52 protein-coding genes, 1 tRNA gene and 2 other RNA genes (1 of these 55 cut by a window edge) are annotated in these 54,898 nt (G+C 61.9%); 23 read left to right on the forward strand and 32 right to left on the reverse strand.

Translation table 11 applies throughout. The annotated features are described in order from the left end of the window. Positions 1 to 77: 77 nt before the first annotated feature. Genes BN1133_RS05165 through BN1133_RS05180 form a run of 4 tightly spaced genes read right to left on the reverse strand, consistent with a single transcriptional unit; the run spans position 78 to position 4,351 of the window. The gene (locus BN1133_RS05165; protein ID WP_050665486.1) at positions 78 to 815 is read right to left on the reverse strand and encodes a substrate-binding periplasmic protein; all 738 of its coding nucleotides are present in this window, start codon (positions 813 to 815) and stop codon (positions 78 to 80) included. Positions 816 to 874: 59 nt separating this feature from the next. Beyond that, positions 875 to 1,552: a hypothetical protein gene (locus BN1133_RS05170; RefSeq protein ID WP_050665487.1), complete on the reverse strand. Its 678-nt coding sequence runs from the start codon at positions 1,550 to 1,552 to the stop codon at positions 875 to 877. A 47-nt stretch (positions 1,553 to 1,599) separates the two neighbouring features. Then, on the reverse strand, positions 1,600 to 2,964 hold the full coding sequence (locus tag BN1133_RS05175; protein ID WP_050665488.1) for an alkaline phosphatase: 1,365 nt from the start codon (positions 2,962 to 2,964) through the stop codon (positions 1,600 to 1,602). Between the two features lie 10 nt (positions 2,965 to 2,974). Next, on the reverse strand, positions 2,975 to 4,351 hold the full coding sequence (locus BN1133_RS05180; RefSeq protein ID WP_050665489.1) for an alkaline phosphatase: 1,377 nt from the start codon (positions 4,349 to 4,351) through the stop codon (positions 2,975 to 2,977). A gap of 202 nt (positions 4,352 to 4,553) precedes the next feature. Here BN1133_RS05180 and BN1133_RS05185 point away from each other — a divergent pair, with 202 nt between their 5' ends. From BN1133_RS05185 to BN1133_RS19585, 4 genes are all read left to right on the forward strand, one after another. Next, positions 4,554 to 5,006, forward strand: a complete 453-nt coding sequence (locus BN1133_RS05185; RefSeq protein ID WP_050665619.1) for a type III secretion system chaperone family protein — start codon at positions 4,554 to 4,556, stop codon at positions 5,004 to 5,006. Positions 5,007 to 5,300: 294 nt separating this feature from the next. Next, positions 5,301 to 5,388 (forward strand) — tRNA-Ser (locus tag BN1133_RS05190). A gap of 43 nt (positions 5,389 to 5,431) precedes the next feature. Next, positions 5,432 to 5,562: non-coding RNA, RtT sRNA (locus tag BN1133_RS19580), on the forward strand. 43 nt (positions 5,563 to 5,605) lie between these two features. Then, positions 5,606 to 5,736, forward strand: a non-coding RNA gene (locus BN1133_RS19585) — RtT sRNA. A 134-nt stretch (positions 5,737 to 5,870) separates the two neighbouring features. On the opposite strand, the gene BN1133_RS05195 is transcribed toward BN1133_RS19585, so the two are convergent. From BN1133_RS05195 to BN1133_RS05220, 6 genes are all read right to left on the reverse strand, one after another. Continuing rightward, complete coding sequence (locus BN1133_RS05195) at positions 5,871 to 6,662, reverse strand: M48 family metallopeptidase (RefSeq protein WP_050665490.1); 792 nt, start codon at positions 6,660 to 6,662, stop codon at positions 5,871 to 5,873. Between the two features lie 4 nt (positions 6,663 to 6,666). Continuing rightward, positions 6,667 to 9,954 (reverse strand): type I restriction endonuclease subunit R, encoded by a 3,288-nt coding sequence (locus BN1133_RS05200; RefSeq protein WP_050665491.1) that lies wholly within the window; start codon positions 9,952 to 9,954, stop codon positions 6,667 to 6,669. A 78-nt stretch (positions 9,955 to 10,032) separates the two neighbouring features. Beyond that, complete coding sequence (locus BN1133_RS05205; RefSeq protein ID WP_050665492.1) at positions 10,033 to 10,701, reverse strand: UPF0149 family protein; 669 nt, start codon at positions 10,699 to 10,701, stop codon at positions 10,033 to 10,035. Continuing rightward, complete coding sequence (locus BN1133_RS05210; protein WP_153006659.1) at positions 10,698 to 11,972, reverse strand: restriction endonuclease subunit S; 1,275 nt, start codon at positions 11,970 to 11,972, stop codon at positions 10,698 to 10,700. Before BN1133_RS05210 ends, BN1133_RS05205 begins: the two co-directional genes overlap by 4 nt. 101 nt (positions 11,973 to 12,073) lie before the next feature. Further along, positions 12,074 to 13,618 (reverse strand): type I restriction-modification system subunit M, encoded by a 1,545-nt coding sequence (locus BN1133_RS05215; RefSeq protein ID WP_050665494.1) that lies wholly within the window; start codon positions 13,616 to 13,618, stop codon positions 12,074 to 12,076. 668 nt (positions 13,619 to 14,286) lie between these two features. Beyond that, positions 14,287 to 15,087 carry a UTRA domain-containing protein gene (locus tag BN1133_RS05220; protein WP_050665495.1) on the reverse strand — a complete coding sequence of 267 codons (801 nt, stop codon included), beginning with the start codon at positions 15,085 to 15,087 and terminating at the stop codon, positions 14,287 to 14,289. A 187-nt stretch (positions 15,088 to 15,274) separates the two neighbouring features. Between BN1133_RS05220 and BN1133_RS05225 the strand changes: the two genes are divergently transcribed. From BN1133_RS05225 to BN1133_RS05250, 6 genes are read left to right on the forward strand one after another with little or no spacing between them, the layout of a single operon-like run. Then, entirely contained in the window at positions 15,275 to 16,321 is a 1,047-nt protein-coding gene (locus BN1133_RS05225; RefSeq protein ID WP_050665496.1) for an ABC transporter substrate-binding protein, read from the forward strand. 10 nt (positions 16,322 to 16,331) lie between these two features. Continuing rightward, positions 16,332 to 17,147, forward strand: a complete 816-nt coding sequence (locus BN1133_RS05230; protein WP_050665497.1) for an alkaline phosphatase family protein — start codon at positions 16,332 to 16,334, stop codon at positions 17,145 to 17,147. Beyond that, a complete protein-coding gene (locus BN1133_RS05235; protein ID WP_050665498.1) occupies positions 17,144 to 18,058 on the forward strand; it encodes an ABC transporter permease in 915 nt (304 codons plus the stop codon). The genes BN1133_RS05230 and BN1133_RS05235 overlap by 4 nt, the downstream gene beginning before the upstream one ends. Next, positions 18,051 to 18,860: an ABC transporter permease gene (locus BN1133_RS05240; RefSeq protein ID WP_153006658.1), complete on the forward strand. Its 810-nt coding sequence runs from the start codon at positions 18,051 to 18,053 to the stop codon at positions 18,858 to 18,860. Before BN1133_RS05235 ends, BN1133_RS05240 begins: the two co-directional genes overlap by 8 nt. A 6-nt stretch (positions 18,861 to 18,866) precedes the next feature. Then, entirely contained in the window at positions 18,867 to 19,877 is a 1,011-nt protein-coding gene (locus BN1133_RS05245; RefSeq protein ID WP_050665499.1) for an ABC transporter ATP-binding protein, read from the forward strand. After that, the gene (locus tag BN1133_RS05250) at positions 19,877 to 20,521 is read left to right on the forward strand and encodes an HAD family hydrolase (RefSeq protein WP_050665500.1); all 645 of its coding nucleotides are present in this window, start codon (positions 19,877 to 19,879) and stop codon (positions 20,519 to 20,521) included. The genes BN1133_RS05245 and BN1133_RS05250 overlap by 1 nt, the downstream gene beginning before the upstream one ends. A gap of 185 nt (positions 20,522 to 20,706) precedes the next feature. Here BN1133_RS05250 and BN1133_RS05255 read toward each other — a convergent pair whose 3' ends face one another. Next, positions 20,707 to 20,910, reverse strand: a complete 204-nt coding sequence (locus BN1133_RS05255) for a hypothetical protein (RefSeq protein WP_050665501.1) — start codon at positions 20,908 to 20,910, stop codon at positions 20,707 to 20,709. 219 nt (positions 20,911 to 21,129) lie between these two features. Here BN1133_RS05255 and BN1133_RS05260 point away from each other — a divergent pair, with 219 nt between their 5' ends. The 4 genes from BN1133_RS05260 to phoU are packed head-to-tail and all read left to right on the forward strand — an operon-like array spanning position 21,130 to position 26,621. Continuing rightward, entirely contained in the window at positions 21,130 to 23,367 is a 2,238-nt protein-coding gene (locus tag BN1133_RS05260) for an ABC transporter permease subunit (RefSeq protein ID WP_050665502.1), read from the forward strand. Positions 23,368 to 23,384: 17 nt separating this feature from the next. Further along, the gene (gene pstA, locus BN1133_RS05265) at positions 23,385 to 25,034 is read left to right on the forward strand and encodes a phosphate ABC transporter permease PstA (RefSeq protein WP_050665503.1); all 1,650 of its coding nucleotides are present in this window, start codon (positions 23,385 to 23,387) and stop codon (positions 25,032 to 25,034) included. A gap of 26 nt (positions 25,035 to 25,060) precedes the next feature. Next, complete coding sequence (gene pstB, locus BN1133_RS05270) at positions 25,061 to 25,879, forward strand: phosphate ABC transporter ATP-binding protein PstB (protein ID WP_005363598.1); 819 nt, start codon at positions 25,061 to 25,063, stop codon at positions 25,877 to 25,879. Positions 25,880 to 25,910: 31 nt separating this feature from the next. Then, positions 25,911 to 26,621 (forward strand): phosphate signaling complex protein PhoU, encoded by a 711-nt coding sequence (phoU, locus tag BN1133_RS05275; protein ID WP_050665504.1) that lies wholly within the window; start codon positions 25,911 to 25,913, stop codon positions 26,619 to 26,621. Between the two features lie 60 nt (positions 26,622 to 26,681). Here the strand turns inward: phoU and BN1133_RS05280 are convergent, their stop codons facing one another. The 10 genes from BN1133_RS05280 to rsxA form a co-directional block, all read right to left on the reverse strand. Next, entirely contained in the window at positions 26,682 to 27,467 is a 786-nt protein-coding gene (locus BN1133_RS05280) for an AraC family transcriptional regulator (RefSeq protein WP_050665505.1), read from the reverse strand. Then, positions 27,467 to 27,778 carry a DUF6506 family protein gene (locus tag BN1133_RS05285; RefSeq protein WP_050665506.1) on the reverse strand — a complete coding sequence of 104 codons (312 nt, stop codon included), beginning with the start codon at positions 27,776 to 27,778 and terminating at the stop codon, positions 27,467 to 27,469. The genes BN1133_RS05280 and BN1133_RS05285 overlap by 1 nt, the downstream gene beginning before the upstream one ends. 105 nt (positions 27,779 to 27,883) lie before the next feature. Continuing rightward, entirely contained in the window at positions 27,884 to 28,297 is a 414-nt protein-coding gene (gene gloA / locus BN1133_RS05290; RefSeq protein ID WP_050665507.1) for a lactoylglutathione lyase, read from the reverse strand. Between the two features lie 3 nt (positions 28,298 to 28,300). Further along, entirely contained in the window at positions 28,301 to 28,942 is a 642-nt protein-coding gene (nth, locus tag BN1133_RS05295; protein WP_050665508.1) for an endonuclease III, read from the reverse strand. 9 nt (positions 28,943 to 28,951) lie between these two features. Continuing rightward, positions 28,952 to 29,653: an electron transport complex subunit E gene (locus tag BN1133_RS05300; RefSeq protein ID WP_050665509.1), complete on the reverse strand. Its 702-nt coding sequence runs from the start codon at positions 29,651 to 29,653 to the stop codon at positions 28,952 to 28,954. A gap of 2 nt (positions 29,654 to 29,655) precedes the next feature. Continuing rightward, on the reverse strand, positions 29,656 to 30,291 hold the full coding sequence (rsxG, locus tag BN1133_RS05305; protein ID WP_050665510.1) for an electron transport complex subunit RsxG: 636 nt from the start codon (positions 30,289 to 30,291) through the stop codon (positions 29,656 to 29,658). Further along, on the reverse strand, positions 30,288 to 31,349 hold the full coding sequence (rsxD, locus tag BN1133_RS05310) for an electron transport complex subunit RsxD (RefSeq protein ID WP_082177913.1): 1,062 nt from the start codon (positions 31,347 to 31,349) through the stop codon (positions 30,288 to 30,290). The genes rsxG and rsxD overlap by 4 nt, the downstream gene beginning before the upstream one ends. Beyond that, entirely contained in the window at positions 31,349 to 33,886 is a 2,538-nt protein-coding gene (gene rsxC, locus BN1133_RS05315; RefSeq protein WP_050665512.1) for an electron transport complex subunit RsxC, read from the reverse strand. The genes rsxD and rsxC overlap by 1 nt, the downstream gene beginning before the upstream one ends. Before the next feature lie 2 nt (positions 33,887 to 33,888). After that, positions 33,889 to 34,446, reverse strand: a complete 558-nt coding sequence (gene rsxB, locus BN1133_RS05320; protein ID WP_050665513.1) for an electron transport complex subunit RsxB — start codon at positions 34,444 to 34,446, stop codon at positions 33,889 to 33,891. A 4-nt stretch (positions 34,447 to 34,450) separates the two neighbouring features. Next, complete coding sequence (gene rsxA / locus BN1133_RS05325; RefSeq protein WP_005362397.1) at positions 34,451 to 35,032, reverse strand: electron transport complex subunit RsxA; 582 nt, start codon at positions 35,030 to 35,032, stop codon at positions 34,451 to 34,453. 115 nt (positions 35,033 to 35,147) lie between these two features. On the opposite strand from rsxA, the gene BN1133_RS05330 reads away from it, so the two are divergent. Further along, positions 35,148 to 36,038: a DMT family transporter gene (locus tag BN1133_RS05330; protein WP_050665514.1), complete on the forward strand. Its 891-nt coding sequence runs from the start codon at positions 35,148 to 35,150 to the stop codon at positions 36,036 to 36,038. On the opposite strand, the gene BN1133_RS05335 is transcribed toward BN1133_RS05330, so the two are convergent. Then, positions 36,035 to 37,075: a glycosyltransferase family 9 protein gene (locus BN1133_RS05335; RefSeq protein WP_050665515.1), complete on the reverse strand. Its 1,041-nt coding sequence runs from the start codon at positions 37,073 to 37,075 to the stop codon at positions 36,035 to 36,037. The genes BN1133_RS05330 and BN1133_RS05335 overlap by 4 nt on opposite strands. A gap of 169 nt (positions 37,076 to 37,244) precedes the next feature. Between BN1133_RS05335 and BN1133_RS05340 the strand changes: the two genes are divergently transcribed. Beyond that, positions 37,245 to 37,730 carry an ATP-dependent zinc protease family protein gene (locus tag BN1133_RS05340; protein WP_050665516.1) on the forward strand — a complete coding sequence of 162 codons (486 nt, stop codon included), beginning with the start codon at positions 37,245 to 37,247 and terminating at the stop codon, positions 37,728 to 37,730. A gap of 56 nt (positions 37,731 to 37,786) precedes the next feature. On the opposite strand, the gene BN1133_RS05345 is transcribed toward BN1133_RS05340, so the two are convergent. From BN1133_RS05345 to BN1133_RS05355, 3 genes are read right to left on the reverse strand one after another with little or no spacing between them, the layout of a single operon-like run. Beyond that, a complete protein-coding gene (locus BN1133_RS05345) occupies positions 37,787 to 39,319 on the reverse strand; it encodes a tripartite tricarboxylate transporter permease (protein WP_050665517.1) in 1,533 nt (510 codons plus the stop codon). A 9-nt stretch (positions 39,320 to 39,328) separates the two neighbouring features. After that, the gene (locus BN1133_RS05350; RefSeq protein WP_050665518.1) at positions 39,329 to 39,760 is read right to left on the reverse strand and encodes a tripartite tricarboxylate transporter TctB family protein; all 432 of its coding nucleotides are present in this window, start codon (positions 39,758 to 39,760) and stop codon (positions 39,329 to 39,331) included. Positions 39,761 to 39,775: 15 nt separating this feature from the next. After that, positions 39,776 to 40,756, reverse strand: coding sequence for a Bug family tripartite tricarboxylate transporter substrate binding protein (locus BN1133_RS05355; RefSeq protein WP_050665519.1), 981 nt, complete (start codon positions 40,754 to 40,756; stop codon positions 39,776 to 39,778). A gap of 131 nt (positions 40,757 to 40,887) precedes the next feature. Between BN1133_RS05355 and tctD the strand changes: the two genes are divergently transcribed. Together tctD and BN1133_RS05365 are read left to right on the forward strand one after the other, a co-directional pair. Then, a complete protein-coding gene (tctD, locus tag BN1133_RS05360) occupies positions 40,888 to 41,556 on the forward strand; it encodes a transcriptional regulator TctD (protein WP_050665520.1) in 669 nt (222 codons plus the stop codon). A gap of 43 nt (positions 41,557 to 41,599) precedes the next feature. Then, entirely contained in the window at positions 41,600 to 42,985 is a 1,386-nt protein-coding gene (locus BN1133_RS05365) for a sensor histidine kinase (RefSeq protein WP_082177914.1), read from the forward strand. Between the two features lie 18 nt (positions 42,986 to 43,003). On the opposite strand, the gene BN1133_RS05370 is transcribed toward BN1133_RS05365, so the two are convergent. From BN1133_RS05370 to BN1133_RS05390, 5 genes are all read right to left on the reverse strand, one after another. Then, positions 43,004 to 43,483: a thioredoxin family protein gene (locus BN1133_RS05370; RefSeq protein ID WP_050665521.1), complete on the reverse strand. Its 480-nt coding sequence runs from the start codon at positions 43,481 to 43,483 to the stop codon at positions 43,004 to 43,006. 88 nt (positions 43,484 to 43,571) lie between these two features. Continuing rightward, on the reverse strand, positions 43,572 to 45,236 hold the full coding sequence (gene asnB, locus BN1133_RS05375) for an asparagine synthase B (protein WP_050665522.1): 1,665 nt from the start codon (positions 45,234 to 45,236) through the stop codon (positions 43,572 to 43,574). Positions 45,237 to 45,393: 157 nt separating this feature from the next. Continuing rightward, positions 45,394 to 45,768 (reverse strand): cupin domain-containing protein, encoded by a 375-nt coding sequence (locus BN1133_RS05380; RefSeq protein WP_050665523.1) that lies wholly within the window; start codon positions 45,766 to 45,768, stop codon positions 45,394 to 45,396. 52 nt (positions 45,769 to 45,820) lie between these two features. After that, positions 45,821 to 47,449: a cation:proton antiporter family protein gene (locus BN1133_RS05385; RefSeq protein ID WP_050665524.1), complete on the reverse strand. Its 1,629-nt coding sequence runs from the start codon at positions 47,447 to 47,449 to the stop codon at positions 45,821 to 45,823. A gap of 14 nt (positions 47,450 to 47,463) precedes the next feature. Continuing rightward, a complete protein-coding gene (locus tag BN1133_RS05390) occupies positions 47,464 to 48,213 on the reverse strand; it encodes an HAD-IIA family hydrolase (RefSeq protein ID WP_050665525.1) in 750 nt (249 codons plus the stop codon). Between the two features lie 128 nt (positions 48,214 to 48,341). Between BN1133_RS05390 and BN1133_RS05395 the strand changes: the two genes are divergently transcribed. Together BN1133_RS05395 and BN1133_RS05400 are read left to right on the forward strand one after the other, a co-directional pair. Next, positions 48,342 to 49,361, forward strand: a complete 1,020-nt coding sequence (locus BN1133_RS05395) for an adenosine deaminase (protein ID WP_050665622.1) — start codon at positions 48,342 to 48,344, stop codon at positions 49,359 to 49,361. A 58-nt stretch (positions 49,362 to 49,419) separates the two neighbouring features. Beyond that, a complete protein-coding gene (locus BN1133_RS05400) occupies positions 49,420 to 50,397 on the forward strand; it encodes an LpxL/LpxP family acyltransferase (protein ID WP_050665526.1) in 978 nt (325 codons plus the stop codon). A gap of 36 nt (positions 50,398 to 50,433) precedes the next feature. On the opposite strand, the gene BN1133_RS05405 is transcribed toward BN1133_RS05400, so the two are convergent. Then, on the reverse strand, positions 50,434 to 50,985 hold the full coding sequence (locus BN1133_RS05405) for a glycine zipper 2TM domain-containing protein (protein ID WP_050665527.1): 552 nt from the start codon (positions 50,983 to 50,985) through the stop codon (positions 50,434 to 50,436). A 158-nt stretch (positions 50,986 to 51,143) separates the two neighbouring features. Between BN1133_RS05405 and BN1133_RS05410 the strand changes: the two genes are divergently transcribed. Continuing rightward, on the forward strand, positions 51,144 to 52,088 hold the full coding sequence (locus BN1133_RS05410; protein WP_050665528.1) for a DMT family transporter: 945 nt from the start codon (positions 51,144 to 51,146) through the stop codon (positions 52,086 to 52,088). On the opposite strand, the gene cspD is transcribed toward BN1133_RS05410, so the two are convergent. Further along, a complete protein-coding gene (cspD, locus tag BN1133_RS05415; RefSeq protein ID WP_050665529.1) occupies positions 52,085 to 52,303 on the reverse strand; it encodes a cold shock-like protein CspD in 219 nt (72 codons plus the stop codon). The genes BN1133_RS05410 and cspD overlap by 4 nt on opposite strands. 226 nt (positions 52,304 to 52,529) lie before the next feature. On the opposite strand from cspD, the gene clpS reads away from it, so the two are divergent. Both clpS and clpA read left to right on the forward strand, forming a co-directional pair. Beyond that, the gene (clpS, locus tag BN1133_RS05420) at positions 52,530 to 52,847 is read left to right on the forward strand and encodes an ATP-dependent Clp protease adapter ClpS (protein WP_050665530.1); all 318 of its coding nucleotides are present in this window, start codon (positions 52,530 to 52,532) and stop codon (positions 52,845 to 52,847) included. A gap of 51 nt (positions 52,848 to 52,898) precedes the next feature. After that, positions 52,899 to 54,898: the 5' portion of an ATP-dependent Clp protease ATP-binding subunit ClpA gene (gene clpA, locus BN1133_RS05425; RefSeq protein ID WP_050665531.1), read on the forward strand. Its footprint extends 256 nt past the window's final position; only the first 2,000 of its 2,256 coding nucleotides appear in the window; it begins with the start codon at positions 52,899 to 52,901; the stop codon falls past the right edge of the window.

A 54,898-nucleotide genomic window follows, 5' to 3' on the forward strand; every position in this document is an offset into this window, starting at 1 on the left:
GAGGGGGTGGCCCTGAAGAGGGGGGAAATGGCGGGTCACATGGGCATACCATAACCAGAAGGGATGCGTTTGGCAATTTACGGCTCGGGGGCCTGGTAGTCGTATTGGGCCAGGATGCGCCGCAGTGTGCCGTCTCTGTGCATCGACTCCAGGGCGGCGCGCCAGCGGCTCGCCTGGGCTGCGGGGAACTCGGGGTGGGCGGCCAGATAGAGGCTGGTGCGCTGGAGCGTCTCCCCGCGCAGGAGATGGGAGGTGGGAAGCTCGGCCCTGAGCTGGTTGTAGTTAACCGTATTCCAGGCCGCCGCCCAGGCCGAGATACGCCCGAGCGACAATTTCTGGGCGTTGCGTACTTCCTCGGTGGCCAGCTCCAGGGTCACCCCCTCGACTCGGCGCAGCCGGTCGTGGGCGAGGGAGTTGCGTAGCACCCCTATCTTGTGCCCGCGGCGGCGGGCCTCGGCCAGGGTGAGCGGGGTCGGGTGGTGACGGCGGTCGGTGACCAGCACGAATGACTCCTCGAGCAGGGGCACAATCCAGAGAAAGTGCGAGGCACGCTCCTCGCTCCAGGCGGGGGGCAGCAGGAGCACATCTTTGCGATGACGGGCCTGACTGAGTGCCCTGGCAAAGGGGAGTACCTCAATATGGAGTGGCTCACCCAGGCGCCGGGCGGCCTCTTCCAGCACCTCGACGGCCATGCCCGTCGGAGCCCCTTGCTGCGACTTGATCGCGTAAGGGGGCACCTCGGCAGCCAATACCTCGATGGCCAGGGCGGACCCACTGACGAGCAGGGCAAGCAGGGCACAGAGCAGCAGTGGCATAGGGCAGCGGGCCAGAGAGCTAGGGTGAGGGGTGCTCCATCCTCCCCCATGGGCGGGGCTCAGTCAAAGAAATCGCGCAGATCCTGGGTGGGATAGTCGTTAAAGGCCTGCCAGGGGAGCTGTTTGGGAATGGGTTGGCGGGTCAGCGTCATGCGGTAACTGCGCCAGCCATCCAGGCTCCCCGACTCCAGCACCAGGGCCACCTGCTCGCGCTCAGACCAGAGCACCCGGGTTCGCTCGTTCCCCTGATGCTGCTCATACCAACGCGCCCCTTCCGGGGCAGGGTCGTCTTGCGGCGTCATGGTGGTCAGGCTGGCCGGGTCGACCAGGTGGCGCAGGCGTGCCCAGTCGGGTTTGAAGGCGACCTGGCCATACTCCTCGGGGGGCACCTCCACCACCTGGCGATGCCAGGCGTCGGCGTAGCGCAGCCAGGGGGCGCCCCGGGCGTCCGGGCTTATCCAGCGTGCCGCCATCTGATAGGCGAAGTGTTTGTGGCCGCTCTGGCCGTCGTGGCGGGCGTGGAAGGCGCGGGCGATGGGCAGCGGGATGAGGCGCTCGCTCCACAGGGTGTCGCCGACGCGCAGCCAGCGCTCCTGCCAGCGGCTCTCCTTGACGATGCCGTCGGCTGTGGTGGTGCGCACCTCGTAGCTGATGCGGGCGGCCAGGTCTGGGGCGCCTGCCGCCTGAGTGAAGGGGGCGGCCAGCAGGGCCAGAATCGGGAGGGAGATTCGTTGCATGGGCTCTTCTCAAGAGAGGCGGGGCAGCGTGGCCGCCCCGCGGGGGATTAGAGGCCGAGGGCGGCCTTGATCTTGCCAAACACCTGGGTGTTGTCGATGGTGCCCTTGAAGGCGGTGCTGCCGGCGCCCCCCGAAAAGAGCATGACATCGCCGCCGCCGTGGGTCTCGGAGTCGAGTCTGACACCGGTCTCCTGCAGGTAGTCATCGGCGGTGACCACCTCGCTGGTCAGCACGGGGCGAGTGTCCGGGCGGTTCGGGCCGTTGCCAAACACCAGGGTGGTGTAGGGCTTGCCGTCGGCATCCAGGGCCGGGGTGCCGGCCTTGTCCTTGACCAGATCCAGCACAGGGTTACCCTTGGCCGCGTAGCCGTTGATGGTCATGGTGTGGTCGTGGTCGGCGGTGACCACCACCAGGGTCTCGGTGAGATCCACCTTGGCCAGGGCCGTCTTGACCGCCTCGTCCAGCGCCACCGCATCGGTCAGTGCCCGCTTGGCGTTGGTGCCGTGCAGGGCGTGGTCGATACGTCCCCCTTCGACCATCAGGAAGAAGCCCTTGTCGTTGCCGGCCAGCAGGTCGATCGCCTTGGCGGTCATCTCCGAGAGGGACGGTTGGGTCGAGGCCGCGCCTTTGTTTTGTCGATCGAGGTCGTAATCCAGGTGCGAGGTGGCGCTAAAGAGGCCAAGCACCTTGCCAGCATTCACGCCCGCCAGACTGCTCTTGGTGGTGACGTAGTGATAACCCTGAGCGGTCAGCTCGGCGGTCAGATCGCGGCCATCGGCGCGCCCCTTCTTGTTGCCGGGACCGTAAGGGGTCCAGTGGTTGGCCCCACCCCCCAGCAGCACGTCGACCCCGTCACCGAGCGCCTGGTTAAAGCCCGCGCCCCCCGGTACTGCTTGGGCCGCGATGGCGTAAGCCGCGTCACGGTGGCAGATGTGGGCATAGGTGGCGGCCGGGGTCGCGTGGGTCAGCTCAGTGGTGGTGACGGCACCGACTGACTTGCCAGCAGCCTTGGCCAGCTCGAGCAGGTTGGGTACCGCAGTGCCGTTATCGCCGGTGCAGTTGTTGATGCTCTTGTTGCCGTTGGCATCCTTGCCCGGCGCCACCGCCTGGGTGTCGCTGCTCATGCCGATCACCTCGTTGTTCATCTTGACGCCTGTGGTGTAGGCGGCCATGGAGGGTGCCGAGTCGGTGGTCTGGGCATCGTGGGAGAAGGTCTTGACGCGCGCCGCGTAGGGCAGCTTCATCATCTCCAGGTTGCCCTCTTCCCCCACCTTGTAGAGGCGGGTGGCGGTGAGGACGGTGGGGCCCATGCCATCGCCGATAAAGAGGATGACGTTTTTGGCCGGGGCGGCCTGGGTGGCGCCACTGGCGAGCGCCAGGCCGAGGACGGCGGCGAGAGTGTGCTTGTTCATGGTGTGCTCCTTACAGCTCGGCGGCGGCCTTGACGACGTTGAAGACGGCGGTGTTGTCCATGGATCCGTGGAAGCCCTCGGCCCCGTGGCCCATGGCTCCGAGGAAGACGTCGGTGCCACCGTGGGTCTCTTCACCGGCCACGTCGCTGATGCGCACGACCGCCTCCTGGGCGTAGTCATCGGCGCTGACGGTGGCCTCGTCCAGGCTCTGGCGCGGCCCCTCGACCCGGTTGTGGCCGTTGCCAAAGCCGATGATGGTGTAGGGGTTGCCCTCTTTGTCGAGGGTCGGGTTGCCGTCCCCGTAGTTCTTCACCAGTCCCAGTACGCCTGGGTTAGTGGCGGTGGTCTTGCCGGTGCGTTTGGCATAGCCGTTCAGCACCAGGGTGTGGTCATGGTCGGCGGTCACCACGATGAGGGTGTTCTTGAGCTCGGGATCGCTCTTTTTCACCTCGTCGATGGCGGCCTGGATGGCGTCGTTGAAGGCCACGGTGTCGACCAGGGCGCGTTTGGCGTTGGTGTCGTGCAGGGCGTGATCGATGCGCCCCCCCTCGACCATCAGGAAGTAGCCGCGCTTGTTTTGCTTCAGGTGCTTGAGGGCGCTTACTGTCATCTCGGAGAGCGACGGCTCGCCGCCTTTGCGATCGAGCTCGTAGTTCATGTGGCTGCTGCCAAACAGCCCCAGCAACTTCTTGTCGGTGGAGGCCGCGGCCAGCTCGCTTTCGCTGCTCACAAACTGATAGCCCTGAGCCTGCATCTCGCTGATGAGGTTGCGTCCGTCGCTGCGTTTGCCCTTCTGGTCGCCGGGCAGGAAGTGGCGGCTGCCACCCCCCAACACCACATCGACCCCGTCACCGAGGGCGCCGTTGAAACCAGCCCCGCCCGGCACCAGTTGGGCGGCGATGTCGTTTTCCAGATCCCGGTTGCAGATATGGGCATAGGTGGCGGCCGGAGTGGCGTGGGTGATGCGGGTGGTGGTGACCACGCCGGTGGCGCGCCCTGCCTGCTTGGCCAGCTCGAGCAGGGTGGTGGCCCGCTTGCCGGCACTCTTGCTGCAATCACTCTCGTAGGTGGCATCCCCGTCCATGGAGATGACGCCGTTGTTGCTCTTGACCCCGGTCATGTAGGCGGACATGGAGGGGGCAGAGTCGGTCACCTGGGCATCGTGGGAGAAGGTCTTGATAAAGGCACTCTGGGGCAGGGTGTCGATGGTGAGGCTGCCCTCTTCACCAACGCTGTAGATGCGTGAGGCAGTCAGGGTATTGATGCCCATGCCATCACCGAGAAAGAAGATCACGTTCTTGGCGACGGGGGTGGAATCGTTCGTGGAGTTGCACCCGGCTGCCAGGGCGGCGCCGATAAGCAGTGCAAGTCCTGCCACTTTTTTCATTGCTGTCACTCCTTGTTAAGACTGCCGGCAGGGTAGAGGGGCTCTGTTTCGGTTCTGTGTAAAACAGGTGACAGAATGATGAAAATAGTTGTGGGGCAGGGAGTTAGCAAAAGGGTAGGGGGGAGGGAAGCGCGGCGCTTTTGGTCGTTGACGATTTGGTTTAGACTGCGCGCTTCCATCTTGAAGAGTTCTCTTGTACAGCATGAATACGCCCAGTTACGAAATGGTGATGCGCTGGCTGCAGGCCGCCCGCATCGAGCACTACATCTGCGATCAGTGCCACGGCATTCATATCGTCTCCCTGCAGTCGGTGGACGGGGTTCAGGAGAGCCGCATCTTCGTCGAGGAGGAGGGGCTGCTCTTCTCCACCGAGCTGGAGCTGCGTCCGTCGGCCCTGCTGGCGGTGGTCTCGGATCTGGGGCGCCTCAATATGCAGTACCCCTCCCTGAAGGTTTTCGTCGATGTAACCGACGACAGTCTGCCTCGTCTGGTGGTGGGGCACACCGTCTTCACCAAAGCCGGTCTCTCGGTCGAGCAGTTCCTGCTGTTTGTCAACAGCACCGTCTCGGCCACCCACGAAGTGATCGCCGAGTGCGAGCGCGAGGCCTACCTCAACCTGCCCGAGATCCAGGTCGGCAGCTCGCCGGTACACTAATTGCGCAAACAGACCGATTCATTCAGAAATCGGTTGACGGTGAGGGGCGATGATTCTAAAGTACGCCCCGTTCCGACGCACAGCGCGGTGCAAAAAATTTGGTGAGGTGTCCGAGTGGCTGCCCGTCGACGAAGTCGACATGAAAAGCACGCAGAGCGTGCTCCGCACAGCCAGCAAACATTAAGCTGACAAAATTTGGTGAGGTGTCCGAGTGGCTGCCCGTCGACGAAGTCGATATGAAAAGCACGCATAGCGTGCTCCGCACAGCCAGCAAACATTAAGCTGACAAAATTTGGTGAGGTGTCCGAGTGGCTGAAGGAGCACGCCTGGAAAGTGTGTATACGGCAACGTATCGAGGGTTCGAATCCCTCCCTCACCGCCAAATTCGAAAGGGTCCACTCAGGTGGGCCCTTCTTCGTTTCTTGCCCTGGGCCCGCGAGGGAGGGTGAGAAGCCTCGACGGGTTCGAGCGGAGCAGCTCTGCTGCGACGAACGTCCGAAGGACGCCCCGAAGGGGTGAGCCGCCCTGGCGGCGAATCATCCCTCCCTCACCGCCAAATTCGAAAGGGTCCACTCAGGTGGGCCCTTCTTCGTTTCTTGCCCCGGGCCCGCGAGGGAGGGTGAGAAGCCTCGGCGGGTTCGAGCGGAGCAGCTCTGCTGCGACGAACGTCCGAAGGACGCCCCGAAGGGGTGAGCCGCCCTGGCGGCGAATCATCCCTCCCTCACCGCCAAATAAAACAAAAGGGCCTGTCGAAAGACAGGCCTTTTTGTTTTATCCGGTGACTAATCAGTCAAAAAGTACTTCTCTGAACAGCACTGAGGCAAGGGGGCTTGCCGGGTTATGGGTGACTGACGAGCAGATAACTCAGGTCAACAAGCGGTTAGCCATGCCATCCAGCTTCGCTTTGGTCTTTTCCCAACCGGGCATCACCTGACCCATCAGCCGGTAAAAGTGCTCGCTGTGGTTGTGCTCGGCAATATGGCAGAGCTCGTGCAGGATCACGTAATCGATACACTCGCGGGGTGCTTTGACCAGATGCGGGTTAAGCGTGATCCGGCCATTGGGGGAACAACTACCCCACTGGGTCTGCATGGTCAGGATGCGCAGTGGCGGACGCTCGGTGACCCAGATGGCCTGATCGAGCATGGCATTGAGTCGTCTGGCAAACACCTCCCTGGCACGAGCCTTGTACCAGTCAGCGAGCAGTGCCTGGACTTTCTCGGCTCTCTTTGCGCTATCAGTGACTAGGCTCCTGACCGACACCTCCAACTTGCCACGCAGCATTTTGACCCCCTGCACAGCATCAGGTGCCGCTATCACCTTGAGCAGGTACTGCTTGCCGAGGTAATAATGACTTTCCCCACTGATGTACTGGCGTGGGGTGACGTGCTCCAACTGCTGGCGAAAGTCGCGTAACTGTTCGTAGATCCAGCGTCCGCGCTGCTTGACCGCTGCGAGAACCGCATCATCAGCCGCCTCACGCGGGGCCGAGACCACGACGCGGCAATCGGGTTGCACCTTGATAAGCACCTTGCCGCTAGCCTGTCTCCGTTGCACCCGCTCGAAGGCGATCAGCTCATCGCCGTAGCGAAAGCGAAAGGATGGAGCTGGCGCCTGGGGCTCGGCATCACCCTTGGCCCGAATAGGCACATTCATCTGATCAGACTCCACTCAAGCCGACGCGGGTGATCTGCACCACCATCTCGACGATCTTCTTGGCCTGCTCCATACCACTGCCGATTGCTTTGCACTCCTGGAACATACGCGGCAGCAACTGCTTGCGAATACCCGCCTCGATGTTCTGCGGGTTGATGGAGTGCTCGGCCACCGATGCATCCACGATGGTGTCGATCTCGAAGGCCAGCTTTATCCATTTGTCCTGTACCTGGCTGTCGGTGATGGCAAACACCTCAGGCAGCACCTTCTTGAACACGCCAAAGTAGGCCTGCGCGTGACGATGACCGGCAAAGGCGTCAGGAATGTCACTCAGGCGGCGCTCTTGTACCTGCTCCTCGAACTCCCGAAACAGCATGTACTGCTTGAGTGGGTGCTCGAACAGCTTCTCCGCATCAAGGATGGCCTGGCGCAGCAGCGTGGAGAAGGCTTCCTGAGCGTAGGGGTCGTCGCGTAGCTCCTGCTCGATCATGCGGGTGACGCGAGTCTTGATGATGTCGGTCTCGTTGCGGGTCTTGTTCTCGTTCCACTCTTCTGGCTGCTGCTGACCCATCTTGCCGACTTCATAGAAGCCGCCCGGCTCTTTAACCTCCACCCCGACCACATGCTTATCCAGCAGCTTCTTCACCTGCTCGGCATATTCGTCGTAGTCCACCTTCTCACCTGCATCCTGCTGCACCAGTTGGCGCAGGCTGGAGAGCTGTTTCACCGTCTCCTTGTAGTGGCGGCGATCCGCCTCGCTAAAGGCGCTGTCCTCGAAGAAAGAGGCCGATTGCAACGCCACTTTCAGGCAGCTCGTAAACCCACTCAATGCCTCGTAGAAGTCTTCTCGCACCTTGAGGTGCACATCCACCAGTTCGCCGTCCAGTTCCTCCATCTTGGGCACCAGCACTTGACGCAGTTGCTCGATATCCTGCTTGTTCTTCACCCCGGCGAAGATGCCCCACAGGGCCTGATAGAGCTGTGGCAGCCGCTTGTACTCGGTGCCCATCTGGTTGTAGAGGCCTTTGAGATCGTCAACGTCATAGCCGCCTTGGGTGCGGGAAGCGAGATCCTGATACTTGCCGATGGTGGTATCGAGCTCGGATAAGATGCCGCGATAGTCGATAAGCAGACCAAATTTCTTCTTCGGGTGCAGCCGGTTGACCCGTGCAATCGCCTGGATCAGGTTGTGCTCTTTGAGTGGCTTGTCGATATAAAGCACGGTGTTCTTTGGCTCATCGAAGCCGGTCAACAACTTGTCCACCACGATCAGCAACTTGAGGTCGTCATCCTGATCGAAACGATTCACGACATGTCTGGTGTACGCCTGCTCATCCCCAGAACCAAAGAGAGCACCGACATTATCCTTCCACCACTGAGTGACCAGCGGGGTGGTCGATTCATCGACCTCGGTGTTGCCTTCCCGGCTGTCGGGCGGACTCATCACCACCTTGGATTCGAACAGCCCCGCCTCGTCGAGGTACTTTTTATAGAGCACCGCCGATGCCTTGCTGTCACAGGCCAGCTGGCCCTTGAGCCCTTCATCGATATTGGTAGAAAAGTGACTGGCGATATCGAACGCAATCAGCTTGATGCGATCCTCCGCGCTGTAGATTTCGCCCTTGCGGGCAAATTTGCGTTTCAGATCGGCCTGCTGCTGCTCGTTTAACCCCAGGGTGATGCGCTCAAACCAGCTGTCGATAGCCCGCTCGTTGACCTCCAGATCGGGGATGCGCTCCTCATAGAGCAGCGGCGTCACCGTCTTGTCCTCAACCGCCCGCTGCATGGTGTAGGCATGGACGATGGGGCCGAACTTGTTGGTGGTCTTGTCATCCTTGAGCAGCGGTGTGCCGGTAAAGGCGACAAAGGCGGCATTGGGCAGCGCCTGCTTCATGCGGATATGGTTCTCACCCCCCTGACTGCGGTGGCCCTCATCGATCAGCACGATGAGATCCGGGCTCTTGTTGCTGCACTCCGGCAACTTGGTGGCTGAGTTGAACTTCTGAATAAGCGAGAAGATGATCCGCTCGCTGCCCTTACCGATCTGCTCGGCCAGCCGCTTGCCCGAGGTAGCCATGGCCGCTTCTTTATCTTTCTTGCCCGCGAGTTCGCCGCTGGAGGCGAAGGTCTTGCTGAGCTGGCTCTCCAGATCCACCCGGTCGGTCACCACCAGCAGGCGACACTGTTTCAAACTGTCGTGCAGGATCAGCGCCTTGCTGAGGAACACCATAGTGAACGACTTGCCCGAGCCGGTGGTGTGCCAGATCACCCCACCTTCTCTCCCGCCATCTGGGCGTTTCTGGTTGATACGCTCGATCAACCGCTTGATGCCAAACACCTGCTGGTAGCGGGCGACTATCTTGCCCGCCTTCTTGTCAAACAGGGTGAACAGGCGGGTCATCTCCAGCAGCCGATCCGGGGAGAGCAGGCTGATGAGCAGCCGATCCTGATCACTGACGGCCAGCTCGCCCGCCGCAACCAGAGAGTGATACCACTCCAGATCGGCGGCGGGCCGGTGGCTAAACAGGGCAGAGCGTTGTTCGGGTGAGAGCGGCTGATTCTTGATGGCCGTCATCTCGCCATCAGCGATGTCCTCCTCACGCCAGGCAGCCCAGAACTTCTCTGGCGTACCGCAGGTGCCATATCGCCCCTCGATGCCATTGATGGAGAGCAGCAACTGGCTGTAGGCAAACAGCAGCGGGATTTCATCATGGCGCTGGTTACGCAGGCTTTGCGAAATGCCGTCCTCAATGGTGGGCCCTTTCTTGGCATTGCCATCCGGGCGCTTGGCCTCGATCACCACCAAGGGCAAGCCATTGACGAAGCAGACGATATCCGGGCGACGCGACCCAATCCCGCCAGCACGAGTGACTCGAAACTCTTCGGTAAAGGTAAAGCGGTTGTTGTGCGGGTGATGCCAATCAATCAGGGGGATGGTGGGACTTACCTTCTTGCCATCGACAAACTCGGTGACCGACATGCCATAGAGCAGGTGGTTATAGAGCCGCTCGTTGGCCGCCTGCAACCCTTCATTCAGGGCCGGGCTGCACAGCTCGCTCACTAGCTTGTCCACTGACTTAGGGGAAAGCGGATAGCTCTTGCCCGCAAACACAAAGGTGCGCTCGGCCAGCACGCTGCGCAGTTGTTGACGCAGCACCACCTGATCGGCCTTGTTATCCCTTGCGATAAGCGCCTGCTCGGGGGAGAGAAACGTCCAGCCCAGCTGGGTCAACAGGGTCAGGGCCGGGATCTTGGCGCTGTACTCTTCCTGAAATTTCGGCAAGGCCTTCATAGCGGGGATGCCTCTGTGTTGTGCGCAATGTGCTGTTGAAAAACCATCAGCTTATAAACCGTGCTCGTCGTCGGGCTGTCAGTGCAAGCAGCACTGCTTGTACTTCTTGCCGCTGCCACAGGGGCATGGCTCATTGCGGCCCACTTTGGGGGCAGCAATGACGGGCGTAGGTGCGGCAGGGGGTTGGCGCTGTGCCAGAAAATGGGCGTGCAGCCGCAGGGCGGCAGGGCCCACGTCGGCCACGCTCTGTTGATGTTCCGCCAGCGACAGGCTGGCAAGCAGTGGCAATTGGTCATCGCTGCCATGCAGGCGGATCACCTCAAGAGAGCTTTCCAGCTCCTCTGGCAAGGCGGGCCAGTTCCCCAGCGCCATGCCACGCAGATAGCCAAAGCACCACTCCTCGGCAATGCAGATCTCCTGCCCTTCAAAATGGTTGGCCATCAGTACCGGGATAAAGTGCTCGGGCTGATAACAGAGGGTGTGGGCCAGAATATTCATATGGCCCATGATAAGGTCCAGCGCCCGCTTCATCTCCCGCTCTGACGACCACTCGGGGGGTATACCGCCCCAGAGTACCGGCCACCACTGGCTCGGCGGCACCAGCTCGGGGCCGGAGAGCACGGCAGTCAGAAAGCCGTCGAGGGCCGACAGGCTCAGCATCGAATCGTCGTTGCCATAATCCATCAGCCGCTGCTCCAGCCACTCCACCTCGGCCTCGGTCATGGGGTGAAGGGTCACTTTTTTCATGCGGCCGCCTCCACCTTGACCCGCCGTTTGCCGGTCAGCAGTTGTTGCATCAGAGCTTTTTTCTCTTGCTTTAGGGCGGCCAGTTTTTGTTGCAAGACTGTAATTCCCTGATCGGCGGTGGAGAGTACGGCAGCGATTTTCTGTTGTTCTTCCTTTTCAGGGTAAGTAATTTTAAATGAAGCTAAATCGCCCTGATTTACAGAAGGAACTGCACCATCTTGTACAAACTTTGCAAAATCGACAGCCAACATTAACTGATAAATAAACTCAGTATCTCCAGAACTGGTTGGAATCGCAGCCATCATATTGTTATCAATAATAGTAGGGCGCAATAAAATTCGTCTCCGGTTAAGTAATAATGCAGCCCCAACCTTTGCGAAAACAATGGCATCCTTTGGAAAGGCTTTAGCCTTTATCTCTTTGGCGGCTTGATTGGTTAACCAATTATTGGCATAGCCTATATATTTTTCGTTCCCTCGAAGGTTCATATCGCTAACCTTTATAAAAGGTAAATCACCTTCTGAGTGGCCCTGATATTTTTCTTTAAATGCAGAGCCACCTTTAAATGTGCAAAGTTCGCCCAGTCGCCCATGTACCCACTCCCCACTAAACCTCACCCCATTTTTATCCAGTAAGCGTTTTTTACCGGTCAGCAGTTGCTGCATCAGCGCCTTTTTCTGCTGTTGGCTATTGGCGAGCAGTTGCTCGGTGGTGCTGATAGCCTTATCCCAAGTGGAGAGAACTTGGGCTATTTTTTTTTGCTCCAGTGGTGAAGGAATCAGCACCTTGAGGCTTAGTAACTCACCTTTGGTGATGTTTTTCATCGAGCCACTTGTACCAGTAGCCAAATTAGATAGGGCATAGCGAACATGGCTTGACGCTAAGATATAACTTAGCCATTTCATATCCGAGTTTTGTTTGGGGATAGTCTGCCAGAGCTTGTCTGGTAAAAATAAATGCGGATAGTCCCTATCTATGTATGCGCTTGCCCCAACTAGTTCCTCAGTGTTACTTCTACTAATAATTATCTGCCCACGTTTTGGGTTTGTCTTAGCTCTATCTAACTCTAACCCATCAATAACTTTAGCGGCAGTAGGATCAAACGTTCCATATGTAACAGCACTAACTTTTAGTACAGCGTTTTCGTCACCAACAAAATCTCGATCTTCACCATTAACACTGACTCCCGATTCTAAGCCTTCAAGAAGATCGCCTACTCTCCCTTCAATCCACCCATTAGGCACCATAACCACCTCCAATACGTTGGCCAAGGTGCATTGTATGACCTTTGGTGTTGTCACCCATCCCTGGGGCCTGGTTCCACGTCGGCCATCCACGGCCTCGCGTACTCAGCTTGCTGAGTGATGTTAAATCACTCATCAGCGCCTCCAGCGCACGCCGAGTACCCCAGCTCCTCCAGATACTTGGCCATCTCGATTTCCAGCTCGGCCAGTTGGGTTTTTAGTTGTTCGCGCTCGGCACGCACCGCCAGCAGATCGATCTCCTCCTCTTCTTCGAAGGTATCCACATAGCGGGGGATATTGAGGTTGTAGTCGTTCTCCTTGATCTCTTTGAGCGAGGCAAGGTAGGCGTATTTATCGACATTGCCGCCGTTGCGATAGGTAGCCACGATTTTGGCGATATTGTCCGCACTCAACAGGTTCTGGTTTTTACCCGCCTTGAACTCACGGCTGGCGTCGATAAACAGCACATTGTCATCCAGCTTCTGCTTTTTAAAGATCAGGATGGCGGCGGGGATGCCGGTGCCATAGAAGAGCTTCTCTGGCAGGCCGATCACCGCATCGAGCAGGTTCTCATCGATAAGCGCTTGGCGAATTTTCCCCTCGCTCGAACCCCTAAACAGCACGCCGTGGGGCACCACCACGCCCATGCGCCCACTCTTGGGTTTGAGGGTCTCAATCATATGGAGGATGAAGGCGTAATCCCCCTTGGTTTTGGGCGGCAGCCCGCGCTTGAAGCGACCGAACTTATCGTTCCCCGCTTCCTCATAACCCCATTTATCCAGCGAAAAGGGCGGGTTGGCGGTCACGATATCAAAGCGCATCAGATCGCCGTTTTTATCCAGCAGCTTGGGGTTGCGGATGGTGTCGCCCCACTCAATCTTGTGGTTGTCTTCCCCGTGCAGGAACATGTTCATCTTGGCCAGCGACCAGGTAGAGCCGATGGCCTCCTGCCCGTAGAGGGCGTAGTGCTTCTCGCCATGGTTTGCCACCACCTTGCGGCCGCATTTCATGAGCAGCGACCCCGAGCCACAGGCCGGATCGCAGATGGTGTCGCCCGGCATCGGCTCCAGCAACTCGGCGATAAGATCGGAAACTTCGGGCGGGGTATAGAACTCCCCCGCCTTCTGGCCGCCGCTGGCGGCGAAGTTCTTGATGAGATACTCGTAGGCGTTGCCGATCACATCCAGGGTGCCGACCCGACTCGGTTTGAGGTTGAGCTCATCCTTGGCAAAGTCTTCCATCAGGTGGCGCAGTATGGTGTTCTTCTGCTTCTCTTCGCCGAGGCGGTCGGTGTTGAAGCTGATGTCCTGAAACACGCTCTTGCCCGCGTCTTTGAGCTTGGTGCCATTGGCCTCTTCGATGGCGTGCAGCGCCTGATCGATCCGCTCGCCGTTGCCCGGCTCGTGACGACGCTCATAAAGAGCGTAGAAACTGGCCTGTTTGGGCAGCACGAAGCGCTCGTTTTTGAGCATCTCTTCAATGAGCTCCGGCTCATCGCCATATTCGGCCTGGTAGCCATCGTAGTGATCCTGCCAGACATCGGAGATGTATTTCAAAAACAGCATGGTGAGCACGAAATCTTTATAGGTATCAGGGCTGACAGTGCCACGGAAGGTGTCGCAGGCAGACCAGAGGGCCTTGTTGATATCGTCCTGGTTTATCGAGGTAGTCATAAGTCACAATTCCTTGGGCAGTGGCCGGATAAACGGGAAGGGCTGGCACTTGAGCGGGATGCAGGATGCCGGATAAAGAGCTCAAGCCAGCGGGCCGCGCGGGAGAGACCCGGCACTGAGGGTGGCAAGGGGCGGCACGTTCACAACATATCGCGTTATCGCCAATGATGCGGCGGCAGTCTGTCGCAACGGACGCTGGTGCGTCAAGCGTGCCAGCTCGCATTTTGCCTCTATCGTTCTGATTGCTATCAAGATCCACCGCGAGCGGAGCATCGACATCGGTCACGTCACTGATATTGGCCAATCAACGCCCGGCTGCTGCGCCATTCATGCACCGCGCAAACACAAAGACCCTGCCATGCAGGGTCTTTGTGTTTCCAACTCAATGGTCGGTTTCCAACTTACATGGCCGCTATCAACAACGCAGCGAAGTGAAATAATCTATGTTATTGATATTTAATTAGTTTTATATATAAAAGTACGATAAGTCCCATAGCAATTACCTGAGACAATGACGCTGCGTTTAATGCGACGAATGCATTGCGTAAGTTATTGAAATTAAAGGTTGTGTTTGTGGCGTCATGTCCGGGCCCGGTGCTAATCCTGTTCGACAGGCGGCCTGAGCCCGCAGGGCGAGCGCCAGGGCGGGGGCGTGAACATTGCTTATTCTATCCCGGGTTGCTCACGGCGGCGGTCAGGCTGTCAGGGGGCGCCAACGGATGCCCTGCCGCAAGCATCCCCGTCTCGAGACAGATCCGGATTGCATCCGGGCGCCAGTGCTCTATGTCCCCGTCGACCAGCCGGCCTTCCGGGTCCAGGTTGCGGCGCCGAATGCGCAGCACCTGGCTCCCTTCGGCGAGGTTCAGGCTGCGGGCCACCTCGCCCCTGGCGGCGGTGGCCTCAATGTCCAGAGCCGCACTGCCCTGGGTGATGCCAAAGCGTCGGGCATAGAGCTCGGTGAGCGACCCTTCCAGATCTTCGTGCTCTATCCCCACAAAGCGCGCCGCCACCAGCTGGTGGGTCACGTGCAGCACCGGCCGCCCGTCGATGGCGCGCAGGCGCCGGATCTCCACAAGCGGTGTGAGCGGCGCGACGCCCAGCCACTGGCACTCACCGGCGCCGGCAAGCAGCGGCCCCACCGCCAGCAGCCGGGTGTGGGCGCGCCGCGCCGTGCTGTCAATCCAGTGGTGAAAGTGCAGGTGGCGGGCGGGATCGTAGGTGAGGCGCTTCGGGGAGACAAACCAGCCGCGCCGCTCCGCCCGGTAGATGAGCCCCTCGGCCTCCAGGCGCTGCAGGGCCTCCTTGACCGTGATGCGGGTGGTGGCAAAGCGCTCGCCCAGTATCCGCTCCGCCGGGAGCTGCTCGCCGGGGGGCAGGGTGCCCCCCAGGATCAGGGTGCGCAGGGTGTGGGCTATCTGCTCGCTCTTGCGTGCATGGTGGCGGGCATGGCTCTCGATCGCGGCGGACATAGGCTCTCCTTGGACTAGGCCAGAGCAGAGATAGCGCGCCCCTGTGACAGCCCGGTGACAAGGTAAGAGATCGCTTAAACCAGCGCCGATTGTCACCAAAGTGACATCAAACTGCCCCGCCGCTGTCATTTTTGGCCTCTAGCATCCCTCTCGAACCTTAACTGACCTAGTCCAGAAGGATGGGATGATGAACAAACCGCTCGTGACCGCCCTGGCCGTGATGGCCAGCCTGCAACCGGCCCTGGCTGCCGACTCCCTCGCAAAGATTGAACAGGCCGCCCGTCAGGAGGGCCAGCTCTACAGCATCGGCATGCCCGACAGCTGGGCCAACTGGAAGGATACCTGGCAGCAGATCGGCAGCACCTATGGCATCAAGCACCAGGACACCGACATGAGCTCGGCCCAGGAGATCGCCAAGTTCGCCGCCGAGAAAGAGAACGCCACCGCCGACATCGGCGACGTGGGCGGTGCCTTCGGACCGGTCGCGGTGCAGCAGGGGGTCACCCAGCCCTACAAGCCCTCCACCTGGTCCGACATTCCGAACTGGGCCAAGGACGCCGACGGCCACTGGATGCTGGCCTACACCGGTACCATCGCCTTCCTCATCAACAAGGATCTGGTCAAGAAGAACCCCACCTCCTGGACCTCCCTGCTCGATGGCAGCTACAAGGTGACCCTGGGGGATGTGGGGGTCGCCTCCCAGGCCAACAACGGCGTGCTGGCGGCGGCTTTTGCCACCGGTGGCAGCGAGAAAAATCTCAAACCGGCGCTGGACTTGTTCGGCAAGCTGGCCCAGCAGGGCAGGCTGTCGCTCAACGACCCTTCCATCGCCAATATCGAGAAGGGTGAGGTGGAAGTGGGGGTGCTGTGGGACTTCAACGCGCTCAACTACCGCGACCAGATCGATCCCAAGAAGTTTGATGTGGTGATCCCGAGCGACGGCTCTGTGATGGCGGGCTACACCACCATCATCAACAAGTGGGCCAAGAACCCCAACGCCGCCAAGCTGGCCCGTGAATACATCCTCTCGGATGCCGGCCAGATCAACCTGGCCCGTGGCTACGCCCGCCCCATCCGCAGCAACGTGGTGCTGCCGGAGGAGGTCAAGGCCAAGCTGCTGCCGGCCGAGCAGTACGCCAGCGCCAAGCCGGTGACCGATCAGGCCGCCTGGGAGCAGAGCTCCAAGGCCCTGCCGCGCCAGTGGCAGGAAAGCGTCATGATCCACATGCAGTAAGGAGCCCATGATGCGACACAAGGTCATCCTGGTGTTGGTGGACGGCCTGTCGGCCAGGGTAGCCCATGGCATGGGCTACCTTGCCGCCCTGGTGGCGGCGGGGCAGGGGAGTCATCATCGCCTCGCGTGCGAGCTACCCTCCCTCTCGCGCCCCCTCTACGAATGTCTGCTGACCGGGGCCAATCCGGTACAAAGTGGCATCACCCATAACGGGGTGAGCCGTCTCTCGACCCAGACCTCCCTCTTTCATCTGGCCACCCGCCAGGGGCGGCGCACCGCGGCCGCCGCCTACCACTGGGTGAGCGAGCTCTACAATGCAAGTCCCTGGCAGGTACATCATCGCGTCACCGACGACGAGGGCCTGCCCATTCAACACGGCCTGTTTTACTGGGATGACGGTTACCCAGACAGCCACCTGCTGGCGGATGCCGAGGCCCTGCGCGCCCGCCACGATCCTGACTTCCTGCTGGTGCACCCCATGGGGGTGGACGACGCGGGCCACCGCTTCGGGCTGGGTAGCCCCGAGTATCGCAACAGTGCCCGGCGCATGGATGTGCTGCTGGCGGCCGTGTTGCCCCACTGGCTGGCCGCCGGCTATCAGGTGGTGGTCACCGCCGATCACGGCATGAACGAGGATGGCAGCCACGGCGGCACCCTGGACGACGAGCGCCAGGTGCCCCTCTGGCTGCTGGGTGAGGCGTTTGATCACGGCGCCGCGGCGCAGCCCATCCCCCAGACCGCCCTGTGCGGGCTGCTGGCCGATCTCATGGGGCTCGAGCACGACAAGTCGTCGCTCCCCTGGCTGCTGGCACGGGAGGGAGTATGACCTCACATCACGATATCGCGGTGGACGCGGTGACGATCGCGTCGCCCGTCACGGTAAAGGTGGGGCGCCCGGCGCGCCGCTGGCTCCCGTATATCTGGCTGCTGCCCTTTGCCGCGCTGTTCTTGCTGTTTCAGGTGGCGCCGCTGGTTTGGGTGCTGGTGGGTAGCCTGCAGACTCCGGACGGGGTGGGGCTTGCTCACTATCGCGCGATTTGGGATTCCCCCTTCTATCGCCAGTCGTTTGGCAACTCGCTCAAGATTGGCCTCTGGTCGAGCCTGCTTGGGCTTTCCATCGCCACCCTGGGGGCGGCGGCCCTGCGCCACAGCAGCGAGCGGGTGCGCCGGGTGATGCTCGCCTTTGTCACCATGACCGGCAATTTCAGCGGCGTGCCCCTGGCGTTTGCCTTCATCATAGTGCTCGGGGTCAACGGCGCCCTGACCCTGCTGCTGCGCCAGTGGGGAGTGATCGAGGGGTTTAACCTCTACTCGGGCAGCGGCCTCATCCTCATCTACACCTATTTCCAGATCCCCCTGGCGCTGCTGCTGCTCTATCCGGCGTTCGACGCCCTGCAAGACGACTGGCGCGATGCGGCGGCCCTGCTCGGGGCATCCCGCGCCCGCTATGTGTGGCACGTGGCCCTGCCGGTGCTGACCCCGGCGCTGCTGGCCACCTTCATCATCCTGCTCGCCAACGCGGTGGGGGCCTATGCCTCGGCCTATGCACTCACTACGGGTAACTTCAACCTGGTGACCATCCGCATCGCGAGCCTGGTATCGGGGGATATCTTCCTCGAGCCCAACCTCGCCGCTGCGCTGGCGGTGTGGCTGATGGCCGCGCTGACCCTGGTCACGGCGCTCAACCAGTGGCTTATTCGCCGTGCCCAACGCTTCAAGGAGGCCGCCCATGGCTAATGCGTCCCTCTCTCATGGCGCGCGTCCCCACGCGCTGACTACCCCGGCACCGCGCTGGGCCCGCGCCAGCCTGTGGGCCCTGACCGCCGTGCTGGTGTTGCCCCTGCTCGCCACCCTGGTCTACTCCCTGTCGACCCGCTGGGGGGCGACTCTGCTACCGGACGATCTGACCCTGGCCTGGTATGGCAAGCTGTGGAGCGATCCGCGCTTTCTCGCCGCCTTTGGCCGCAGCCTGCTGGTCTGCTTCGGGACCCTGGCGCTCGGTACCCTGGTGCTGGTGCCTCTGGTGCTGGTCATCTTCTACCATGCGCCGCGCCTCGATCCCTGGATGAACCTGCTGATCCTGGTGCCCTTCGCCGTGCCTCCCGTGGTCTCGTCGGTGGGGCTCTTGCAGATCTATGCCGACACCCTGGTCGGTACCCCCTGGATCCTCATCGGTACCTGGTTCACCATCATGCTCCCCTTCATGTACCGGGCGCTGGCCAACAACCTGCAGGCCATTGCGCTCAAAGACCTGATGGATGCGGCGCACCTGCTTGGCGCCTCTACGCCGGTCGCCTTCGTGCAAGTGGTGCTGCCGTGTCTTCGCAAGGGGCTGCTCTCGGCCCTGTTCCTGTCGCTCTCGTTCCTGCTCGGGGAGTTCGTGTTCGCCAACATGCTGGTGGGCACCCGCTACGAGACGCTGCAGGTCTACCTCTACAACATGCGCTCCACCTCGGGTCACTTCACCAGTGCCCTGGTGATGAGCTACTTCCTGCTGACCCTGGTGCTCACCTGGGCGGCCAACCGTTTCAGTCGGTGACATCCCATGTTTCATCTCGAAGTGAGTCAACTGCACAAGTCCTACGGCGACACCCCGGTGTTTGCCGGCATCGAGTTCGGTATCCGCAAGGGGGAGCTCATCACCCTGCTCGGCCCGTCGGGTTGCGGCAAGTCGACCCTGCTGCGGGCCATCGCCGGCTTGACCGAGGTCGACGGCGGGCGGATCCAGGTGGCGGGGGAGGAGATCACCCATTTGGCGCCGCAAAAGCGCGGCATCGGCATGGTGTTTCAGAGCTATGCCCTGTTCCCCACCATGACGGTCTATGACAACGTCGCCTTTGGCCTGCGTATGAAGCCGCAGCCCGGGCGCGATCTCGACAAGGCCGTGCGCGAGGCCCTCGAGCTGGTGGAGCTCACCCAGTTGGCCGAACGCTATCCGGCGGCCCTCTCCGGGGGCCAGCGCCAACGGGTGGCCCTGGCCCGCGCCCTGGTGGTGCGCCCGCGCATCCTGCTGCTCGACGAGCCCCTCTCGGCACTGGATGCGCGCATCCGCCGGGTATTGCGCAGCCAAATTCGCGACATAGTGCGCCAACTCGAGCTCACCACCCTGTTTGTCACCCACGATCAGGAGGAGGCGATGACCCTCTCGGATCGGGTCTTCCTGATGGAGAAGGGAAGCATCATCCAGGCCGGCACTCCGGAGGAGATCTACACCCGGCCGGCGAGCCGCTTCGTGGCGGGCTTTATGGGCAGCTACAACCTGCTCGAGCCCGAGGTGGCCAGCCGCCTGCTGGGGCGGCACTTTGAGCGCGCCGTGGCCCTGCGCCCCGAGACCCTGAGCCTGGCCCAGTGCGCCACCGAAGGGGAGGGATGGCGGGTGCTGCCCAGCGTGGTGGAGGAGGCGCAACTCCTTGGCAACGTGGTACGCTACCGGGTGCGCTGCGGTGACACCGACTTCACCGTCGATGTCCTCAATCGCAGCGCCAAGGAGTTACACCCCGTGGGGCGCCCGCTGCAGCTGGTGGTTCCCCTCGACCAATTGTGTGAGGTGGCATGATGGCCCTGGCCCTGTTTGATCTCGATGAAACCCTGCTGCGCGGCGACAGCGCCAGTCTCTGGCTCGAATATCTGGTGGAGCAGGAGTTGGCCCCGGCCGACATGATTGCCCGCGAGCAGGCCATGATGAACCTCTACCATCAGGGCAAGCTGGACATGCATGACTACATGGCCTTCACCCTGACGCCGCTGGCCGGCAAGTCCCGCGACTGGGTCGACGGCCACTGCCAGCGCTTTTGCGAGCAGTGGCTGCTGCCGCGTCTCTACCCGCAGGGGCTCGAGCGCATCGACTGGCACCGGGGGCGGGGTGATACCCTGGTGCTCATCTCCGCCTCGGGGGAGCACCTGGTCGCCCCCATGGCGCGCCATCTGGGGATGGAGCACTGTATCGCCATCAACTTGGACGAGTGCGATGGGCGCCTCACCGGCCAGACCCGCGGCGTCCTGAGTTTTCGTGAGGGCAAGGTGGCACGCCTTCGCGAGCGCTTTGGGGAGGCGGCCAGCACCGGCAGCTTTGCCTACAGCGATTCGATGAACGATCTTCCCATGCTGGAGTGGGCCACCTTTCCCCATGCCACCAACCCGGCCAAGGCCTTGCGCGAGCTGGCGAGGGCGAGGTATTGGCCGGTGCTGGAGTGGTTGTAAAGCAAAAGGGCCCACAAGGGCCCTTCTTTTGATGTGAGCCCCCCGGCAAGGGGGGCGATATCGCACCGGTCATGTACTTCATTACCCGTCGTTCCACGCCCGTCAGGGGTCATTGGTACCGGGTGCACAGGCTTTGCCCTCTTTGTGCATAAAAATGCAGTCATGGCCGGTGGTGCCCCGCGGGCTTAATGGTGCTGGCAGAGGTGCCTTGCACTCAGGTAGTAGCGGTGATTCCCTTCCGGATCGATCAACACTCTTGCCACCAGTTCATCGCGACGATGGTATTCCCACCCCTGTTCGAATGGCTCAAATGAGGCATCTATACCCAAAATAGTGAGATATTCGTGAAACTGGCTGGCGTTACCGATTTCGGTCAGGGTCCACTTCATCGCTGCACTCCTTGCATCGAGGTTACCAGAGAATAGTAGGATCACTTTATGAACCTGGTGTGACCGGATATTGATGCTAATCATTTTTACTGCACTTTTATTCTGGTCTGAGCTCTGATCTTGTGGGGTTCCCAAGGGGAGGGGATGTCCACCGTGTAACATTAGTGTCATCTAACGGCCATATAATCGGGCGCAAGCTAACCCTTCTCGAGGTCTTGCATGTCATCGGAAACAATCGCCCTGGCCATGGCGGGCAGCAGAAAACGCCGGGTCAAGGACAAACTGGCCAAGTACAGCGTCACCATAGGGGGATCCCTGGTTCTGGTGGCGCTGCTGCTCATCTTCTTTTACCTCCTCTATGTGGTGAAGCCTATCTTCCACAGCGCGTCGATGGAGGCCGCCGGCACCATCACGTTACCGGCCAAGGGCAAGACGGTCTGGCTCGGCAGTGAAGAGCAAAACGAGATCGGTTTTCGCTTCGGCGACGAGGGGCAGGTGAGCTTCTTTGCCCTGCAGGGCAAAAATGGTTTCAAGGGGGGGCAGCTTATCTCCCAGTCCCAGCTCCCCTTGCCCGTCACCAGCGTCACCCGCTCTCACGGGGATGAAGAGGCGATCGTCTACGGTCTGCAAGATGGTCGTGTGCTCGCGCTGCGCCCCGCCTTCGCCGTCAGCTACCCCAACGATACCCGCGTCATCGCGCCCGAGCTTAAATATCCCTTTGGTGAAGAGCCCATGGTGGTCGATCCCGAGGGCAAGGCGCTCACCCGCATCGCCTTCGAGGCCAACAGCAGCAAGCTGGTGGCGGCGGCCCTGACCGAGGATGGGCGCGGCGTCATGACAGTGCTCGCCGGGGAGCAGAACTTCCTCACCGGCGAGACCGAGTGGAGCAGCAGCAACTACGCCATTCCGACCCTGCCGCGTCACGTGGATCAGATGCTGATGACGCCCAATCAGCGTTATCTCTTCCTGCGCGATGGCAATCGTCTCTCCGTCTATGACATCCGCAACCCGGATGACATCACCCTGCGCAGCGTGCTGGAGATCAATGCCAAGGGGGGCAATGTGACCCGCGTCTCCCTCCTCTCCGGCGCCTCTTCCCTGCTGGTCGCCAACGACAACGGTGTCATCTCCCAGTGGTTCGAGGTAGCCCGTGACGGTCAGCGCGAGTTTGCCCATATTCGTGATTTCGGTGCGACCGGGCCGGTCAACGACATGGCCATGGAGACCCACCGAAAGGGGTTCGTCGCCACCACCGACAAGGGCACGGTCGATATCTTCCACACCACGGGAGAGACCCGTCTGCTCAGTGAGAAGATGGAGACCGCGGATCTCAACGGTGTGGCGCTCTCGCCGCGCAACAACCTGCTGCTGGTGGAGAAGGGGGACGAGATCCGCGTCTTCAACGTGGAGAACGAGCACCCCGAGGTGACCTGGTCTGCTCTCTGGCATGAGGTGTGGTATGAGGGCTATCCCGAGCCCCAGTTTGTCTGGCAGTCCACCTCCGCCAGCAACGACTTCGAGCCCAAGCTGAGTCTGGTACCACTCGCCTTCGGGACCCTCAAGGCCTCCCTCTATGCCATGCTCTTTGCGGTGCCCCTGGGTGTGGCCGGCGCCATCTATACCGCCTACTTCATGTCGGCGGGTCTGCGCAAGGTGGTCAAGCCCACGGTCGAGATCATGGCGGCTCTGCCCACGGTTATCCTGGGGTTCCTGGCCGGTCTCTGGCTCGCCCCCCTGGTGGAGGATCATCTCCCTGGCATCGTCATGCTGCTGATCCTGTTGCCGGCGGGCATGCTCGCCTCGGCACTGGCCTGGCACTATCTGCCGGAGCGGTGGCGCCAGTGGGTGCCGGAAGGGTGGCAGGCTATCTTGCTGATCCCGGTTCTGCTGCTGCTCGGCTGGGGAGCCTTCGCCCTGAGCCCGGTCATCGAGAACCTCTTCTTCCACGGTGATACCCGGATCTGGCTGACCAATGACATGGGCATGAAGTTCGATCAGCGCAATGCACTGGTCGTCGGTATCGCCATGGGCTTTGCGGTCATTCCGACCATCTTCTCCATCGCAGAAGATGCGGTCTTCTCGGTGCCCAAGCACCTGACCCAGGGCTCACTGGCCCTCGGTGCCACCCCCTGGCAGACCCTGAGCCGTGTGGTGATCCTCACCGCCAGCCCCGGCATCTTCTCTGCCGTCATGATGGGCCTGGGGCGTGCCGTGGGCGAGACCATGATAGTGCTAATGGCTACGGGGAATACCCCCATCATGGACTTTTCCATGTTCCAGGGGCTGCGTACCCTGGCGGCCAACATCGCGGTGGAAATGCCCGAGTCCGAGGTGGGCAGCTCCCACTACCGGGTGCTCTTCCTCGCGGCCTTCGTCTTGTTCGTCTTCACCTTCGTCTTCAACACGCTCGCCGAGTTCATTCGCCAGCGACTGCGTGACAAGTACAGCTCCCTGTAAGGGCAAGGAATCAAGCAATGGGAAAGTGGTTTAAATCGGGTACTCCCTGGATCTGGATGACAGCCGGTACCGTCAGCATGAGCCTGGTTGCCGTGCTGGGCCTCCTGCTCCTCATCGGTTGGCGCGGTCTGGTCTACTTCTGGCCGCACCCCATCTATGAGTGGAAGGTGCAGGATCAGAGCGGCGCTCAGCAGAGCATCATCGGCGAGCTCTACGACGAAGAGATGGTACCGGTCGAGCGGTTGCGTGCCGCCGGCCTGCCCCTGGCAGGAGAAGAGCGAGAGTCGCTGACCCGCTATCTGGTCAAGACCGGCAACCGGGAGTTTGTGGATCTCGATTTTCGCTGGATCCTCGAGACCGACATCCTGAGCCGTACCCAGCCGGCGGATCTGGCCATGCTCGAGCGCACCACCAACGGTAACTTCTATGGCACCGTGGTCTCCCTCAAGGTCGACGGCCAGGAGGTGGACGGCAGCGATCGCGAGACGCTGGAGCAGGCTATCGCCCGTGCGGTGGGCCTCAATGCAAAGGCGGACTCCCTGCAGAAGGGGAAGATAGGTGCCATCAACTATCAGCTCGAGAAGATGCGTCTCAAGGAGCGCAAGGCCGAGCTGGAGGGGAACCTGACCCCTGAGTTCAAGAGCGAGCTCGAGGCCGAGCGTACCCAGTTGCAGGCCGACTACCTGGTGCTGGAGAAGGAGCTCTTCGCCCTGCGTGCCGATGCCGGCCGTGACAGCGTCAGTGTCCGTGACATGCGCGGGGAGGTGGTGACCACACCGCTTTCCAAGGTGCTCGACGTCACCTGGCCCAATGAGATGGGGCTCTTCACCAAGGTGGGTTACTGGTTCCACCAGATAGGCAAGTTCGTGAGCGGCGATCCCCGTGAGGCCAACACCGAGGGGGGGGTCTTCCCGGCCATCTTCGGCACCGTCTTCATGGTGATCCTGATGGCGATCATAGTGACGCCCCTGGGCGTGGTGGCGGCCGTCTACCTGCACGAATATGCGGGCAAGAACGTGATGACCAAGTTCATCCGAATCGCGGTGATCAACCTGGCCGGTGTGCCCTCCATCGTCTACGGGGTGTTTGGCCTGGGCTTCTTCGTCTACACCCTGGGGGGGAGCATCGACCGGCTCTTCTATCCCGAGGCCCTGCCGAGCCCCACCTTCGGCTCTCCCGGCGTCATCTGGTCGGCCCTGACGCTGGCCATCCTGACCCTGCCGGTGGTGATCGTCTCCACCGAGGAGGGGCTGGCGCGGATCCCGAGTGCCATTCGTCACGGCTCCCTGGCGCTGGGCGCTACCCAGGCCGAGACCCTGTGGCGCATCGTGCTGCCCATGGCGAGCCCGGCCATCATGACCGGTCTCATCCTGGCCATCGCCCGTGCGGCGGGAGAGGTCGCCCCCCTGATGCTGGTCGGTGTGGTCAAGCTGGCGCCGACCCTGCCGGTGGATGGCAACTTCCCTTACTTGCACGTGGAGCGCAAGTTTATGCACCTGGGCTTCCACATCTATGACGTGGGCTTCCAGAGCCCCAACGTAGAGGCGGCGCGCCCCCTGGTCTATGCCACCTCCTTCTTGCTGGTGACCGTCATCGTGGGGCTGAACCTCACCGCCATCGGCATTCGTAACCACTTGCGTGAAAAATTCAAGGCGCTGGATCACTGATCCGGCCCCACCGACTCGAGGTCAACATGATTAACGTCAACACCACCATGCAGCAGCCCCAGGCACTGGATCTGGCCAACCTCTCTCCCGAGCAGACCGCGCTCGAGGTGAAGGGGCTGGATCTCTACTACGGCAACAAGCAGGCCCTCTATAACGTCGAGATGAAGATCCCCAAGGGGCAGGTGACCGCCTTTATCGGCCCCTCCGGTTGTGGCAAGTCGACCCTGCTGCGCTGCATCAACCGGATGAACGATCTGGTGGAGAGCTGCCGCATCGAGGGAGAGATCCTGTTGCACGGCAACAACATCTACGACAAGAGCGTGGACGTGGCGGCCCTGCGCCGCCGGGTGGGCATGGTGTTCCAGCGCCCCAACCCCTTCCCCAAGTCCATCTATGAGAACGTGGTCTATGGCCTGCGCCTGCAGGGGATCAACGACCGCCGCACCCTGGATGACGCGGTAGAGCGCTCCCTGCGCGGCGCCGCCCTGTGGGAAGAGGTGAAGGACCGTCTGCACGAGAACGCGTTTGGCCTCTCCGGTGGTCAGCAGCAGCGTCTGGTGATCGCCCGTGCCATCGCCATCGAGCCGGAAGTGCTGCTGCTCGATGAGCCCACCTCGGCGCTGGACCCCATCTCCACCCTCACCATCGAAGAGCTCATCAACGAGCTCAAGAAGCAGTTCACCGTGGTGATCGTCACCCACAACATGCAGCAGGCGGCGCGGGTGTCGGATCAGACCGCCTTCATGTACATGGGCGAGCTTATCGAGTACGCCGACACCAACACCATCTTCACCACCCCGGCCAAGAAGAAGACCGAGGACTATATCACCGGCCGCTATGGCTAAGGCATAATCGAGCCAGGTTAAGGATTTCGACATGGATAATATGAATCTCGGCAAACATATCTCGGGCCAGTTCAACACCGAGCTGGAGAACGTGCGCAACCAGGTGCTGGTGATGGGGGGGCTGGTCGAGCAGCAGCTGACCGACGCCATCGCCGCCATTCACGATCAGGATCTGGAGGCGGCCCGCCGCATCGTCGGCAGCGATCACAAGGTCAACGCCATGGAGGTGGCCATCGACGAGGAGTGCACCCGCATCATCGCCAAGCGTCAGCCTACCGCCTCCGACCTGCGTCTGGTGATGGCTATCATCAAGACCATTGCCGAGCTCGAGCGGATCGGTGATGTGGCCGAGCGGATCGCCCGCATGCTGACCGACAACGCCAACAAGCCCCAGCCGCCGCTGGTGTCGCTTGAGAATATGGGGCGTCGCACCATCAAGATGCTGCATGATGTGCTCGACGCCTTCGCCCGCATGGACATAGACGCGGCCGTCACCGTCTATCAAGAGGACGACAAGGTCGACAAGGAGTATGAGTCGGTCATTCGCGAGTTGATGACCTACATGATGGAAGATCCGCGCACCATTCCCCAGGTGCTCAACGTCCTGTGGGCGGCCCGTGCCATCGAGCGGGTCGGGGATCGCTGCCAGCACATCTGTGAGTACATCATCTACTACGTCAAGGGTAAGGATGTGCGCCACACCAAGGGTGACGAGTTCACCAGCCTGCTCGGTAAGCCGTGAGTGATGGCGAGATAAACCAAGGGGCCGTACAGGCCCCTTTGTTATATGGGATCCCTTCCCTTACTCCCCATAGTGGCTAAAGCCCGCTGGCTCGCTGGCGAGCCAGCAACCCGGTGACAGGCCGGTAAAGCGCCGGCAGCTCTTGATAAAGTGGGACTGATCGCAAAAGCCGGCCTGATGGGCGCTCTCGAGCGACTGGCCCGACTGATGCAGTAGCCGCAGCGCCCGCTGGAAACGCGCGATGTGCAGAAATTGGCGGGTACTGATCCCCAGATAGGGTCGCAGGTGTCGCTGCAGGCTGCGTTCACTCATGGCGAGATCCTGCTGCAGAGTGGTTAATGTGGCCCCGTAGTAGAGACGCTCGACCCCCTGCGCCAGGAGGGGAAGGGGGGCGGCACGCCCCATCAGCCAGTCCAGGAGAGCGGTCACTCCCCCCGCTCTGAGGTGCCCCTCTTCCAGGGCCGGCAACCCCAGATCGGCCAGAGAGCAGGGGGTATCACCCACCAGGGTCAGAGGATGACCGAGCAGGGGAAACAGGGCTCCGGAGCGCAGCCTGGCCCCAACCCAGTGCACTGGACCCCGGCTTTGAAAGTGCATCTGGCAGCGGCGTGGCGCCAGCAACAGGGTCTCCCCGGTTAGCCAGCGGCGGGTCATGGACTCCCCGTCGGGGCCACACACCCGGATCTCGACGGGGCAACCCAGATTGCCGATAAGTTCGGCTCCCGTGCCCGGATAGAGGGAGGGCAGGCGCCCACCGGCAGGCATGGACCAGTGCCAGCTTCTGGCCAGCCAGGGCGACAGCGCCGGTGGGGCCGGCCCGTGGCGGCGATGGGAGGCCGGATCCATCACTGGAACAGGGTGTCGCCGCTGACGTGGCCGAGGCAGGGATGCTTGTCAAAGCGAACCACGCCGACAGGGAGCCGGTCGGCCGCCGCCTCGACCATGCGCGCCACGCCCCGGTGACCAAACCCGGCACAGAGTTCGATGGCCTGGATCCCTTCGGCGATCAGGGAATCGAGTTCGGCGATTGCCGACTCATAATCGGCGACGGCGATCATTTTCACCTCGACCTGTGCGGTGCGGACCCAGGCCTGGTGCTCGGCGGCACGGGCATGGGGAGCGACAAACATAAAGGCGGCTTTGAATACCTTGGACATGAAGATGACCTCTCTGGTGAATGAGAGACCATGTTAGTGGCAGGAGGGGCGGCGGGATTGTACCGAGCCGCCAGAGAGGGGCGCCAGATCGGCGCCCCGGTTCGATCAGCGGGTCTGGCCCAGTCCCTGACCGGCATCTTTCTTGGCGATCAGCTCAATCTTGTAACCATCCGGGTCTTCGACGAAGGCGATGACGGTGGTGCCCCCCTTGACCGGACCCGGCTCGCGGGTGATCTTGGCGCCGGCGGCGCGCAGGGCGTCGCAGGTGGCATGGATGTCGTCCGCCTCCAGGGCGATGTGGCCGTAGGCCGACCCCAGTTCATACTCGCTCACCCCCCAGTTATAGGTTAGTTCGAGGACGGCCTCGTCCTTCTCGTCGCCATAGCCGACGAAGGCCAGGGTGTACTTGTACTCGCTGTTCTCGCTCTGGCGCAGCAGCTTCATGCCGAGCACGCGGGTGTAGAAGTCGATGGAGCGCTGCAGATCACCGACGCGCAGCATGGTATGCAGGATTCTCATGGATTATGCCTCCGGGTAGACTTTCTCTTTGTATTCGCACAGATCTTCGATGATACAGGAGCCGCAGCGGGGCTTGCGAGCCAGACAGGTGTAGCGCCCGTGCAGGATCAGCCAGTGGTGCACGTCGAGCTTGAATTCAGCCGGTACCACCTTGAGCAGCTTATCTTCCACCTGATCCACGTTTTTGCCCACGGCAAAGGCGGTGCGGTTCGAGACCCGAAAGATGTGGGTGTCGACGGCGATGGTGGGCCAGCCGAAGGCGGTGTTGAGCACCACGTTGGCGGTCTTGCGACCCACTCCGGGCAGGGCCTCGAGGGCCTCGCGATTTTCCGGCACCTCGCCCCCGTGGCGCTCGAGCAAGATGGCGCAGGTCTTGATGACGTTCTCGGCCTTGGTGTTAAACAGGCCAATGGTCTTGATGTACTCCTTCACCCCGTCCACCCCGAGTGCCAACATGGCTGCGGGGGTATTGGCGACGGCATAGAGCTTGTCGGTGGCCTTATTGACGCTGACGTCGGTGGCCTGGGCCGAGAGCAGCACGGCGATAAGCAGCTCAAAGGGCGAGCTGAAGTTGAGCTCTGTGGTTGGCTTGGGGTTGTTCTCCCGCAGGCGCTCCAGGATCTGGCGTCGTTTCTCGTTGTTCATGACACTCCTTTACAACTCGGTGGCGCGGGCACCCGCAGCAGGGACGGCGCAGTGAGCTCGCTCGGCACTCTGTTTGCCACGCCACTCGTTGATGGCGTTCTTGGCGGCGATGAGCAGTCCCAGGCCGATAAAGCCCCCTGGCGGCAGGATGGCGATCATCATGGAGGCATCGGCCGGCAGCACTCGCACATGGAGTACGCTGGCCCAGCTGCCGAGCAACTGCTCGGCACCGTCAAACAGGGTCCCCATGCCGATGATTTCGCGCATGGCTCCCAGCACGCAGAGTACCAGGGTGAAGCCAAGCCCCATCATCAGCCCATCGAGCAGGGCATGCAGCGGCGGGTTTTTCACCGCATAGGCCTCGGCGCGACCAATGATGATGCAGTTGGTGACGATGAGGGCGATGAAGATGCCGAGAGACTGATAGAGGCCATAGGCGTAAGCGTTCATCAGCAGTTGCACGCAGGTCACCAGGGCCGAGATGATCAGCACATAGACGGGGATACGAATATCCTTGGGAACATAGTGTCGCACCAGAGAGACGGCCAGGTTGGAGCCCATCAGCACCGCCATGGTGGCAAGCCCCAGCCCGAGTGCGTTGGTGAGGGTGGAGGTGACCGCCAGGGTGGGGCACAGACCCAGCACCTGCACCAGGGCCGGGTTGTTCTTCCACAATCCCTCGGCCATCAGACTCTTGAATTCGGCCTTCATGGTTACTCTCCCTTCTCGCTGCACAGGGGGGCGGTCTCGAGTCGCTCGGGGTGGCGGGCATTGAGCTCCAGCACCCGTTTGACCGCTTTGACCACGGCCCGTGGTGTGATGGTGGCACCGGTGAAGGCGTCAAAATCGCCACCGTCTTTCTTCACCGCCCAGCTTCGCTCGTTCTCTCTGGTCAGGAAACGACCGCGAAAACGCTCGATCCAGTTCGATTTCTTGAGATCAATCTTGTCCCCGAGCCCCGGTGTCTCATTGTGGGCCAGGGTTCGCACCGCCGTGATCTTGCCATCGGGGGTGAAGCCCACGATGAGGCGAATGGCCCCGCTGTAGCCGTCAGGGGCCACCGTCTCGAGGGCATAACCGGAGATCTGCTGCCCCTGTTTGGCCACATAGAGGGGCTGGGGCTTGCTGCTACCCAGGTACTCAGGATCGGTGACCAGGCGGCAGCTCGCGACCAGATCGTTATCATAGGTGCCGGGGGGGAGCAGCGCAGAGAGGGTCGAGAGCTTCTCCTGCTGGTGTTGATGCTCGATGCGCTCGGCCGTCAGCTGGTTGGTCAGGGCGACCACTGCGGTGCAGACCAGGGCGAAGCCCCCCAGGATCAGGCCGTTTTTGCTCATGCTGCGGATCATTTGCGGATCCCCTTGCGCTGGCCATAGATGGCAGGACGGGTGAGGCTGTCGATAAGGGGCACGCAGAGGTTGGCGAGCAGGATGGCGAAGGCGAAGGCATCCGGATAGCCGCCGACGCGGCGGATGAGATAGACCAGCAGGCCAATCAGCGCCCCATAGATGAGCCGCCCCCTGGGCGTGGTGCTGGCGGTGACCGGATCGGTGGCGATAAAGAAGGCTCCCAGCATGGTGGCGCCGCTGAAGAGGTGGAGCATGGGGGTCGCGGTGGCATCCGGGGTGATGAGCCAGCCGATGACGGAGGCGCCCAGCAAGGAGCCGAGCACGGCGACCGGGATGCGCCAGGCGATCACCTTCTGCTGCAACAGGAAGAGGCCTCCCAGCAGATAGCCGAGGTTGACCCAGCTCCAGCCGATCCCGCCCCACCCCTGATAGAGAGAGCCCTTCATGATCTCGCCCGTGGTCAGTCCCTGGGTCAGCCCGGTCTTGAGGGTGTCGAGCGGAGTGGCCATGGTGGTGCCATCGATCCCGAGCCGCAGCTGGCTCATGCTGTAGCCGTCGAGACTCAGACCGGTGAAGATGGTGGAGAGGGCATCCCAGAGCCCCAGCTCGTAGGCTCGCACCCCCAGCGGGGGGAGCCAGTTGGTCATCTGTACCGGAAAGGAGACCAGGAGCAGCACGTAGGCGACCATGGCCGGGTTGAAGAGGTTTTGGCCCAGGCCACCATAGAGGTGCTTGGCCACCACGATGGCAAAGGCGGTGCCGATGACGACCAGCCACCAGGGGGCGAAGGGGGGCAGCGACAGGCCGATCAGCACGGCGGTCACGGCGGCGCTGCCATCCCACAGGGCGGGGCGCACCGGACGACGGCGCAAACGCAGCACCAGCGCCTCGCACGTCAGGGCGGTGGCACTGGCCAGCAGCAGCTGAACCAGGGTGCCCCAGCCGAAGAACCAGGTCTGGGCAAGCAGGCCCGGCAGGCAAGCAAGCATTACCAGCCCCATCAGGGTCGAGGTCTGCTTGCGACTATGGGAGAAGGGTGCACCGGCAATCTTGAACATCACTCACCCACCTTGTCGGAGTCGGTTATTTCGATTTTTGCAGCCTCGGCGGCGGCTTTTTTAGCCTTGGCGCGGGCAATGGCGGCAGCCACGGCAGCCTTCTTGGGATCCGCGGTGCCCTCCTGCGGCCCGGGGGCAGGCAGAGGCGTCGTGGCCTCAACCTGCTCTGCGGCAGCCTTTTTAGCCTTGGCGCGGGCGAGGGCGGCGGCCACGGCAGCCTTCTTGGGATCCCCGGCGCCCTCCTGCGGCCCGGGGACAGGCAGAGGCGTCGTGCCCTCAGCCTGCTCTGCGGCAGCCTTTTTGGCCTTGGCGCGGGCGATGGCGGCGGCCACGGCGGCCTTCTTGGGATCCCCGGCGCCCTCCTGCGGCTCGGGGACAGGCAGAGGCGTCGTGGCCTCAGCCTGCTCTGCGGCAGCCTTTTTGGCCTTGGCGCGGGCGATGGCGGCGGCCACGGCGGCCTTCTTGGGATCCTCGGCGCCCTCCTGCGGCTCGGGGACAGGCAGAGGCGTTGTGGCCTCAGCCTGCTCTGTGGCAGCCTTTTTGGCCTTGGCGCGGGCGATGGCGGCGGTCACGGCGGCCTTCTTGGGATCCCCGGCGCCCTCCTGCGGCTCGGGGCCAGGCAGAGGCGTCGTGCCCTCAGCCTGCTCTGCGGCAGCCTTTTTGGCCTTGGCGCGGGCAAGGGCGGCGGCCACGGCGGCCTTCTTGGGATCCTCGGCGCCCTCCTGCGGCTCGGGGGCAGGCAGAGGCGTCGTGGCCTCAGCCTGCTCTGCGGTAGCCTTTTTGGCCTTGGCGCGGGCAAGGGCGGCGGCCACGGCGGCCTTCTTGGGATCGCCCGCTTGTTCGGCTTCCTCGGGGGCGGCGGCATGCTCTTGATGTGGGGGCTGCTGCGCCTGTTTGGCGGCACGACGGGCCTCGGCCTCGCGTTTTCTCGCCTCGCGGGCGGCAATCACGGCACTGTTATCCGGGTTGCCGTCGGCCAGGGCTCCCGCTGTGGTGGGAGCCTGACTCTTGGCCTTGATCCTGGCCAGCGCTGCCGCTACCGGGTCTTCACCAGCGGCGTCGGTCATGGTCTGCCGGCGGTTGGCCGCGGCCTGCGCATGGCGGGCTTCGCGCGCCGCCTTTTCCCGCTCGAAGCGCGCCTGCTTGGCCTCGAAGCGAGCCTTGGCTCGCTCGGCCTTCTCGGCCTCGGCGCGGGTCTCGCGGATATCGTCCTTGGCAATCTTGTAGTACTGCACCAGGGGGATCTCGCTTGGGCAGACCCAGGCACAGGCCCCGCATTCGATACAGTCGAAGAGGTTGAGCTGCTCGCTCTTGTCGTACTCCTTGGCGCGGCTGTACCAGTAGAGCTCCTGAGGAAGCAGGTTGGCCGGACAGGCATCGGCGCAGGCGCTGCAGCGAATGCATGCCTGCTCCGGTCCCGGTGCAGGCAGCTCTCGCTGGCTCGGGGCCAGCAGGCAGTTGGTCGCCTTGACCACGGGCACCTGGGCATGGGGCAGGGTGAAGCCCATCATGGGGCCGCCCATGATGACCCGCTGACCAGGCTCCGGGTTGAGATCAAACTGGCGCAGCAGCCAGCGCACCGGGGTGCCGAGGCGAACCCAGACGTTACCCGGCTGGCTGAATCGCTCGCCGGTCAGGGTGACCAGCCGCTCGAGCAGGGGCTCACCGTCGACGATGGCGCGCTTGATGGCGAACACAGTGGCTACGTTGAGCACCATGATGCCGATATCCACCGCACGTCCCCCCTTGGGAACCTGGCGGCCGGTGAGGATCTCGATGGTCTGCTTGGCGCCCCCCGAGGGATATTTGGTCGGCGTTACCCGTACCATGATGTCGTCGTCATGCTCGCCGATGGCCCCCTTCAGGGCGGCAATTGCCTCGGGCTTGTTGTCTTCGATGCCGATGAGACAGAGCTTGGGCTTGAGCAGGTGGCGCAGCACCCGGATCCCTTCGATGATGTCGCTGGCATAGTCACGCATCAGGCGATCATCTGTGGTGATGTAGGGCTCGCACTCCAGACCGTTGACGATGAGCACCTCGGTGCGCTGGCCGCGGCCATCGAGCTTGCTGTGGGTGGGGAAGACGGCGCCGCCGAGGCCGGCGATCCCTGCCTGCTGGATGCGGGTCAGCAGCTCGCTGCGCTCGAGATTCCAAAAATCGGGGCGGGCATCGCGCTCGCACCACTCATCCACCCCGTCCGGGGTCAGGGTGATACAGGGATCGGCCAGTCCCGAGGGGTGAGCCACCGTATGGGGGCCGATGGCGGTAATGGTCCCCGAGGTGGAGGCGTGCACCGGTACCGTGCGACCTCCCTGCCAGCTGGTGAGCGGCTGCCCGCGCAGGACCCTGTCACCCACCTTGACCAGTAGCTCGCCGGCCGGACCCGCGTGTTGGCGCAGGGGGATGATAAGTGCCTCGGGCAAGCCTGCGTGGCGAATCGGGGTGTGACTGGATTGATCTTTGTTCTCTGCCGGATGAATGCCGCCGTGGAAGTCCCACATGGCGCCGGCCTTGATGCGTTCGATGACGTGCTGCATGACTACTCCACCACCTTGACCGGGATCGACTGCAGGTCCCACTTCCAGTTGTCGACCGTGGTCGGCACCGGCACCATCTCGATGCAATCGGTGGGGCAGGGGGCGACGCAGAGGTCGCAGCCGGTGCATTCGTCCTGGAGTATGGTGTGCATCGCCTTGGTGGCGCCTATGATGGCATCGACCGGACAAGCCTGGATGCACTTGGTGCAGCCGATACATTGATCTTCATGAATAAAGGCAACCTTGCGCACCGGGTTGGCGCTCTCTTCGCCGCCCAGGGGTTGGGGCTCGACCCCCATCAGCTCGGCTATCTTGCGCATGGTGGGCTCACCGCCGGGGACGCACTTGTTGATGGCATCGCCGCCTGCGAGCGCCTCGGCGTAGGGCTTGCAACCGGGATAGCCACACTGACCGCACTGGGTCTGGGGCAAGAGGGCATCGAGCTGATCGACGATGGGGTCCGCCTCGACCCGAAAGTGGACGGCGGCAAACCCCAGGATCACCCCGAAGGCGACCGCCAGCAGGGTCAGCACCAGTATGACAAAAATAATATGAATCATGAGGTTACATCTTTATTAGGCCACTAAAGCCCATAAAGGCCAGGGACATCAGGCCGGCGGTGATCATTGCGATGGAGACGCCCTTGAAGGGCGCCGGCACATCGGCGGCCACCAGGCGTTCACGCATGGCGGCAAAGAGCACCAGTACCAGCGAGAAACCGAGAGCGGCCCCAAAGCCGTAAAGTACGCTCTGGAAGAAGTCGTGCTGGCTGTTGACGTTGAGCAGCGGCACGGCGAGTACGGCGCAGTTGGTGGTGATGAGAGGGAGAAAGATCCCGAGCAGTCGATAGAGGGCCGGGCTCGATTTGTGCACCACCATCTCGGTAAATTGCACCACCACGGCGATCACCAGGATGAAGGCGAGAATGCGCAGGTAACCGATGCCCAGCGGCAGCAGTATGTAGTGCTCGACCAGATAGGCGCAGGCGCTGGCCAGGGTGATGACGAAGGTGGTCGCCAGTCCCATGCCGATGGCGGTCTCGAGCTTGCTCGACACACCCATGAAGGGGCAGAGGCCGAGAAACTTGACCAGTACATAGTTGTTGACCAACACGGTGCTAATCAACAAGAGTAGGTATTCAGTCATCAGGGTATCAGCGTTTTCGGAGTAAAACGGCAGATATTATCTGATGTAACTCTTCGCTAAACAACTCTGCCGGGGCAGGGTTATTCAGCAAATCCCTATTTTCACGGAGGAAATCGTGCGTCTTCTGCCCATGTTGGCCCTCACCTTGGCCATGTTGCTGTGGGGCAGCTCCTTTATCGCCCTCAAGCATGTGCTCGGGGTGTGGGAGTTTGGTCAGGTGCTCTTCATGCGGATGCTTGTAGCGGGGCTGTGCTGGCTGCTCTTGTGGCGACACCTGTGGCGCTTTACCTATCAGGCCGGAGACTGGCGCTGGCTGGCACTGCTTGGCACCCTCGAGCCCTGCCTCTACTTCCTGCTCGAGGTCAATGCCCTGCGCTATACCAGTGCCGGACAGGCGGGCATGGTGTGTGCCCTGCTACCGTTGTTGGTGGCCATGGTTGCCTACCTGCTGCTCGGGGAGCGTATCTCGCGCCGGCAATTGCTGGGTTGCATGATCGCCATCATCGGGGTAGTGGCCCTGAGCCTGGGGGGCGAGCAGGAGGCCAGTGCCCCCAACCCCTTGCTGGGTAACGCCCTGGAGATGCTGGCCATGCTCTGCGCCGCCACCTATTCGGTGGTACTCAAAAAGCTCTCCAGCCGCTATGGGGTGCTCCCCCTGACGGCCCTGCAAGCCTTCGTGGGCATCCTCTTTTTTGCGCCCTTTGCCTTCTCATCCCCCTGGCCTACAGCGTGGCGCCCCTTCGATCTCGCCGTGATCCTCTTTCTCGGCGCCTTCGTGACCCTGGGGGCTTATCTGCTCTACAACTGGGCGGTGACTCAGGTGAAGGTCACCCTGGCGGCGGCTTATGTTAACCTGCTGCCGGTCTTTACCCTTATCTTCGCCTATCTGCTGCTCGGTGAGCGGCTCACCCCTTTGCAGGGGATAGCCTGCCTCACCGTCTTGCTCGGCATTGCCGTAGGGCAGATGCCACTTCGCAGGCGCAAGTTGTTACCCGAACCCGGCTAACTGGCCCGTGAGAGGTGAGCCGGTTGCAGCCCCTGTAACCAGTTACCATCCAGGGGGATGTTCTCCCTGTCCGTCACCTCTTGATGGTGATGGTTGGCCCCCAGACACCCGTAGCGGCTCGGCGTGGTCTGGGTGTAGAGGGCGAGGCAGCGGACTCCGCTGGCAGCGGCCAGGTGCAAAGGGCCCGTATCGGCGCAGATAAAGAGGTGCAGGCCTGAGGTAAAGCGGGCCAGTGCCTCCAGGCTCTGCAGGCTGATGATCTCATCGCCCAGGTTGGGCTCGGGCAGAGTGGGGTCCTGGATATGGATGAGGTGAGCCGAGGGCATGTGGCTGCGTATTCGGCCGAGCAGATGTTGCCACTGCCTGTGGGTCAGCCCCTTGCCATCCCGGGCGCCGGTGAAGAAGCCGATCCGTACCGTCTCTCCTGACTGAACGGGCAGGGCCGCCTCCTTCCAGAGGCGAGGTGCGTGCTCCAGATAGCGAGGGGGGCTAGTGATCCCGAGCAGTTGCAGCGGGGTATGCGCATAATGCCAATCGTCGAGGGGGGTGATGGCCTCATCAAACAGCACATCCCCGTTCATTTCGTTAAATCCCCTCTTGTCGGAGGCTCGAATGCAGGCGGTGATCAGGTGATCCGTGCTGGAGGGGAAGGGGGTATAGACGCGATCGAAGGGGGTCTTGCGCAATGCGAGCAGGGCCTGCAACGAGGCAGTCAGCTTCCCCCAGCGGAAATGGAGGAGGTGGATGCGGCTGACGGTGAGCTCTTCGATGAAGGGGGTCATCAGCCCCGAGCTCTGCACCAGCTCAATGGTGGCATCGGGATAACGGGCCCGCAGTGCATGCAGAAAAGGCAGTTGGAAGATGGCATTGCCGATCCGGTTGGTGCTGCGTACCACCAGAATTCGGCGCACCTCTGTCTCTTCTCGCACGATGCGATTGCGTGAGGCAACCCAGCCCAGCAGGCGGCGCTCCCATCCCCGTGTGGCGCGGCGTCGGTAGGAATCAAATCGGCGCAGTTTATCTCTGAGAGTCGACATCTATCACCTTCTCCTTGTGCACCCGATGGCGGTCTGAAGGCAAGCTACTGAAACTTAACTCAATAAGCAATGATGGACGCGATTGTTTCATCACTTTGTGACATCACATCGATGGCCTCCCGCAAGAGGCTCGCGATGCTCTGTCCATCAGAAGAGAAAGGAGTGTGACATGAATCGTTGGAAGGGGTGGTGCATCGCCCTCATGTATGGCGTCAGTGCCCAGGCGGCCCCCGTCATCTATGGCTGGGCCGAGCGCGGGGTGCTCGAGCCGGCTGGCCTGATGATGGATCTCAAGCTCGATACCGGGGCCGATACCTCCTCACTCGATGCGCGGCAGCTGCGCGAGTTTGAGCGAGACGGGGAGCGCTGGGTCAGCTTCACGGTACGCGGTGAGGATAAAGAGGGGGCCAGAACGGTGCGAATAGAGCGGGAAGTGATCCGCTACGTCAAGGTACGAGGTGCCGGTGGAAGCGATAACCGACCGGTGGTGAGAATGGCTATCTGCATCGGCAATCGGCTGCTTGAGGACGAATTTACCCTCAACGATCGCAAGAAGATGAGCTATCCCGTGCTGATAGGCCGCAATACGCTGGCCCAGATGGATGCCGCCGTGGCGGCCAACCGCAGCTATACCCTCACTCCAGGGTGTCCCTGAATTGATTCCGACGAGTGCCGGCCCGCTGGACCGGCATCGCGTCATTGTGTGCCTCCTCAAGGGGGAGGGAGCGTCTGGCCAAAGGACTCCCTTGAGAGAGGGAGGCGCCGGCGCAGCAGGCGCACCAGGGGGGGCAGAACGATGACCAGCACCGCCAGCACCAGCAGGCTCTGGCTGATGGTGCTGCCCCACAGAATGCCGAGTTCGCCGTTGCTGATGGAGAGTGCCCGGCGCAGGTTTTGCTCCAGCATCTCCCCCAGCACGAAGCCCAGGATCAGCGGCGAGAGGGGGAAGTTGAGTTTGCGCAGCACATAGCCAAACACCCCGAGACCGGCCATCAGCAGCAGATCGAAGGTGGTGCTGTGCACCGCGTAGACCCCCACCGCCGAAACGGTGGCAATGGCCGGTGCCAGGAACCAGAGCGGGATGCTGAGCATGCGGGTGAACAACCCGATGAGGGGGATGTTCATGATGAGCAGCATGATGTTGGCCAGCAGCAGGGCGGCGATCAGCCCCCAGACGATGTCCGGCTGCTCGGTGAACAGTGTCGGTCCCGGGGTGATGTTATAGAGGGTCAGGGCCCCCATCATCACCGCCGTGGTGCCCGAACCCGGCACACCCAGGGTCAGCATGGGGATGAAGGAGCCACAGGCGGAGGCGTTGTTGGCCGCCTCGGGAGCCGCCACGCCGCGGATATCGCCCTGGCCGAAGGTGCCTTGCGGGCCGGCCAGGCGCTTCTCGGTCATGTAGGTGAGGGCGCTGGCGATGGTGGCGCCGGCCCCCGGCAGGATGCCGACGAAGAAGCCGGCGGTGGCCGAGCGCAGCATGGTGCCGGTGCACCGGGTCAGCTCGCGGAAGCTAAACAGCAGGCGACCGGTCTGGCGCACCAGCTGCTGACCCCCCTTGGTGTGCTCGAGCATTAGCAGAATTTCGCTCACCGAGAAGAGGCCGATCACCACCACGATGAACTGGATCCCGTCCGACAGGTGCACGCTGTCGAAGGTGAAGCGGTAGACGCCGGTGTTGGCGTCGACGCCGACGGTGGCGAGCCCGAGGCCAATCAGGGCGGCGAGGAAGGATTTGAGCGGGTTCTGGCTCATCATGCTGCCGAGGCAGGCGATGGCGAACACCATGAGGGCGAAGTACTCGGCCGGGCCGAAGGCGAGCGACCAGCGGGCCAGGGCCGGGGCGAACAGTATGATGCCGCCGATGGCGAGCAGGGAGCCGACGAACGAGCTCACCGCCGAGATGGAGAGGGCCACCCCGGCGCGCCCCTGCTTGGCCATGGGGTAGCCGTCGAGCGCCGTCATGATGGCGGCGGCGTCCCCCGGCACGTTGAGCAGAATGGAGGAGATCCGCCCGCCGTACTCGCAGCCGATGTAGACGGTGGCGAGCAGGATCAGGGCCGACTCGGGGGGCAGTTTCAGGGCAAAGGCGAGGGGCAGCAGGATCGCCACCCCGTTGATGGGGCCAAGCCCCGGCAGCAGCCCCACCACGGTGCCGACGAAGCAGCCGATGAGGGCGATCAGCAGGTTTTCGGGGGTGAGGGCCACCGCGAAACCTTGCGCGAGGTACATCCAGGTATCCATGACTACTCCTTAGGCCAGCCAGGCGCCGAGCGGCAGGGTGACATCCAGCAGCCGGTCGAAGGCGTAAAAGAGGCAGATGCCGAGTAGGGGCCCGGCGATGAGGGCGGCGCGCCAGCTGGCGCCAAACAGCCGCCCGACCACCACGGTGAGCAGGGTGGTGGCGAGCGGAAAGCCCAGCCACTCGAAGCCCCAGCCGTAGCTAAACAGGGCCAGCACCATGGCGGCGATGCGCAGCAGCGCGGGACGCGCCGGCCAGCTGGCCGGATCCGGCGTGCGCTTAAGCAGCAGCAGGGCGCAGCCGGCCATCAACAGGCTGATCACAAGCGGGAAGGGGCGCGGCCCCACCGGCTCGTAGCTGTATTCGCTGTGCAGCTGCCAGGCGAGGGCGGCGGCCCCCAGGCTCAGCAGCAGCCAGCACAGGGCAAACAGACGATCGCTCATGGTGCCGGCTCCCTCTTACTTGGCCAGACCGAAGGCCTTGGCCTGCTCGCGATAGTCGGCCACCTGGGCCTTGACGTAGCGGTCAAGCTCGTCGCCGGTGAGATCGAACGCGAACAGGCCGCGCTGATCACGCTGGGCCTTGAAGGCATCGCTCTTGGCCAGCTGATCGAAGGTCTGCTTCCACCATTGGTAGCCGGCGTCGCTTACCTTGGGGCCCACGTAGAAGCCGCGAATGACCGGCCACACCAGGTCATAACCCTGCTCCCTGGCGGTGGGAATGTCGGCCAGCTGGCCCGGCAGGCGATCCTTGGCAAACACCGCCAGTACCTTGAGCTTGTCGCCGCCAAGGTAGGGGACCATCTCGCTCAGATCGCCCGAGACCACCTGCACATGATTGCCAAGCAGGGCGGTCACCGGCTCGCCACCCCCTTCGAAGGCGACGTAGCGCATCTTGTGGGGATCGACCCCGGCCAGCTTGGCCAGCAGGGCGGCTTTCATCCAGTCCTGACTGCCGATGGAGGCGCCGGCACCGATCACCACGCTGTCGGGATTTTGCTTCAGGGTTGCGACCAGCTCCTTGAGGCTCTGGTAGGGGGCGTCGTGGCGCACCGCTATCATGCCGTAGTCGGTGCCAACGGCGGCCAGCCAGCGCACGTCATCGACCCCGTAACGGCCGAACTTGCCCTGGGAGAGGTTCAAGAGTGAACCACTCGAAAAGGCGACCACGGTACCGGCCTCGGCCGGGCGCTGGGCTACGATGGCGTTGTAGGCCACGGCGCCGACGCCGCCCGGCATGTAGGTGACGCGCATGGGCTTGTCGATGGCTCCGCTCTCTTGCAGGCTCACCTGCAGCAGTTTGCAGGTGAGGTCGAAGCCGCCGCCCGGTTTGGCGGGGGCGATGCACTCGGTGCGCGAGGGGGCTCCCTCGGCGGCGAAGGCGGGGTGACCGGCCAGCAGGGCCAGCAAGGTCAGGGCGTGAAGCGTTCCTTTTGTCATTGTTTTTTCTCCGTCAGGCGACCCCATGTCGCACTCTGTGACCCCGCCCGCTGGACGAGGTGATGCGAAATTGTTAAAACAGCCACCTTTCATTTACCTTTCATCGCGCCACGATGTTGCGGAGTTGTGACATGCGTCTCTTGTTGGCCGAGGACAATCACGAGCTGGCTCATTGGCTGAGTCGGGCGTTGGGCGACGCCGGGTTTGCCGTTGACTGGGCCGAGGACGGGGCGGCGGCGGATCACCTGCTGCAGCACGAGCAGTACGCCCTGGCGGTGCTCGATATCGAGATGCCGCGCAGGGGCGGGCTCGAGGTGCTGGCCCGACTGCGCCGCCGCGGGCAGGATCTGCCGGTGTTGCTGCTCACCGCCCACGGGGCGGTCGAGGATCGCATCCGCGGCCTGCAGGCGGGGGCCGACGACTACCTCGCCAAGCCGTTTGACCTCGGCGAGCTCGACGCCCGTCTGCGAGCCCTGCTGCGCCGCAGTCAGGGGGCTGTCAGCGCCGAGCAGCGCCTTGGCGCCCTCTGTTTGCACCCGGAAGGTTACTTCCTGGTGGGGGAGGTGCCGCTACCGCTCACCCCGCGTGAGCATGCCCTGCTCACCGTCCTGATGTACCGCCGCGGTCGCCCGGTGGCCAAGGGGCAACTGTTTGAGCAGGTGTTCACTCTGGGGGAGGAGGCGAGCCGGGAGAGCATCGATCTCTACATCCATCGCCTGCGCAAGAAGCTCGCCGGCAGCGGGGTGATGATCACCACATTGCGTGGCCTGGGCTACCTGCTCGAGGAGGCTGAGGATTAATCGCTCCCTGCTCGGCCAGCTACTGCTCTTCCTGGGGCTGCCCATGATGGTGCTGTGGGCACTCTCTACCTGGAGCAGTTACCACACTGCCCTGGCCGCGGCCACCCAGGCCTATGATCGCACCCTGCTCGCCTCGGCCCGCACCGTGGCCGAGCGTCTCGATGTGGCCGAAGGTAGATTACGGGTCGACGTGCCTTATGTGGTGCTCGACAGCTTCGAGCGCAACATGCGCGATCGCCTCTACTATCAGGTGCGTGGGCCCTCGCAGCGGGTCATCTCCGGCTATGAGGCGCTACCGGTACGACCGGCCGACACGCCGCTCACCGATCGCTATCCGGCGCTCGCCTATTTCTACGACGGGGAGTATCAGGGGGCGCCGATCCGTGCCGTCGCCCTGCTGCAGCCGGTGAACCAGGGCGGGGTTAGCGGCATGGCGACCATCACGGTGGCCGAGACCCTGCTCGGGCGCCGCCAGCTCGCCGAACAGCTGCTGTGGAGCGCATTCTTCTCCCAGGGGGCCCTGCTCTGTCTGACCTGGCTTATCGCCTACCTGCTGCTTAAGCGGCTGCTCACTCCCATGCGCCGTCTCTCGCGCGAGCTGCTCCGCCGCGACGCCGCCAACCTGGCACCGCTGCCGGACTTGCTCCCCTGGCAGGAGACCCGGCCGCTGATCCTCGCTTTCAACCGTCATCTGGAGAGATTGAGGCAGATGGTAACCCGCCAGGAGCGTTTCAGCGCCGATGCCGCGCATCAGCTGCGAACCCCCCTGGCCGTACTCAAGACCCAGGTGGCCGTGGCCCAGGCGAGCACCGATCCCAAGGCCGAGCTCGTCGCCATGGTGCACACCCTGGACCGCACCATAGGGCTGACCGAGCGACTGCTCACTCTGGCACGGCTCAAGGCCGACGAGTGTGCCGGCCGACGCACCCTTAACCCGTTGGATCTGGTGGCTCTGGTGCAGGAGGCCTGTTTCTCGCGACTGATGGCCGCTCGTACCCGGGGGATCGATCTCGGTTATGAGGGGGAGGCGCAGTGCATGGTGCCAGGAGAGCCTCTTCTGCTTGGAGAGCTGTGTGCCAACCTCATCGACAACGCCATCAAGTACACTCCGGCGCGGGGAATGGTGACGGTGCGGGTGCGGCGAGAGGCGGGGCGGGTCTGGCTTGAGGTGGAAGACTCGGGCCCCGGCATTGCGCCGGATGAGTGTGAGCGTGCCGCTCAACCCTTCGTACGACTCGAGCACGGAGGCGATCAGCCCGGGGCTGGCCTCGGTCTTGCCCTGGTGCGTGACATCGCCCATTACCATGGAAGCGGGCTCTCGCTCGAGCGGGGACCATCCCTTGGGGGGTTGCTGGCTCGAGTGGGACTGGGCGAGGGGGCCGCCCCTTCCCCGACGCCTTCTCACCCTGATCTTGGGGCCATCCCATGACGGACAGGCCCGTCGGGGTTACCACTTGGCGAAGTAGTCGACAAAGCGGACAAACTTGTCGCGGCTGTAGCTGTCCCCCTGCTCGAGCAGTCCTGTGTTGACTGACTCGATCAGGGTGCCATTTTTGTCCAGGATGAAGAAGTGGGGTACCCCCTGAAACTCGGGATAGACGCTCAAGAAATGGGTGTTCTTGTTTTCGTCGCTCACATTGACCTTGATCACGACGAAGGTGTCGGTGAAGGCCTTGGCGAGGTGCGGGTCGGCATCGAGAAAACGGTTCATCTCCTTGCACCAGCGGCACCACTCTCCTCCGATAAACAGCAAGATTTTCTTCTTCTCCATCGACGCCTTGAGGCGTGCTCCGCTGAGATCGTTCAACGGATTGCGGGCGGGATCGTAAGCCTGGCTGTAGCCGGGCTGACCATCGGCCCAGCCGGCGGCCAGGGTCGGGAGGGGCAGCAGGGCACAGGCGAGCAGCAGGGCGGTGAGGGATTTCATCCTTACATCCTTGTGGTTGGCAAGAGGGTTCAGGCTAGCAGGGCGGCACAAAAACAACCACCCCCGCCAAGGCGGGGGTGGGTCTCTATCAATAGGCCTGCTGATGCACATCGAGGACGGCGCGTCCCGACGGGTCGGCCATCTCCTTGAACTTGGCATCCCACTCCAGTGCAGTGGGGGTAGAGCAGGCGACCGACTTGCCGTAGGGCACGGTGCGGGCGGCCGATTCGAGCGGGAAGTGCTCCTCGAAGATGGCCCGGTAGTAGTAGGCCTCCTTGGTGAGCGGGGTGTTGACCGGGAAGCGATAGGCGGCGGCCTCGAACATCTGATCGGTTACCTCCTTCTCTACCATGGCTTTGAGGCTGTCGATCCAGGAGTAGCCGACGCCGTCGGAGAACTGCTCCTTCTGGCGCCATGCCACCTCATGGGGCAGCAGCTCGCCAAACACCTCGCGCAGGATATGCTTTTCTATCTTGCCATTGCCGCACATCTTGTCGACGGGATTGAGGCGCATCGCCACATCCATAAACTCCTTGTCGAGGAAGGGCACGCGACCCTCCACGCCCCAGGCGGCCATGGATTTGTTGGCGCGCAGGCAGTCATACAGATGCAAGGCGTCGAGCTTGCGCACCGTCTCTTCATGGAATTCGCGGGCGTTGGGGGCCTTGTGGAAGTAGAGGTAGCCGCCAAACAGCTCGTCAGAGCCCTCGCCCGAGAGCACCATCTTGATGCCCATCGCCTTGATATAGCGGGCCATCAGGTACATGGGGGTGGAGGCTCGGATGGTGGTGACGTCATAGGTCTCGAGGTGATAGATGACGTCCCGCAGGGCATCGAGCCCCTCCTGCACCGTGAAGTGGATCTGGTGGTGTACTGTGCCCAGGTGATCGGCCACCTTCTGGGCGGCGGCAAGATCCGGCGAGCCCTTGAGACCGACCGCGAAGGAGTGCAACTGGGGCCACCAGGCCTCGCTTTGGCCATCGTCCTCGATGCGGCGCGCCGCATAGAGTTTGGTGATGGCGGAGATAACGGACGAATCCAGACCGCCGGAGAGCAGCACGCCGTAGGGGACGTCGCACATCAGCTGGCGTTTGACCGCCGCTTCCAGGGCGGCTTTCAGCTCGGCCTTGTCACTGACCTTGTGTTCGACCGCCTCATAGCTCATCCAGTCACGCTGGTACCATTTTTTGAGCTCGCCATCCTTGCTCCATAGGTAGTGTCCCGGCGGAAACGTCTCGACGCTCTTGCACACCGGCACCAGCGCCTTCATCTCGGAGGCGACGTAGAAGTTGCCGTGCTCGTCGCGCCCGGTATAGAGGGGGATGATCCCCATGTGGTCGCGACCGATGAGGTAGGCATCTTGCTCGGCGTCATAGAGGATAAAGGCGAAGATGCCGTTGAGATCGTCCAAAAAGGCGGGCCCCTTCTCCTTGTAGAGGGCGAGCAGCACCTCGCAATCGGAGTGGGTCTGAAACTGGAAATCGACCTTGAGGTTCTTCTCCAGCTCCTTGTGGTTGTAAATCTCGCCGTTGACCGCCAGCACATGGGTGCGCTCGGGGTTGTAGAGGGGCTGGGCGCCGTTGCCCGGATCGACGATGGCCAGGCGCTCGTGCACCAAAATGGCCTTGTCGGTGCTGTAGACGCCGGACCAGTCGGGCCCGCGGTGACGCAATCGCTTGGACATCTCGAGGGCCGATTTGCGAAGGGCCGCTGCATCAGACTTGATGTCCAGAATACCGAAGATGGAGCACATCGATGTAAATCCTCTTTATTTTTGTAGGGCCCCCCACGTTTGGGCCCGAAAGTCCGTTTACATTCCTCGCCCCTCACAATGCCAGAGCAAGGCTCTTTTGCAAACAGAAAAGCCGGATAATATCCGGCTTCTCTTGGGGACCTCCTGGTGGAGAGGATCAGCTCTGATCGCTCGGCTCGAAGATGACGTAGATCTTGCGGCAGGTCTCGATGGTCTCCCAGGTGCCGCGAAAACCGGCCGGGATGACGAACTGATCCCCGGCGACCAGGATCATGCTGTTGCCCTCCTGATCCGACAGTTGCACCTTGCCCTCGAGCAGGTGGCAAAACTCGTGCTCGCTATAACGAACCTCCCAACTGCCCGGTTCGCCCTGCCAGATCCCGGCATGAAACTGGGCGCTCGGGTCCGAGTAGTGGTTCCAGAGCAGTTGCTTGGGATCCCCGGCGATGAGGCGATCTTCGGCCGGGTAGAGGGGTTGGGGGGGGACTGACTCGGAGAAGAGCACGAGATCGCTGATGAGGGGGGATGACATGGAACCTCCTTGGCCGTGGATGAAGGGGGGCATCATGCCCCCGTTTAGTATTCTAACCACCTTCGACCTTAGCGGTCTGGCCGTCACTTGCCAAGGGGTCACGTTCCTCAAAGGGACGCAGCTCACGCATGACATGACGGGCAAAACCGCTACCCGCTTCGTTATAGACGTTGAAGACGGCGTCGATCCCCTGCTCGAGCAGGGAGGGGATGTCATCTTCGAAGCGGACAATGGCGGCGATGCGCCCACTAAAACCGTGGCTGCGCAGCTTGTCGACCGCATAGAGGTTCCCGGAGTGGTGAGGCATGGCGAGCAGCACCAGAGAGACCTGGTTGGAGAGCAGCACCTTGTCCCAGAAATCGGTGTCGGTGGCATCCCCTTCGATGACGTTGAGGCCACGCTCACGCAGCCCCGGCAGTTTGCTGCTGTCGTTCTCCACCCCGAGCACGACCGGACCGTGACGACGCTCCAGCTCGGCATAGGCACCCTGACCGATACGCCCCATGCCGAGGATGATGACCTGGGCATCGCCCAGCTCTATGGGTCTGTCCTCAGGGTGCAACATGGCGGTCTGCCAGCGCCGCAGGCGATCCCCGAAGCGGTGATAGAGGCGTTCTCCCATGCCGTTGAGGGGGGCGGAGATCATGAAGCTGGCCGCCAGCATCAGGGAGATGGCCACCAACCACTCCGCAGGCAGCCAGCCCGCCTTGGTGGCAATGGCGCCGACGATGAGGCCGAATTCGGAGAAGTTGGCCAGGGCCAGGGTAGAGAGCAGGGCGGTGCGAACCCTCAGATGGGCGCTGCAGTAAACCACGTAGTAGAGCAGGCTCTTGAGCGGCAGCACCAGCAGCAAGATCGCCGCCATCAAGAGGGTGTCCGAGGTGGGCAACCCGTGCAGACCGATGGAGACGAAGAAGCAGACCAGGAAGAGATCTTTGAGGTTGAAGAGCGACTTGGCCAGGCCGCTCGAGGCGGGATGGCTGGCCAGCAGCATCCCCATCACCAGGGCACCGAGATCGGGTTTGAGGCCCACCAGCTCGAAGCCGCCGGCCCCCACCACCAGAGCCAGGAAGATCCCCATCAGCACCTGCAGCTCCCCGTGACCGGCCCGCTCGAGCAGCAGAAAGAGCAAGGGGCGCAGCAGGGGGAGCGCCAATACCCAAAGGGCCCACAGGCTCGGCAATTTGCCGCTCGAGACGGTGAGGAAGGCTACCGCGAAGAGATCCTGCAGCACCAGCACGCCGATGGCGAGGCGGCCGTAGAGGGCATTCATATCGCTTCGCTCCTCAAGCACCTTGACCGCGAAGACGGTGCTGGAGAAGGAGAGGGCAAAGCCGAGCAGCAGTGCCAGTTGCCAGTTGAGTTCGCTGGCCAGGGTGACGCCTACCCCCTTGCAAGCCAGTAATACCAGGGTAAAGAGCAGGGTCGAGAGCAGCATGTGCACGCTGGTGGTGCCCCACACCTCCCGCTTGAGCAGGGTCTTGACCTCCAGCTTGAGGCCGATGGTAAAGAGCAGCAGGGTGACCCCGAGGTCGGCCAGGGTGGTGAGGGTCTCACTGTGGGGGACATCGAGTCCCTTGAGGGCAAAGCCGGCGGCCAGATAACCGAGCAGGGGAGGCAGCTTGAGGAGGTTGGCCAGCATGCCGCAGCCGAAGGCCACGGCGATGATCATCAAATCCATGGTGTAACGGGTTCCTAAACGATGTCGATCTCGTTGACAGAGCCAAAGATATGGTTGGGACGAAACGGTACCTGATCGATATCCTCGGCACGACTCACGCCCGAGAGCACCAGTATGGTCTCGAGGCCCGCCTGGAAGCCGGCCAGAATATCGGTGCGCAGGTTGTCGCCGATGATGATGGTGCTCTCCGAGTGGGCCTCCATCCGGTTCAGTGCCGCACGGATGATCCAGGCGCTGGGCTTGCCCACATAAAACGGCTTCTTGCCGGTCATCCGCTCGATGGGGGCGCACAGGGCTCCGCAGGCCGGGTACATGTGAGGGCCGTGGGTATCGGGGTTGGTGGCGATAAAGCGTGCCCCCTGGGCCACGAACTTGGCACCCAGCTGCATCATGGACCAGTTGTAGTTGCGAGTCTCGCCCACCACCACGAAGTCGGGATCGATGTCGGTGATGGTAAATCCGGCCTTGTAGAGTTCGTGGGTCAGGGCCCCCTCACCGATCACATAGGCCTTCTTGCCGTCCTGGCGGCGCAGAAAGTCGGCGGTCCCCATGGCCGAGGTGTAAAAACACTCCTCGGGCACCTCGATGCCGGCGGAGCGGAAGCGGTTTTGCAGATCTTTCTGGGTCTGGGCCGGGTAGTTGGTCAGAAAGAGCAACTTGTGGCCCTGCTCGAGGAGGCGGTGGACAAAGCGATCGGCGCCGGGGATCAGGTCGTTGTTGTGCAAAATGACGCCGTCTATGTCACAAATAACACTTTTCTTCATACTGCCTCCTTGCGTGGCATGCCAGGGTGGAAGAACCTAGTCTATCAATCAGTTAGCTTCTTTGAAGCGGGGATTATAAGCCCGTTTGGCAACTGGGTTACAGCCGTTTTCTTGTGGAGGTGATGATGATGGAGACATTGATTGCCGAACTGCCCAAGGTTGAGCTGCATCTGCATATCGAGGGCACACTGGAGCCTGAGCTGGTCTTTGCGCTGGCCAGGCGTAACCATATTGAGCTGCCCTGGGGGTCGGTCGAGGCACTTCGCTCGGCGTACCGTTTCACAGACCTGCAGTCTTTTCTCGATCTCTACTATCAAAACGCGGCCGTCCTCTGCACGGCCCGCGACTTCTTTGATCTGACCCTGGCCTATCTGGAGCGCTGTCACCAGGAGAAGATCGTGCACACGGAGATCTTCTTCGATCCCCAGACCCACACCGAGCGGGGAGTCCCCTTCTCCGAGGTGATGGAGGGGCTGCTCGAGGCGCTTGACGAGGGGCAGCGCCGCTGGCAGATCAGCTCCCGACTCATTCTCTGCTTCTTGCGCCATCTTAGCGAAGAGTCCGCCTGGCAGACCCTGACAGAGGCCGAGCCCTGGCTCGACCGGCTGCACGGTTTTGGTCTGGACTCCGGCGAGCGGGGGAATCCGCCGGAGAAATTTGCCCGGGTCTTTGCCAGAGTCAGAGAGCTGGGTCTTCCCGTTGTCGCCCATGCGGGAGAGGAGGGGCCCGCCGGATATATCTGGCAGGCGATGGAACGACTCCAGGTACGGCGTATCGATCACGGGGTGCGCGCCATCGACGATCCCGAGCTGCTGGAGGCGCTGGCCCGCAGCCGACTGCCCCTGACGGTCTGCCCCCTCTCCAACCTGCGCCTGCAGGTGGTCAAAACGATGAGCGATCATCCCATGAGGCACTTGCTGGAGCACGGGCTCTGCGTGACGGTCAACTCCGACGATCCCGCCTACTTCGGTGGCTATCTCACGGCCAACTATCGGGCACTGGTGGAGGGGCTCTCCCTGAGTGCCGGGCAGGTGGTACAGCTGGCGCTTAACGGCGTCGAGGCGAGCTGGATGAGCGATGGGCAAAAGAGCCATTGGTGCGAGCAGATCCAGGGCATAGCCCGAGCGCACGGTGTTGGCGACCTTTGAGCAGAAGGGGGGGATCGGCTAGAATCTTCCCCCTATTGTATCGACTCTCTGAATTGCAATGAGCCAGATGGATCCTGTTTTCGACCACTCTTTTCACCGCGAGCTGCTCCACCCAAAACACTGGGGAGCCTGGCTCGGTGTCGGTGCGCTGCGCCTGATGGGCTATCTGCCTCCCCGTTTGCGCGATCGTCTGGGGGATCTCCTGGCCCCGCTGCTGGTGCGTCTCTCCAAGAAACAGTGCTATATCGCCCGCACCAACCTCGAGATCTGCTTCCCCCGGTTGAGCGGGGAAGAGCGTGAGGCCCTGCTGCACAAGTGCATGCGAGTGGGCATCAAGACCTTCGCCGGCTTTGGCGAGCTGAGCGTGCGCTCCCCCGACTATCTGGCATCACGCACCCGGATCAGCGGTTGGGAGCATGTGGAGGCCGCCAGGTTGGCGGGTCAATCGGTGATCTTCGTGGTGCCCCACACCTGGGCCATCGATTTTTGCGGACGCATCATCGATAATCGCCAGACCCTCTCCATGTGCACCATGATGAAGAGCGCCAAGAGCGCCGTGTTCGATCGCTACATCAACCGGGAGCGGGGACGCAACGGTGCCAAGATCTATGAACGCAGCGCCGGGCTCAAACCCATCATCAAACACCTCAGACAGCCGGGCAGCGGTTTTTATTATCTGCCGGACCAGGATCACGGGCGCGAGGCGAGCCTCTTTGTTCCCTTTTTTGGTATGGAGAAGGCGACCCTGCCGGCCTTGCCACGCCTGTGCAAGCTCACCGGTGCCCGTCCGCTGATGATGCTGGCCTGCTACGACGAGGCAAACCACGACTACGAACTGGTGATAGAGCCTCTGCCCGAGCCCTACCCGAGCGAGGATGTGACCCGGGATACTCTGGTGATGAATCAGGCGGTGGAGTCGCTGCTGACCCGCTATCCGGAGCAGTACATGTGGTTTCTCAAAATATTCCACACTCGTCCCGATACGGATGAGGGATTTTATGAACTCGGGATCCGCAAGGTGCGCGGCGAAATATGATGGCAAGCCCGGCGGTTGTCGGGCTTGCCCATCGCATCAGCCTGCAGCCGGGATGGCGGGAGCATCCAGCACCAGGCGTCCCTCCTTCACCGGTATGGTTTTGCCGGGCTGGTGCTGCATGCGTACCACCCCCTCCTGTCCGGCGAGGCGATAGGTCACGTCATAGCCAAGGGACTCCTGTGATTCCTTTTGCACGGTACGGCAGCGCTGCTCTTTCGTGGTGTAGGTATCGGCTTTTTGCATATTGCCCTGCACCTGATTGCCCGCATAGCCACCGGCGACAGCCCCTGCCGCCGTCGCCACCTTCTTGCCGCTGCCTCCGCCAAATTGGTGACCGATAACGCCCCCCAGAGCGGCGCCGACGACGGTGCCGACAATCTGGTGTTCATCCTTAACCGGTTTTCTGTGGGTGACGCTTACTTGCTCGCACACCTGTTGGGGCGTCTTGATGGTGCGGCTGACCGGCTTGACGCCGAGCACCTGGGCCACTTCAGGCTCTCGTTCGAACAGGTGGCTGCTGGCTACGGCAGAGAGGGTGAGGGCACTGGCCACGCCGACCAGCACGCCTCCCAACATGGACTTGTTCATGGTTTTTCCTTATCACTGGGTCTATCCCTATTGTCGACGGGGGCTGCCATGTCAGGTAGCTGAGCCCGGCGGCTATCCGACAGGGATTGTCTGCCCCGAATTTGAGTGGCGACCGGGGCTGTCTTAATATGGCGACATCCCTGTGTGAGTGTGTTCCCATGTCGTCTCTCTCCTTTCTCTTCCCCGTTTCCTGTATCGCCATCTGGGCCGGTAATGGCATCGTCAGCAAGATGGCGGTGCAACTGATGTCACCGGCTGCGCTGGCCTGGTCGCGCTGGCTGGTGGCGGCCCTGGTGTTGAGTCCCTGGCTGGGGCGCCGGGCCTGGCTGCTGCGGCACCGCCTGTTTCGCTGCGCCCCCAGGCTGGCGTTGCTCGCACTGCTTGGCATGGTACTTAACCAGACCTTCGGTTATTACGCCGCAACAACCCTGGGGGCGACCGAGATCAGCCTTATCATGGGTCTGACTCCCCTGATGACGGTGGTACTCAGCACCCTGTTACTGCGTGAGCGCCCCACTTGGGGCGCGCTGCTCGGTGGGCTGGTCTCTCTGGGAGGGCTGGTGGTGTTGCTGGGGCAGGGGGACCCGGCTCGGTTGCTGACCCATGGCATCTCCATCGGCTATGTCTACATGCTGCTCTCGGCGCTCACTTATGCGCTCTATAGCGTGCTGCTGCGCCGCTGGGTTCTGGGGCTCGACAACTGGATGATGCTCTACGGCCAGGTGCTGATGAGCCTGATGTTCCTGACCCCCTTCTTCTTCCTGGTGGATGGTCGCTTGCCGGGGTGGGAGAGCCTGTGGTTTGTGCTCTATGCCGGGGTCCCGACCTCGGCCCTCTCTCCCTGGCTCTGGATGCAGGGGATCTCCCTGCTTGGTGCCAGCAGAACGGCTATCTACATGAACTTGCTACCTGTGATGACGGCCGGGTTGGCGGTCACCCTGCTGGGAGAGCAATTGAGCTGGAGTCATCTGGTGGGGGGAGGCTTGACCCTGGCCGGAGTAATACTGGCCCAGGTGCAGCGCACGCCGGTGCTGTTTCCCGGAAACAAAACCGCCTCCCGAGGGAGGCGTGGCGACAAATCTGCTCGTGCTGCTTGTGATTAGATATTTTGTGCTTCTGTGGGCACAATGACGGATGCGTGGTTTCCCTTGGGGCCTTTTTGCAGTTCAAATTGGACAGACTGACCGGCCTTGAGTGTCTTGTAGCCATCCATCTGGATGGTGGAGTAGTGGGCAAAAATGTCCTCCCCACCCCCCTCCGGGCAGATGAAACCAAACCCTTTGGCGTTGTTGAACCATTTGACTGTTCCGGTTGCCATACATCTACATCCTTTTATTGATTACCCTAAAGTCGTTGAGTAACCTGCGCCCGCTCCATGTAAACTAGAAATATCTGGCCTCATCCGGGGGCAGATTAGCAAGTAACCAATCTAGTCCAAGAATCCGTCGAGTCAAGAAGTTGTTAACAAATCAGTGTGACCAGGTTAACAAAATCTGTTGACAAGTGCTTTTCTATTGATAGTAATCTTAAGGTGCCGGAGAAAGATGGCTAAACAGAAAGAACTCTTTGTAAATGAAGAGGTTGCTCAAGATTCCAAGGTTGATGTGCAACCGCCTCCCATGTACAAGGTGGTATTGAACAACGATGACTATACCCCTATGGATTTTGTGGTAGAGGTTTTGCAAAGGTTCTTCGGTATGGACTTGGATAAAGCGACTCAGGTGATGCTGAGTGTGCATTATAGTGGTAAGGGGATCTGTGGCGTGTTTACGGCCGAGATTGCCGAGACCAAGGTAGTTCAGGTCAATACCTATGCTCGAAAGAACGAACATCCACTGCTTTGTACCATGGAAAAGGCCTGATAAATGATCTGAATGACACCACGATAAGCTGTTGTATTAGGGGAGGTGCCTATGCTGAACAAGGATCTGGAAAGGACGCTGAATGAGGCATTCAAGTATGCCAGGGATGAGCGCCATGAGTTTATGACCGTTGAGCACCTGCTCTTGGCTTTGTTGGACAATCCTTCCGCCAAGGAGGCGTTGCTCTCCTGTGGTGCCGATGTCGATAACATGCGGCAGGAAATTGCCGCCTTCATCAACCAGACGACCCCTCTGCTGCCTCGCGACGATGAGGACAGAGAAACCCAACCCACCCTCGGATTCCAGCGCGTGCTGCAACGGGCAGTCTTCCACGTTCAATCGTCCGGTAATACCGAGGTCAGTGGCGCCAACGTGCTGGTCGCTATTTTCAGCGAGCAGGAGTCCCAGGCCGTCTACTTCCTGAAGAAGTCTGATATCAGCCGTCTCGATCTGGTTAATTTCCTCTCCCATGGGGTACGCAAGGAGAACAAGCCGGAGCAGGGCGGTCAGCAGGCTCAGGAAGGGGAGGATGATCTCTCCTCAGCCCAGATTGAGAGCTTTGCCACCAACCTCAACCAGTTGGTGCTTGAGGGTCGTATTGATCCCTTGATTGGCCGTGATCAGGAGCTCAACCGTACCATCCAGGTACTGTGCCGCCGGCGCAAGAACAATCCCCTGTTGGTCGGAGAGGCCGGTGTCGGCAAGACCGCGATCGCCGAGGGGCTCGCTTATCGCATCGTCAAGGGAGATGTGCCCGAGGTGATCGCCGGTAGCACCATCTATTCCCTGGACATGGGCTCACTGCTGGCGGGGACCAAGTACCGGGGCGATTTTGAGAAGCGCCTCAAGGTGTTGCTCAAGCAGTTGGAGCGTCAGGAGGGGGCCATCCTCTTTATCGACGAGATCCACACCATCATTGGGGCCGGTGCAGCCTCTGGCGGCCAGCTCGATGCGGCCAACCTCATCAAGCCGTTGCTCTCCAATGGGCTGCTCCGTTGCATCGGTTCGACCACCTATCAGGAGTACTCCCAGATCTTCGAGAAGGAGCACGCCCTGGCGCGGCGTTTCCAGAAGATCGACATCGTCGAGCCGAGCGTGGATGATACCACCCGCATCCTGATGGGCCTCAAGAGCCGTTATGAGCAGCACCACAATGTACGCTACACCGTCAAGGCGATGCGTGCCGCTGCCGAGCTGGCGGCCAAATATATCAATGATCGCCATCTGCCGGACAAGGCCATCGATGTGATCGACGAGGCGGGGGCCAGCCAGCGTATGCTGCCGGTGAGCAAGCGCAAGAAGGTGATCAATGTGCCCGAGATAGAGGCGATCGTGGCCAAGATTGCCAGGATCCCCGAGAAGTCGGTTTCGGCATCCGATAAAGAGGTCCTGAAGAACCTCGAGCGCAACCTCAAAATGGTGGTGTTTGGTCAGGACAGGGCTATCGAGGTGTTGACCGATGCTATTCGTCTGGCGCGCTCAGGGCTCGGTAACGAGCATCGCCCGGTGGGCTGCTTCCTGTTTGCCGGTCCCACCGGGGTGGGCAAGACGGAGGTCACCCAGCAGCTTGGCAAGGCGCTGGGGGTCGAGATGCTGCGTTTCGACATGTCCGAATACATGGAGCGTCATACCGTCTCGCGTCTCATCGGTGCTCCTCCGGGATACGTGGGTTTCGAGCAGGGGGGGCTGCTGACCGATGCCGTGATCAAGCATCCCCACTCTGTGGTGCTGCTCGACGAGATCGAAAAGGCCCACCCGGATGTCTTTAACCTGCTGCTGCAGGTGATGGACAACGGCACCCTGACCGATAACAACGGGCGCAAGGCAGATTTTCGCAATGTCATCCTGGTGATGACGACCAATGCCGGCGTGCAGGAGACCCAGCGCAAGTCCATTGGCTTCCAGCAGCAGGACATGAGCCATGATGCCATGTCGGTGATCAACAAGACGTTTACCCCGGAGTTTCGTAACCGTCTCGACCATATCATCTGGTTCAACCACCTCGATATGGAGGTGATCTATCAGGTGGTGGACAAGTTCATCGTCGAGCT

This window comes from Aeromonas schubertii (assembly GCF_000820105.1).
Taxonomy (GTDB): Bacteria; Pseudomonadota; Gammaproteobacteria; order Enterobacterales; family Aeromonadaceae; genus Aeromonas; species Aeromonas schubertii.

What these genes read in the sequence shown, in the direction of transcription:
- asnB (WP_050665522.1), bottom strand. Translation starts at nt 45,236, where the DNA reads ATGTGCTCCATCTTCGGTATTCTGGACATCAAGTCTGATGCAGCGGCC.
- BN1133_RS05380 (WP_050665523.1), bottom strand. Translation starts at nt 45,768, where the DNA reads ATGTCATCCCCCCTCATCAGCGATCTCGTGCTCTTCTCCGAGTCAGTC.
- nth (WP_050665508.1), bottom strand. Translation starts at nt 28,942, where the DNA reads ATGAACAACGAGAAACGACGCCAGATCCTGGAGCGCCTGCGGGAGAAC.
- BN1133_RS05390 (WP_050665525.1), bottom strand. Translation starts at nt 48,213, where the DNA reads ATGAAGAAAAGTGTTATTTGTGACATAGACGGCGTCATTTTGCACAAC.
- BN1133_RS05225 (WP_050665496.1), top strand. Translation starts at nt 15,275, where the DNA reads ATGAACAAACCGCTCGTGACCGCCCTGGCCGTGATGGCCAGCCTGCAA.
- BN1133_RS05185 (WP_050665619.1), top strand. Translation starts at nt 4,554, where the DNA reads ATGAATACGCCCAGTTACGAAATGGTGATGCGCTGGCTGCAGGCCGCC.
- rsxC (WP_050665512.1), bottom strand. Translation starts at nt 33,886, where the DNA reads ATGCAGCACGTCATCGAACGCATCAAGGCCGGCGCCATGTGGGACTTC.
- BN1133_RS05235 (WP_050665498.1), top strand. Translation starts at nt 17,144, where the DNA reads ATGACCTCACATCACGATATCGCGGTGGACGCGGTGACGATCGCGTCG.
- BN1133_RS05175 (WP_050665488.1), bottom strand. Translation starts at nt 2,964, where the DNA reads ATGAACAAGCACACTCTCGCCGCCGTCCTCGGCCTGGCGCTCGCCAGT.
- gloA (WP_050665507.1), bottom strand. Translation starts at nt 28,297, where the DNA reads ATGAGAATCCTGCATACCATGCTGCGCGTCGGTGATCTGCAGCGCTCC.
- BN1133_RS05260 (WP_050665502.1), top strand. Translation starts at nt 21,130, where the DNA reads ATGTCATCGGAAACAATCGCCCTGGCCATGGCGGGCAGCAGAAAACGC.
- BN1133_RS05395 (WP_050665622.1), top strand. Translation starts at nt 48,342, where the DNA reads ATGGAGACATTGATTGCCGAACTGCCCAAGGTTGAGCTGCATCTGCAT.
- pstA (WP_050665503.1), top strand. Translation starts at nt 23,385, where the DNA reads ATGGGAAAGTGGTTTAAATCGGGTACTCCCTGGATCTGGATGACAGCC.
- BN1133_RS05240 (WP_153006658.1), top strand. Translation starts at nt 18,051, where the DNA reads ATGGCTAATGCGTCCCTCTCTCATGGCGCGCGTCCCCACGCGCTGACT.
- BN1133_RS05205 (WP_050665492.1), bottom strand. Translation starts at nt 10,701, where the DNA reads ATGAAAAAAGTGACCCTTCACCCCATGACCGAGGCCGAGGTGGAGTGG.
- BN1133_RS05230 (WP_050665497.1), top strand. Translation starts at nt 16,332, where the DNA reads ATGCGACACAAGGTCATCCTGGTGTTGGTGGACGGCCTGTCGGCCAGG.
- rsxA (WP_005362397.1), bottom strand. Translation starts at nt 35,032, where the DNA reads ATGACTGAATACCTACTCTTGTTGATTAGCACCGTGTTGGTCAACAAC.
- BN1133_RS05335 (WP_050665515.1), bottom strand. Translation starts at nt 37,075, where the DNA reads ATGTCGACTCTCAGAGATAAACTGCGCCGATTTGATTCCTACCGACGC.
- BN1133_RS05300 (WP_050665509.1), bottom strand. Translation starts at nt 29,653, where the DNA reads ATGAAGGCCGAATTCAAGAGTCTGATGGCCGAGGGATTGTGGAAGAAC.
- BN1133_RS05410 (WP_050665528.1), top strand. Translation starts at nt 51,144, where the DNA reads ATGTCGTCTCTCTCCTTTCTCTTCCCCGTTTCCTGTATCGCCATCTGG.
- BN1133_RS05385 (WP_050665524.1), bottom strand. Translation starts at nt 47,449, where the DNA reads ATGGATTTGATGATCATCGCCGTGGCCTTCGGCTGCGGCATGCTGGCC.
- BN1133_RS05400 (WP_050665526.1), top strand. Translation starts at nt 49,420, where the DNA reads ATGAGCCAGATGGATCCTGTTTTCGACCACTCTTTTCACCGCGAGCTG.
- BN1133_RS05180 (WP_050665489.1), bottom strand. Translation starts at nt 4,351, where the DNA reads ATGAAAAAAGTGGCAGGACTTGCACTGCTTATCGGCGCCGCCCTGGCA.
- BN1133_RS05200 (WP_050665491.1), bottom strand. Translation starts at nt 9,954, where the DNA reads ATGAAGGCCTTGCCGAAATTTCAGGAAGAGTACAGCGCCAAGATCCCG.
- rsxD (WP_082177913.1), bottom strand. Translation starts at nt 31,349, where the DNA reads ATGTTCAAGATTGCCGGTGCACCCTTCTCCCATAGTCGCAAGCAGACC.
- BN1133_RS05255 (WP_050665501.1), bottom strand. Translation starts at nt 20,910, where the DNA reads ATGAAGTGGACCCTGACCGAAATCGGTAACGCCAGCCAGTTTCACGAA.
- rsxB (WP_050665513.1), bottom strand. Translation starts at nt 34,446, where the DNA reads ATGATTCATATTATTTTTGTCATACTGGTGCTGACCCTGCTGGCGGTC.
- BN1133_RS05355 (WP_050665519.1), bottom strand. Translation starts at nt 40,756, where the DNA reads ATGACAAAAGGAACGCTTCACGCCCTGACCTTGCTGGCCCTGCTGGCC.
- BN1133_RS05220 (WP_050665495.1), bottom strand. Translation starts at nt 15,087, where the DNA reads ATGTCCGCCGCGATCGAGAGCCATGCCCGCCACCATGCACGCAAGAGC.
- BN1133_RS05405 (WP_050665527.1), bottom strand. Translation starts at nt 50,985, where the DNA reads ATGAACAAGTCCATGTTGGGAGGCGTGCTGGTCGGCGTGGCCAGTGCC.
- BN1133_RS05285 (WP_050665506.1), bottom strand. Translation starts at nt 27,778, where the DNA reads ATGTCCAAGGTATTCAAAGCCGCCTTTATGTTTGTCGCTCCCCATGCC.
- BN1133_RS05350 (WP_050665518.1), bottom strand. Translation starts at nt 39,760, where the DNA reads ATGAGCGATCGTCTGTTTGCCCTGTGCTGGCTGCTGCTGAGCCTGGGG.
- BN1133_RS05195 (WP_050665490.1), bottom strand. Translation starts at nt 6,662, where the DNA reads ATGAATGTGCCTATTCGGGCCAAGGGTGATGCCGAGCCCCAGGCGCCA.
- phoU (WP_050665504.1), top strand. Translation starts at nt 25,911, where the DNA reads ATGGATAATATGAATCTCGGCAAACATATCTCGGGCCAGTTCAACACC.
- BN1133_RS05245 (WP_050665499.1), top strand. Translation starts at nt 18,867, where the DNA reads ATGTTTCATCTCGAAGTGAGTCAACTGCACAAGTCCTACGGCGACACC.
- BN1133_RS05345 (WP_050665517.1), bottom strand. Translation starts at nt 39,319, where the DNA reads ATGGATACCTGGATGTACCTCGCGCAAGGTTTCGCGGTGGCCCTCACC.
- BN1133_RS05250 (WP_050665500.1), top strand. Translation starts at nt 19,877, where the DNA reads ATGGCCCTGGCCCTGTTTGATCTCGATGAAACCCTGCTGCGCGGCGAC.
- BN1133_RS05170 (WP_050665487.1), bottom strand. Translation starts at nt 1,552, where the DNA reads ATGCAACGAATCTCCCTCCCGATTCTGGCCCTGCTGGCCGCCCCCTTC.
- rsxG (WP_050665510.1), bottom strand. Translation starts at nt 30,291, where the DNA reads ATGATCCGCAGCATGAGCAAAAACGGCCTGATCCTGGGGGGCTTCGCC.
- BN1133_RS05370 (WP_050665521.1), bottom strand. Translation starts at nt 43,483, where the DNA reads ATGAAATCCCTCACCGCCCTGCTGCTCGCCTGTGCCCTGCTGCCCCTC.
- BN1133_RS05165 (WP_050665486.1), bottom strand. Translation starts at nt 815, where the DNA reads ATGCCACTGCTGCTCTGTGCCCTGCTTGCCCTGCTCGTCAGTGGGTCC.
- BN1133_RS05280 (WP_050665505.1), bottom strand. Translation starts at nt 27,467, where the DNA reads ATGGATCCGGCCTCCCATCGCCGCCACGGGCCGGCCCCACCGGCGCTG.
- pstB (WP_005363598.1), top strand. Translation starts at nt 25,061, where the DNA reads ATGATTAACGTCAACACCACCATGCAGCAGCCCCAGGCACTGGATCTG.
- BN1133_RS05340 (WP_050665516.1), top strand. Translation starts at nt 37,245, where the DNA reads ATGAATCGTTGGAAGGGGTGGTGCATCGCCCTCATGTATGGCGTCAGT.
- tctD (WP_050665520.1), top strand. Translation starts at nt 40,888, where the DNA reads ATGCGTCTCTTGTTGGCCGAGGACAATCACGAGCTGGCTCATTGGCTG.
- clpS (WP_050665530.1), top strand. Translation starts at nt 52,530, where the DNA reads ATGGCTAAACAGAAAGAACTCTTTGTAAATGAAGAGGTTGCTCAAGAT.
- BN1133_RS05215 (WP_050665494.1), bottom strand. Translation starts at nt 13,618, where the DNA reads ATGACTACCTCGATAAACCAGGACGATATCAACAAGGCCCTCTGGTCT.
- cspD (WP_050665529.1), bottom strand. Translation starts at nt 52,303, where the DNA reads ATGGCAACCGGAACAGTCAAATGGTTCAACAACGCCAAAGGGTTTGGT.
- BN1133_RS05365 (WP_082177914.1), top strand. Translation starts at nt 41,600, where the DNA reads ATGATGGTGCTGTGGGCACTCTCTACCTGGAGCAGTTACCACACTGCC.